Here is a 57,671-nt window from a genome sequence, read left to right on the forward strand (position 1 = left end):
CGAAGGCACCGGCCTGGGGCTTTCACTGAGTTACGACATCATTACTAAAGGCCACGGCGGAACGCTAACCGTCGAAAGTCAGCCGGGAATCGGATCGGAGTTTATCATCGCCTTGCCGGTTGATCGATGATTTTGTCAAAAAAATAAAAATATAACGCGAAATATGGGATGATGCCCTTGCCTAACAGTTGTTTAAGTGCCAGCGGCACGTAATGTTAATAGCAAACGGGTATTGAAGGGTTCCAGGCGTGCCGGAGGTACGCAACTCAGCCTATATCGCGTACCTCCGGCACGCCTGGAACCCTTCAATACCCGTTTGCTATTAACATCGAACCCCTCCGGGGTCAATAATCTCACAGCTTACATTTATTATTCATTATGAACAACCCGCCCACGGTTTCGCACTTTCGCCAGCAAGGGCGCAAAGGTTCTCCGCTCGATCACCAGCATCGTGCCGACGTATAAAACGAAGAGTACGAGGTGATACGGGACGGAAATCCAGAGGTTGGAAATTTCAATTTGGGAAGCCAGAAAGATCAATAGCCCCCCGCTGAACAGATAAATCAGCGCCGACGACACATCGTAGGGAACCGGATAATGCTTTTCACCCAGCAGGTAGCAGGTAACGCACATCACGATGCTGGATGCCAGATACGCTACGGCACAGCCCATGTAGCCCATCACCGGAATCAGCAACACGTTGAGCAGCACCGTAATAGCCGCGCCCAGGGCGGTAATGAAGGTGCCGTAGGCGGTTTTATCACTCAGCTTGAACCAGAATGAAATGTTGTAATAGACACCCAGCACCAGATTGGCCAGCAGCAAAAGGGGTACGACGCTCAGCCCCTGCCGGTAAGTTTTTCCGATAAACAGCCCAATCCAGTCCAGGTTTAGGCTGATGCCGACCCAGATGATGACACAGACAATCACAAACCATTTGTTGACATCGGCCAGCAAACCGGGAGCGTTTTTGTCTTCGGCGCGGGAGAAAAAGAACGGGTCAGCCGCAAACTTGAACGATTGAATGGCAAGCGCCATAAAAACGGAGAGTTTATAACAGTTCCCGTAAATACCGAGGGCATCTTCCGACGTCAGGCCCGGATAAAAACCGTCCGGCAAAAGCGGGCGCAAAAACCAGCGATCCGTTAACATGTTCACGTTACCGGCCAGCGCGGTCAGCATCAACGGAAACGAATAGGCCAGTAAAAGCCGTACCTGCGGCCCGTCGAGCTGAAAACGGAAGCCTGCAAACGTTTTCCACAACAGCGGAAAATACACCAGATTGGCGATCAGATTCGCCAGAAAAATGTAACCGGGTCCAACGGTAGGGTCGTAGAACATATCCACGACAGGTTGCAGAAAAAGCAAATACTCGCCGTTGTAAATCTGCGGGCAAATCACCAGAAAGAAGACATTCAGGACGACATTGAGGGCAATGTTGATCAGTTTGGCCTTTACAAACTGTCGGGCCTGGTTTTCGATCCGCAACCGGGCAAAAGGAATCGATACAATCGCGTCCGTCGCCACAATCATCGCCACCCAGATAATGAATTTTTGCTGACCGGGGTAATTCAATGCAGTAGCAATTTGCGGAGAGAAAAGCGCAATCAGGGCCGTTGCCACCAGGCTGACGGCCAGCACAATGCTCAGGGTTTCGTTGAAAACCTTCTGCTTATCTTCTTTCTGCCGGGCGGCATACCGGAAGAAGGCGGTTTCGAGGCTTAACGTATACACCAGGAGCAAAACCGGTACGTACGAAAACAGTTCAACATTCGAAGACAGTTCGCCGGGGCGCGGAAAAACCCGCGTATGCAACGGCACCATCAACCAATACAGCATCCGCCCCAGAATGGTGCTGACTCCATACAGGGCGGTATCGCTCGCCAATTTTTTAAATGCACTCATACGATTTCGTTCCCGCAAAGATAGGCGTTCCGGTCATACGCTTTTGGTTTTTATACAAAGCTGGACCCAGGCGGTTTTTCTACCCCTGAATCCCTGAAGGGTAGGGCTGTTAAATACTTGAAATGATGATCGTTAAAGTTGACAAATTCTACCGCATTTCGCCCCCAACCCCCTAAAGGGGGCTTTAACATCCGGATTCTAAAGTCCCCTTTAGGGGGTTGGGGGCGAAATGCGGTAGAATTTAACAGCCCGGCCCTCGGGGAATTTAGGGCATCAGATAAAAGTTCGTTATTATTTTGAAAAATAAAGCAATAATTTTTCATAACGTAAACTATTTACCCGACTCCGCCGTTTACTATTCAATTGCGTCTTTTAACAAAATCCTGCTGGCTTCCGGCGGGATTTTTCATTTCCGCAAATCCCCCTTTTTCCACCCCGATTTTGCCCCAATAAATTCAACTTCTCTTCGTTAAAATGTATAGCCAAGTGATAAATCGTTAACTTGGCGGCAATCACAGCATATTGTTACAGGATTTATATGAAAATCAGTACCTCCTATTCCCTGCTGGTGGCGCTGGGGTTGGCCATAGGGCTGGCTGGATGCAACTCTGCCATGCAGGTGTATAAAAAAGGCGTTCGACAATTCGAACAAGGGGAATACAACCTTGCCATTGAGAATTTGCAGAAAGCCGCCAATGGCAAAGGCGTCACCGACGTCGCCCGGCTGAATTATCTGCTGGCCGAATCCTACCGCCTGTCGAACCGTTTCCCGCAGGCGGCTCCGTTTTACCAGAAAGCCATCGAAGCCGGTATCCCGGAGATCAACGCCAAAATGTATTACGCCTACGCGCTCAAAGCGCAGGGCCGGTACCCGGAAGCGTTGGTGCAACTGGATCAGTATGTGGCCACCAAACCGTCCAGCAAAGTCAATCTGGAAAAAGCCCGGCGCGAAGCCGAAACCTTGCGGGCCATCGACCTCATCAGCCAGAAAAAAATTGCTTTTCAGCCTAAAAACATCGGTGCGCTGAACTCGCCGGGTTCCGAATATGCGCCGGTGGTTCGCGGAGACGAGCTGATTTTCACCTCATCGCGGAAAGAGAAGATTTACAAAAACAACGGTCAGCCAATGACCGGTTTGTATAAAATCAAGCTGGCACAGAAACCGGACGAAACCGGCAACAACCCGCAACTCTTCAGTTCCAACATTTTCAAAGACGATGCCAACGAAGGGACACCCGCGTTTTCGAAAGATGGAAAAGTCATGATTTTTGCGCGGGGCAACAACGGAAAACGCAAAGGTGGCCTGGATGTCGATCTGTTTATCAGCCGGTTATCAGCCGACAACGCCTGGAGCGAACCCCTGCGACTGCCCATCAGCGACTCAACCGCCTGGGACGGCAGCCCGGCGTTTTCGGCCGACGGCAAAACGCTCTATTTTGCTTCCAACCGCGCCGGAACCGTGGGCGGTATTGACCTCTACCGCACCAACATGGATGCGTCGGGCCGGTTCAGCCGCCCGGTCAACATGGGCCGTGACATCAATACGCCCGGTGACGAAATGTTTCCGTATGTGGCCGAAGATGGCAAATTGTATTTTGCGTCCGATGGTCATCCCGGTTTAGGAAAACTTGATATTTTCGTCGCAACCCGCTCGCAGGGCATCATTTCGGTGGAGAACCTGGGCGTGCCGATCAATTCGCCGGCGGATGATTTCGGGCTGTTTCTGGTCGAAGCCGACAAAGGCTACTTTGCGTCGAACCGCGAGGGCGGAAAGGGCGACGATGACATTTATTATTTCGACGATTCCGAATCGACCACCGAAAAACCGCCATTGGCCTCTACCCCACCGACCGAAGCGCCGAAAAGGGTGCGGTATTTCATTGCCGGTACGGTTTCAGAAAACGCTTCTCCTCAGGCACCCCTGGATTCCGCAACGGTTCGCATCATTGAGGAAGGCGTTGAAACACCGATTGGCGAAGTGCTGACGGGCAACCCCGGTACCTATGGAAAATATCCGCTGAAGGAAGGAAAAGACTACACAATTCTGGTCGAGCGGCCCGGTTATCTCACCAAGCGTGAACAGTTTACGATGCAGGGCCGCAGCATTCCGCCGATTTTCCTGAAAAAAGCCGAAACCGATACCACCTTCGAAGTGCCGATTTTGCTGGATAAGGTAACATTGGGAAAAACGTTTGTGCTCGAAAATATTTATTACGATCTGGATAAATACGCCATCCGCCCCGACGCGGCCGAGGAACTCGACAAGCTGGTGACCATTCTGAAAGACAATCCGACGTTAAAAATCGAGCTAAGTTCGCACACTGACGTTCGGGCCGCCGATGCCTACAACATCCGCCTGTCGCAAAACCGGGCCAAAGCCGCCGTCGATTACATCGTTTCCAAAGGAATTGAGGCCGAACGGATGATTGCCAAAGGCTACGGCGAAACACAACTCATTGTCAAAAACGCCAAAACGGAAGACGAACACCAGCGCAACCGCCGAACGGAGTTTAAGATCCTGAGTTTCTAAGTTTCAGGCCATTCCAAACAACGGGTTAAATTTCAAGTTTACGGTTTACGGTTTTTTGTTTACGGTGGCTGACGCATTCGCACTTTGCTCGCGTCAGCCACCGTAAACAAAAACCGTAAACCGTAAACTTTTTTGCTATGAAAAACGATAAGCTCCGGCAGTTCCTGGTTGTCTTCGTCATTATTTCGACCATCATCATGAACTACCTGTCGAACGCGCTGCCGTTTGGCGGGCAGACCAACGCCCAGGTTTCCAATAAATACTTTACCGACTTTACGCCCGCCGGTTTTGCCTTCGCCATCTGGGGTGTCATCTATCTGGGTTTGCTGGGCTTTGCGGTCTACCAAGCCCTGCCATCGCAACGAACCAATCCACGTTTTCGGGCCATCGGTCCGCTGGTCATCCTGAATGGCGTGTTCAACAGCTTGTGGTTACCCATTTTCCAGAACGAGTGGCTTTTTGTTTCCGTCCTGTTTATTTCCGGTATTCTCTTTACGCTCTACGGCATCAACTTCGGTCTCCGGCTGAACGCAGCCGACGTACCGACTGCCGAAAAATGGCTGGCCCGGGTTCCGTTCGGTCTGTATTTTGGCTGGGTAACGGTGGCTACCATTGCCAACGTCTGTGTCTGGCTGAAGTCGACCAGCTGGGATGGTGGCGGTGTTGGCGGTCCGGTCTGGGCGCAGATCCTGATTGCCGTTGGCCTGGCCATCGGGTTATTCGTCTTCAGCCGGTTGCGGAGCTTTTCGTATCTGCTGGTGTTCGTCTGGGCGTTTGCTGCCATTGCCGCCGGGCAGCAGGGCAGCGGTTCGGTGTCGCTGGTCGCCGGGATTGGGGCCGGAATTGCCGCCCTGGTGTGGCTGGTCAGCTTTTTCCAACGGCCCAAAACGCCCGCGCATTCGTTTGGCTGAAACCTTCGAAAGTTCGGAATCCGTCGTAACCCGTCAGGTTTCTAAAACCTGACGGGTTACGACGGATTCCGAACTTTCGAAGGTTTCAGCCGGTTTTTTTGCACGTTTGCGGGTATTCAACGATTTTTACAGCATGTCATGGAAACTACCCGCCGACCAATTTAAATTTTCGCCCGACGACGACGATTTTCCCAACGTCTATTACTTCGTTCAGCAGTTTGGCATCTTCCCCAATCAGCTTATTTGCCGTCATCAGTTTGAAATAACCCTGCCTGATTTCCTGACCCAACAGCGATTCGTCAAGGTTCACGAACGCACGGATTTGTTTACCAAACAGGAGGAACATTCATTCTGGTCGCATCCCGAGGGGCTTCTGCTTCGGTTGCATTACCTGCCCGCCATGAAGGCCTATTCGATGATGGGTGGCTACAGCAACCGCGAAGTGCTCGACCGCGTTCTGACCGGTCTGGATACCTACAAGATTCCGGACCCCGACAATTCGCTGGGCAAGGTGGGGCTCATTACGCAACAGTACAACGAACTGATTGTGGAAGAAACCCAGTTGAAGCTGCTGCCGCTCGATCTGGAAAAACATTACAACGACGATTTGCAGCCGGTTTACGACAAGTTGATTCAACGGCTGAATACCAACAGCGAAAAAGGGCTGATCATCCTGCACGGCAAACCGGGAACGGGCAAAACCAACCTCATCCGCCACCTGACCACGCAGCTTTCCAAGCAGGTGCTGGTGTTGCCGCCCCAGTTGGTCGAAGTGATGACCCAACCCGGTTTTATTCCGTTTTTGCTCGAACAACGCAATTCGATTTTGGTCATCGAAGAAGCAGAACAGGTCCTGATGGATCGCGAATCGGATGTTCGAAATGCCGCCGTTTCCAACCTGCTCAACCTGACCGACGGCTTGCTGGCCGATTGCCTGGCCATCCAGATCATCTGTACGTTCAATACCGACATCAAACGACTCGATCCGGCGTTACTTCGGAAAGGGCGGCTCATTGCCCGCTACGAATTTGGCGAACTGGCCGTCGACAAAGCCAACCGGCTGCTCGAAGAACGGGAACTGGCGTTCCGGACGGAACAACCCATGACCCTGGCCGATATTTATCACCTGGAAGAGGAAGTGCATTTCGCTAAAAAAACGAACCGGTCCATTGGCTTTTAACCCATGACGACGCACACGGTTTTTCTACTGCTGGGTGCCAACCTGGGCGACCGGGCCACAACCCTGCAACGGGCGAAAGAAACGATTCAAATTGATCTGGGACCGGTTTTAAAGCAATCAGCACTCTACGAAACCGCAGCCTGGGGCGTTACGGATCAACCGGCTTTTCTGAATCAGGTGCTGAAAGTTCTGAGCATTTTTTCGCCCGAAGAAATGCTGGAAAAAACCCAGGCCATCGAAACCCGTCTGGGCCGGGTTCGGCGCGAAAAGTGGGGCAGCCGCATCATCGACATCGACCTGTTATACGTAGATGAGGCTGTAATGACCACTGAAAAACTGACCCTGCCTCACCCCTTTCTGCACGAAAGGCGGTTTACGCTGGTTCCGCTGACAGAACTTGAACCCGAGTTTATTCACCCGGTTTTTCAAAAAACCAATCGGCAGTTGCTGGCGGAATGTCAGGACGAAGGAGAAGTTAAAGAGTGGAAATCCTGGCCTACCTCGATTCAATAGTTACAAAAACCGCTGTGTTCCTTTACTCGATCACTTTGGGAACCTGAAAATATTGATCGGTTTTGTCGGGAGCGTTTTCCAGCGCCTGTTCGCGCGGAAGCTGATGACCGACGACGTCTTCGCGCAGAACGTTTAATTCGGCCGAAATGTGGGTCAATGGTGCCACACCGGTCGTATCGATTTCGTTGAGTTGCTCCATCCAGGTCAGCACCTCGTTCAGGCTGTCAACCAGGGACTGCTCTTCTTCGGGCCGCACTTCCAGCCGGGCGAGGTGAGCGATTTTGTGCAGGGTTTCGTGATCGACTTTCATAGGTCATTTTTAATTAAAGAAACCCGAGCCGGCTGGTTCATCAACGATTCATCGATAATCCGGAACGTTTCTTCTTTCAACCGTTCCACGTCGGTTTGGGTCAGCCCTTTCGTTTCGATGGGCGGATGAACCACCGCCCGGATGGGCCGCCAGTACATCCGCAGTTTCTTCTTTTCGGGAAAAACTTCGTGGTTGTTCAGCAACGAAATCGGCACGATCGGCACCTGCTGCTGAACAGCCATCGTAAATGCACCATCTTTAAACGGATGGTGCATTTTGGGCGGTTGTTTGGATTTGATGCCACCTTCCGGAAAAATCATGATGCTTCGCCCGCTTTTCAACGTACGGATGCCTTTTGACAGCGAATAGGCGCGGCTATTGGCCTGGCTCCGGTCAACCTGAATGTGTAGTTTGGCAAACATATACCCAAACAGCGGCACGCGTTTTACCTCACTCTTGCCAATGAACGCGTAGAAATTCCGGATGATGACGCCCATCACCGCAATGTCCAGGTACGAGAAGTGGTTGGCGCAAAACACGTACGTCTGCTTCGGATCGGGCCGAAACCGGTAATCGACGTGAATCGGCATGCCGATGATCCAGAAAAATAGCCGCCCCCAGACGTAGTTGACTTTATGGGCATACGGTTTCCACTCTTCCCGTTGCAGGAAGAGAAACATAAACGGAAACAGAACCAGAAACAGGGTCAGAAACCAGAAACCGCACCAGATCGTGTACAACATAAATTAATGCTTGAAATGCCGGACACCCGTGGTCACCATCGCCATCCCGCGCTGGTTGCAGGCATCGATACTGTCCTTGTCGCGAATCGAGCCGCCGGGCTGAACCACCGCCGAAATACCGGCTTCACCGGCAATCTCCACGCAGTCGGAGAATGGGAAAAACGCATCCGACGCCATCACGGCCCCTTTCAGTTCAAAACCGAACGTCCGGGCTTTTTCAATCGCTTGCCGGAGGGCATCGACGCGGCTGGTTTGACCCACCCCGCTTGCCAGCAGTTGCCCGTCGTTCGCCAGCACAATCGTGTTCGATTTGGTGTGTTTGCAAATTTTCAGAGCAAACTCCAACGCCCGGAGTTCGGCTTCCGTTGGTGCTTTTTCCGTAACGGTTTTGAACTGGTCAGCCACTTCAGTCTGGCTGTCTTTGTCCTGTTCCAGAACGCCATTCAACAGTGTCTTGAACATTTTCGGACTGAATTCCACCGGTTTGCGTTTCAGCAAAATCCGGTTTTTCTTCGAACCGAGCAACTTCAACGCATCATCATTGAAATCCGGCGCAATCAGGATTTCCATGAACAGTTTGTTCAGTTCTTCCGCCGTTTCCAGGTCTACTTTGGCGTTGGTAATAATCACCCCGCCAAACGCCGAAACCGGGTCGCAGGCCAGTGCGTTCAGATACGCTTCCTTCGCCGTGGGGGCCGTTGCAACACCACAGGCGTTGGTGTGTTTGATGATCGCAAACGTGGTATCCGTAAATTCATCGATCAGGCTGACGCAGGCATCGACGTCCACCAGGTTATTGTACGATAATTCTTTGCCGTTTAACTGGTCGAACAGGGCGTTGAGATCGCCGTAAAAAGTAGCTTGCTGGTGCGGGTTTTCACCGTAGCGCAGCGACTGCGCGGGAAGCTGGCGGAAGTCATCATTAGCCGTCGAACACGCAAAATACTGATGAATGGCCGTGTCGTACGCTGACGTCATGGCAAAAGCTTCTTTGGCAAACCGCCGACGGTCTTCCAGATCCGTTGTGCCTTCCTTTTCCGTCAGCAGATTGACGACATCGGCATATTGGCCGCGCGACGAGACAATCACTACATCTTCGTAATTTTTGGCCGCAGCCCGAATCAGCGAAATACCGCCAATGTCGATCTTCTCGATGATGTCTTCGTCCGAAGCACCCGACGCTACGGTTTCTTCAAAGGGATAGAGATCGACCACCACCAGATCGATTGGGTTGATGTCGTGGCGGCTGGCCTGGGCCACATCCTCGGCCAGATTCCGGCGATAGAGGATGCCGCCAAACACGACCGGATGGAGGGTTTTGACGCGGCCACCGAAAATAGACGGATAGCCCGTGATGTCTTCCACGGCGGTTACCGGAATGCCCAGTTGTTCGATAAACGTCTGGGTTCCCCCCGTTGAATAGAGCAGCACGCCGTTCTGGTGCAACAACCGAACCAGTGGCTCCAGCCCGTCTTTGTAATAAACTGAAATAAGCGCAGATTGAATGGTCTTCGACATAAAGAGAACTGTTTCTCTGATTACCTCTGGTGTTCTCTGATCAACTCTGTGGAACAGCTATCGAAGTTATTTCACAGAGTTGATCAGAGAACACCAGAGGTAATCAGAGTGTTAAATGTCCGCAAAGATAACCGAAAGGTTCGGAACGGAGACTTTTGATTGGAAAGGAGTTTGTAACTTTATGAAATTCTTCCCCAAAACCGGGTATAATACTGCGTCGCCAAGGCGGTTTGCGGCTTCGGGTTCAGCCCCGCCTGAATGCCGGGTTGCCCGTGTCGTGAGATCGAATTGTACTTTTAGCCTGTTTTCCCTATTTTTGACCGTTTATTAGAAGCTGACAATCATTAACTCACACACGATGAGAGAAATACAATTCCGCGAAGCCCTTCGCGAAGCCATGGTAGAAGAAATGCGCCGGGACGAGAAGGTGTTTCTGATGGGCGAAGAAGTGGCTGAATACAATGGTGCTTACAAAGTCAGTCAGGGCATGCTCGACGAGTTTGGCCCGGCGCGGGTCATCGATACACCCATTGCCGAATTGGGTTTTGGCGGTATTGGCGTCGGTGCGGCCATGAACGGCTTACGGCCCATCATCGAGTTCATGACGTTTAACTTTTCGCTCGTTGCCATTGACCAGATCATCAACGGCTCGGCCAAAATCATGTCGATGTCGGGTGGTCAGTATTCCAACCCCATCGTGTTCCGTGGACCGACGGGGAATGCCGGGATGCTGTCGTCGCAACACTCGCAAAACTTCGAAAACTGGTTTGCCAACACCTCTGGCTTGAAAGTGGTGGTTCCGTCGAATCCCTACGATGCCAAAGGTCTGCTGAAAACGGCGATCCGCGACAACGATCCGGTTATTTTTATGGAGTCGGAACTGATGTATGGCGACAAAGGCCAGGTTCCGGAAGAAGAATATTTGATTCCGATTGGTAAAGCCGATATCAAGCGCGAGGGCAACGACGTCACCATCGTTTCGTTCGGTAAATTCATGAAAGTGGCGCTGCAAGCGGCCGATGAACTGGCCGATAAAGGTATTTCGGCGGAAGTGATCGACCTGCGTTCCGTTCGCCCGATCGATTACGCCACAATCATCAACTCCGTCAAGAAAACGAACCGGTGTGTGGTGGTGGAAGAAGCCTGGCCACTGGCGGCTATTTCGTCGGAACTGACCTACAACATTCAGCGCAACGCCTTCGATTACCTGGATGCGCCGGTGATTCGGGTCAACAGCCTGGATCTGCCGCTGCCGTATGCGCCAACCCTGATCGAAGTGATTCTGCCGAACGTAAAACGGACGTTACAGGCCGTCGATGTGGTGATGTACAAGAAGTAATTGCCATAGGACTTTCGCTTTCCGCCCCTAAATCCCGAAGCGTCGGCCGCTGCCGGACTTTTAGCATCCGAATTAAGCCGCGTCCAAGTCCCCTTTAGGCCGGGCCGACGCTTCGGGATTTAGGGGCGGAAAGCGAAAGTGTGATAGAATTATCAGACATAAGTCTTAAGATACAAAAAAACCGGAAGGAAACTTCCGGTTTTTTTGTTGAATGTCTATTTCTACTGTTTATCCCACCAGACGCGGCTATCCTGATTGTCAGGGCCCTGACGGGAAAGTGCCTCCGCCTGATTTGCTTTGTTTACCGACAATTCAGAGTCCGGATAGGTAATGCGATTGATGAAGCTTCCTTTGATTTCCTTGCCGGGATACGGATTGGGCGTGAGCTTCGGAAAACCGCTCCGACGGAAATTAGCGAATGCCTCCGGGCCGTTCAAGAGCGACGCTACCCAGTATTGCGTGTTGATCAATTCCAGACCATTGGCGGCCACGTAAGGTTTTTTCTGGAGATAGGCCGTAATAGCAGCCGCCGGAACTGCCGAATTCGCATCGGCATCGCCCAACTGTTGCATGTGGGCCGTCACGCCAGCCGCGTAATAATCAGCCGCGCTGCCGGTGATCCAGCCGCGTTGGGCGGCTTCCGCCAGGAGCAAATTCGTTTGAGCGGCAGTCACCATAAACGTAGGTGCATCCAGCTTGCCCAGTCGCGTCCGGTCCAACTGCGAATAATCGTAGAAGCTCGCCAGTTTGTCAGCCGTTGCCTGCGCCGGAATCGTGCCATTATCAAACCCCATCGGCATACCGATTTGCACCGACGGGTCACGGTTGATCCGGGCAGCAGTTTGCTCGGCACCACTTTTGGCCCCAACATACCGCGCGGCAATCGAGGCTAACCGGGGATCTTCGTTCGTGCGCAGGTAATCCACGAAATACCGCGTCAGGTATAAATTGGCAGCCTCCGTCGAATTGAGCATCGTTCCTACCGGATTCTGGTAGTTGGCATTGTTCCGAATGAGTCCGTTGTCAGCATTGGTCAGAATCACACCACCCGCTACGGCTTTTACCGCCGTGGCCTGCGCCAGTGTCGGATTCACTTTCGTAAGCCGCATCCCGGCCCGCAGCAGAACGGAATTACCGAATTTTTTCCATTTCACGATGTTCCCGCCATACACGATATCACCGGCTTCCGTAGGCTTGGCGGCATCCAGTGCGGCAGTTGCCTCCGTTAATTCCTTGATGATGTCGTCGTAAATGCTTTGCTGGGTATCGTATTTCGGGGTTATGTTGGCCCCCAGAAATCCCAAACCTGCTTCCTTATACGGAATGTCGCCGTACGTATCGGTCAGCACCATAAAGGCATAGGCTTTCCAGATGCGGGCCATGTGGTAGAGATTCGTCCGGTTGGCGTCGTCCTTTGTTTTGGCGATCACATCTACCAGATACCGGATGACATCCCGGTAATACCGCTGCCAGATCCCCGTGTTAGGACCCGTGGGTCCCCGGTTGTCGACGTTAAAGTTTCCGCCCGCCAACACCCCGGAGTTGGGCGAAAAAACCTGTTGAACAATGGGATGCTCAAATACCATCGTCGATCCGGGGAAGGTGGTGTTGATCATCGCATTGTTAAATGTAAAAAGCGGATTAAGGGCCGTTGCTGCGGTCGGATTAACATTCAGTTCGTCGAACCCTTCCTCGCACCCGCTCACGGTAAGCAGCAGGGCAATTAACGGAATATATAAAGCTGTCTTTTTCATAGTTTTCTGATTGAGGTATTCGGTTTACGGTTTTCAGCTTACGGTGGCTGACGAACGCAAAGGTCGCTTGCGCCAGCCAACGTAAACTGAGAACCGAATACCGTAAACCGATTTAGAATCTAACATTAAGGTTGAAACCGATGCTCCGGGTTGTGGGCAAGCCTGTCGACTCCAGACCAACCAGGTTATCCGAACTGAATCCGAACTGCTCAGGATCGATGTTGGGAACCCATTTTTTCAACAGCGCGACGTTGTTGGCCACCGCGCTCAGCCGAACACCTTTGATGAACAGTTTGCTGGGTAACATTTTCGTAAAATCATAGCCCAGCGTGATCTGACGCAGTTTCCAGAAACCGGCATCGTAGACCACCTGCTCGCCCAGACTCTTCGACCGGCCAACCGAGTAGTAGTCCTGAACAAAAGCCCGAACCGTGTTGACCTCGCCCCTTTCGTTGACGCCAGCGCCCACCATTTTGTTATCGGCTTCGCCCCGGCCCACCAGCGATTCCTTCTGCAAACCGTGCCGGTAGGTGTTGAGGTTGGTACCCGAAATCATTTTTCCGCCCAGTTTGAAATCGATCAGGAACGACAGATTGATGCCCTTGTAGGTGAACGAGTTGTTAATCCCGCCGATGTATTTGGGCAAGGCCGAACCAAACGAAATCGGTGAAGGCGTCCGAACCGGCAGGCCATCGCCCCCGTGAACAATCCGACCCTGCGCATCGCGCACATACCCGAACGTGTACAACTGGCCCAGCGGCTGACCAACGACATGACGCAGGTCACCCACGTAAATCCCGTTCCCAACGACAATCTGTTCTCCCGCAACGTCAGTCAGCAATCGGAGCAGTTTCGTCTGGTTATACGAACCGTTCAGGGTGATGTCCCACGAGAAATCTTTCGACCGGAATGGTGATACATTGAGCAATACTTCAAAACCCTGGTTACGACTTTGTCCGCTGTTGATCAGCGTATTGGTATAACCGGACGCGTCGGACGACTGAGCCGCCACGATCTGGTCACTGGTGATCTTGTTGTAAAATGCCAGATCCAGCCCCACGCGGTTATTGAACATTTTCAGCTCAAGACCCACTTCGGTTTCGGCCGTCCGGCTGGGCCGCAGCGTTGCACTCGGAACGGTATTTGAGGTGATGTTGCCCACCGGCTGGCCTAGACCCGCAGGATTTGGGAACAGGTTGGCCCCCACGCTGTAGAACAGGTTGTTGGAATACGGTGCCACGTCGCCATCGCTCCCCACTTCGGCATAAGCAGCCCGGATTTTCCCGAAATTAAGCCAGTTTGGCATATTGCTGAAGGCTTGGGAAAAGACGAAACTACCCGTAATGGATGGGTATAAAACACTGCGGTTGGCCGGTGCGAGCGTCGAAAACCAGTCGTTCCGCGCCGTTACATTCAGGTACAGGAAGTCGTTGAACGAAAATTCGGCTGCTCCGTAGAGTGAATTCACTTTCCGTTCGCTCAAACCGTAGGTCGGATCTTTCACCCGGCCATTTTGCGGAATATATAGCCCGCGAACGATGAAATCCGTTACCAGCACACTGTTCAGGTCACTCCGGCGGTACAACTGGTTCCCCCCCAATGTAACATCAACGCCAAACTTGCCAAAGGTTTTGTTGGCTCCGATCAGGAAGTCAGCATTGATTTCGCGAAACCGGCGGGCTTCCTGCACGTAGGCCCCGTTCACAAAACCGGCGGGCGCGGCTGCCAGCGAAGCCTGGCCCGTCGGGAAATTGTAGTCCTGATCCCGCGCCCAGAAATCCTGTCCAACCCGGCCTTGCAGATACAGCCAGTCGGTAAAATTGTACCGCGCCGTCAGGTTACCCAGCAGCCGGTCGCGCCGGATGTTTTCAAATTTCTGACCTAGGACAAAATACGGGTTGGTCCGGTTCTGAAACCGCGACCAGATGAATTCGTTGCCCGTTGCCGGATTGATCTGGTTGGCTTCCAGCACATCGAGGGGCATCGAGTTCGACATGGTGTAAATCACCGTTGGCGTACTGTTGTCCTGCTGAGCAATCTGGGGCGGGTTTTTGTTGTACTCGTTCGAGTAGTTGAGCGATCCCGTTACGGTCAGCTTCGGCGACAGATTGTAGCTGAATCCGAGGTTGATGGTTTTGCGGTTGAACGAGTTGTTCGGGGTAATTCCCTTGTTATCCATGTTGGAAACCGACAGGTTAAAACCGCCCCGGTCGCTGCCCGACGAAACGGAAACGGAGTTGGTCCAGGTGGAGCCGGTGCGATAGAATTTCTTGATCCGGTCGCGAACGGGTACGTACGGAACCGTCACACCACCGAAAAGAACCTGCGTCTGTCCGTTGAATTTCTCGCCAAAACTCCACACCCCGGAGGTTGGGTTGGCCGCCGTGGGCCGAACGCCGTATTCGCCCTGCCCGTATTCATACTGAAAATCCGTAAAATCCAGGGGCGTATCGGTCGTAAAGTTGGTGTTATACACGACACCGATGCCCTGCCCGCTGCCTTTGGTTTTGGTCGTGATCATGATGACCCCGTCTTTGGCCCGCGAACCGTAGAGGGCGGCTGCCGTGCCTCCTTTCAGAACGGTCATGCCCTCGATGTCGTCCGGGTTGATGGACGAAAGTCCGTCGCCCCCATCGGAGTAGTTCCGGTCACGACCGGCGATGGAGCCGTCGCTGCCCGTGTTGCCGTTGTTCTGGCCGAAGTTCGTGTTGTCGATGGGTACCCCGTTGACAACGATCAGGGGCGAGTTCTGTCCGGAAAAAGACGATTGCCCGCGAATCCGGATTTTACTCGTTCCGGCGGCACCTGTGCCTAAACTGGAGATGTTGACCCCGGCGACTTTGCCCTGCAGGGCGTTCATGAAATTAACGGTTCGGTTGGTCGTAATTTGTTCCGAGTTCACGTTGGCCGTGGCATACCCCAGCCGTTTGGATTCTTTTTTGATCCCGAGGGCCGTCACAACCACTTCGTTGAGACTCTGGGAGCCTTCTTCGAGGGTCACGGTCAGAACCGTTTGATTGCCGACCGGAACCTCCCGGCCCTGAAAACCGATGGAACTGAAGACCAGAACCGCATTGGCCGGTACATTGAGGGCAAATTTTCCCGTGGCATCCGTTGTGGTGCCGAGGGTAGAGTTTTTGATCAGGACCGAAACCCCCGCAACGGGCTGCTGGTCTTTTCCGGAAAGAACCGTTCCGGTCACCCGCTGGTCTTGTGCCTGAGCGCCTGCTACTAACAGGACCCCTAGCCACAGGGTTAGCAAACTTCGTAGGAAAGTAGAATACTGCATAGGAAATGGTTTTTTGAAATAAAGATGGGAAAGGCTCAAAATGGTAAAAGAGCAAGATTATATTGAATATACCCGCAATTAAGCCCCAATTACCGGTTTTTCTAAATTTCAGTAACTTTTAGGATATTACAAGGCATTTTTTAGATATTTTTCACCATCTAGTCAAAATTATACCGTTAGAATCCCTAATTTTCCTATGATTTTGTCCGGTAATTGCACGGATCGGTAGGCCCCGGATGGGTCAGGAATCCTTTTCTACAGATGTTTTTTCGATTCCTCTAAAAAAAAAGACAGAACCTTGTTTATTGAAATCTCTTTCTATTACTTTCACCTGAATTCCGTTTTGAAAAAGTTAGTTTTCGGACAAGTTACCAGGTTATTTTATTAAGTAACATTGATTTATGGCGAGATTGATCATCATTGATGATGAAAAAAGCATCCGGGATGCGCTCCGTGACATTCTGGAATATGAAGGCTATGAAGTTGACGAAGCCAAAGATGGTGAGGAGGGACTGGAGCTGATTAGACAAAATAGCTATGACGTAGCGCTTTGCGACATCAAGATGCCCAAAATGGATGGTCTTGAGTTGTTGCTGAAAGCCGCCGACGTTGGCAAAGGAACCCAGTTTATCATGATTTCGGCCTACGGCAATGTTGAAAACGCCGTCGAAGCCACGAAACGGGGTGCTTTTGACTTCATCATCAAACCGCCGGATCTGAATCGTCTGCTGGTTACGGTTCGCAATGCCATTGAAAAAGCCAAACTGGTGATGGAGACCAAAACCCTGAAACGGCGGATCTACAAACTCAACGAGATTGTGGGCGATTCCGACCCGATTCGCCGGGTTAAAGACACCATCGACCGCGTTGCTCCCACCGAAGCCCGGGTTCTGATCACGGGGGCCAACGGCTCCGGGAAAGAAATGGTTGCCAAGCAAATCCACGAGAAAGGAAGCCGTTCGGCCATGCCGCTGATCGAAGTCAATTGCGCAGCAATCCCGAGTGAACTCATTGAAAGTGAATTGTTTGGTCACGAAAAGGGGGCATTTACCGGTGCATCGGCCCGGCGTACCGGCAAATTTGAGCAGGCCGACGGTGGCACGCTGTTTCTGGACGAAATCGGGGATATGAGTCTTTCTGCCCAGGCCAAAGTGCTGCGGGCGTTGCAGGAAAGTAAAATTACCCGCGTGGGTGGGGATAAAGAAATCAAAATCAATGTTCGGGTGATTGCGGCTACGAATAAAGACCTCCGCAAAGAGATTCAGGAAGGCACGTTCCGCGAAGACCTTTTCCACCGGCTGAGCGTCATCCGCATCCACGTTCCTCCGCTGGCCGACCGGCGGGAAGACATTCCGCTGCTGGCCGATAAATTCCTGCACGACATTGCGGAAGAATACGGCGCACAAACCAAAGAAATCACACCGGACGCCATGGCCTATCTTCAGTCCCTGCCCTGGACCGGAAATGTCCGGGAGTTACGCAACGTGGTTGAACGGCTGGTCATTCTGTGCGGGGATGAAATTAGCCGGAATGATGTCGAAATGTACGCCTGAAACGGATCAAATCACCATCAGATTACAGCCCCGAATATCCGAATTATCGAACCGCCCGATGACCCGAAAGGCATGGGGTGCGCCTTTTTCATATTGCCCCAAATCCTGGGTTTCAATAAAACTGCAGGAATCCAGATTAGCCAGGTCGATCACGTTGATTCCTCCCGTCAGGCGTGTTGCCGAGGCCGATTGGTCGTCTGGTAAAGAAAGCACGGCAAACGGGTCGTTCACGTCGCGGAGGAGCACACGGAGGGTAGACGACATTTGGAAAACCCCGGCCCCGGTCGAATAGGCCTGTGACAGTAATTCGGTCATGCCATATTCCGAATGAACCGCCGATATGCCCAGCCGGGCCGTCAACAGATCGTGGACTTCTTCACGAAGCAACTCCTGCCGCCGACCTTTCATGCCGCCGGTTTCCATCACCACCAATTGGGGCAGTGACCTCAGAAACGAAAAATCCGTGTCGGACTCGGCCCAGTCGAGTAGTGCAAACGTAACGCCAATGAGCAGGATGTTGCGATCCGGCTCCGGATGGGCGGCCAGTTCCTGCAATGCAGCGGTCAGATCGGCGGTATTGTGCAGAAAAAATCCCGAAAATGCCGAGTTGGTTTTCTGAATAAACCGCTGAACCATATACACTAACGACGAGTTATTTCGTTCAAGATAAGACGGTAACAGGGCCAGAATGTGGAAGCGATCGAGCGGCCCGTAGCGGTTTTCAAAGATTTGCTGGCTGACGGTATCATACAACGCCGGATCAGAAACAAAATGGCGGCTGGTTACCACTCCGGTTGTACCGCTGCTTTCAAAGGTTAACAAGTCTTCCAGAGACGGTTTTGCTTCGTCAGACCCGCACGTCAGAATCGGGTGCTGTTTGAAAAAACCGATGGGGAGAAACGGAATTTGAGTGATGGTTCGTATCTTTTCAGGCTCAACGTTCAGGTGCTTCAGGTACGACCTGTAGATGGGATTGAAAACCGCCTGATAACGAAAAACCGCCAGTGCGAGCGAATCGAACCCGGAATGGTCGGTTGCAACAAGCCGGATGATGCGGTTTCGGAGTTCCTGACGAATGTTTGAAGTTGACAAAGTAAAGAGAGAAAACGGCTTAGTCATGAAGGGTAAGCCCAATACATACTAACTGGTAACGATTAGTTTATTAACACGATGTCTACGCGATTTATTCGGCAAGGCCTGTTTTTTTTAGGATTTTCAGCCCTTTTGATCGGCTGTCTGGAACCGCCTGATTTTGATAATACGCCCAAAATAAGTTCACCATCGGTTACATCGTATCCGGCCTTCGACGATTTTTCCCAGATTCCCAAAGATTCCCTGGTGATTACAGTTCAGTTTCAGGATGGTGACGGCGATCTGGGGCTATCGGTCGATGAGCGAACCAAAGATTCTCTGAATTACCTGGATTGGGGAAATTATGAATTGAAAACCTACCGGTTTGTCAATGGCAAGTTCGAATATGTCGATCTGCCGGTTCTCAACAAACTGTTTTTTCCGCGTTTGAAACCCGACAACAAGAACAGTCCGCTGGAAGGCAAACTGGATTTCTCCCAAAGCTTTCTGCGGTCGCGCAATACCCGCATGACGCCGGTCAAATTTGCCATTCGCATTCGGGACCGCCAGTTGCGCGTTAGCAACGTCGTGGAAACCGATACCATTTCCGTTCCCCTGAACTAAGAAATATACGATTCGCAGTGCGTAAAACCGGTTTTACGCACTGCGAATCGTTTTGTGGCTTTCCAGGGCCGGTTCTTCACCCACCACGGTTTCCCGCAGCAAAATCCGGAACGTAGTTCCCTTGCCGACTTCGGAGCTTTTGACATACAACCGGCCGTTGTGGTATTCTTCAATAATCCGTTTCGCCAGCGTCAGTCCCAGCCCCCAACCCCGTTTTTTAGTGCTGTAGCCGGGGTTAAACACCTTCTGCAAATTGGCCTTGCTGATTCCTTTTCCCGTATCGGTGATGTCGATGGCGATTTCGTTGCGGGGCAGCGGTAACAACCGAATCGTCAGACTACCGATCCCGCCCATCGCATCGACGGCATTCTTGCACACATTTTCAATCACCCACTCAAACAGGAGTTTATTAATTTTCACTTCCCGGCCATCGACCAGATAGTTTTCAACATGCATTTTGACCTTCGTTGAAATCCGCTTTTCGAGGTAGGTGATAAATTGGTGGACGGTTTCATACAGATCCTCCCGCTTCAGCGTTGGAATGGAGCCGATGCTGGAAAACCGGGTGGCAATCGTCTCCAGCCGGTTGACATCTTTCTCAATTTCATCGGCAATCGACTGATCCATCGCCGGATCGGTGCGAAAGTATTCGACCCAGGCCATCAGCGACGACAGCGGGGTTCCCAACTGGTGGGCGGTTTCTTTCGCCAGACCCACCCAAACCCGGTTTTGCTCCGCCCTCCGGGCCGAACTGAACGCCAGGTAGGCCAGAAAACCGAGGGCGATCATCACCGCCAGTTGAACGTACGGAAAAAACCGGAGTTGGGTCAGTAACGCGGAATTGTGGTAATAAATGTAGCCGCGTTTCTTGTTACCCATCTCAACCACAATGGGTTTATGCTCTTCTTTCATTTCCGTCAGATTTTCTTCCAATTCCAGGTCGATTTCTTCGTCCGGTGTGCCCGGCGGGAAAGTGAAATTGTGAACGATTATTTTATCGTTCTCATCTACGTAGATAGTCGGGAGCTGGTTTTTTTCGTTAACAAAAATAATCTCCTGGGTAATGAACGTCATATCCTCATTCGGATTCTCATTAGACACCTGAACCAGCGCTTTGGCATACAACTTGACGTAATTCTCCTCCCGTTCTTCCAGCCGCTCCACCAACCGGTTGGTATAGAGCAGGGAAGCCGTACCGACTAAAAGCAGATTCAGGGCAACGACAATCTTCAGCGTGTTTCGCTGACCATATATATCCAATGACTTCAACATAGATTTCGGTTTGAAGCAACCTAACTCCGGTTTTCGGCGTATCGGGTGAAAATTATCATTTTATGGGCTGATTCTCATCATCAAATCACAACCGCTTCAGGTGGTAACTTCGCAACAGACTTACGTCATAACGCTCATTTTCAGCAATTCAATGTCCTTATTGCCCGTCTCACCGGAATAATATTGCAAATAGGATATAAAGAAGAGAACTTTGCAATAGTTTATAGAGGTTCTAAATAAGTAACTAGTAAACTGAATCTGTACCAACAGTGTTTTCTGTAAGAGAATTGTATCGTAATTTTGGGCATATTTTGAAAAGTAGCAATGCACGATTTCTTTCAATCAATTAGCCTTTCACATAAAACCGCCCCCCTGGCTGTCCGGGAGCTAATTGCATTAAATGAAGACGAGTCCAAACAGTTTCTGATCAAGCTTCGGGAGTTTTTTGGAGCCTCGGAATCGCTGGTTATTTCTACCTGCAACCGTACGGAGGTTTATTACACTTCCCCGCAAAATCTGAACCGGGAAATTGCCCGGTTGTTACTCACCGAAAAAGGGATAACCTCAACGGAAGATTACCTTCCCTATTTTCATTTTTTTGATACGCAGGCCGAATCCGTTCGGCATTTGTTCGAAGTCTGTACCGGTTTGCACTCGCAGGTTGTGGGCGACATGCAAATCCCGAATCAGGTCAAGCAAGCCTATCAATGGTCGGCCGACCTCGATATGGCGGGGCCTTTCCTGCACCGGCTGATGCACACCATCTTCTTTACCAACAAACGGGTAGCGCAGGAAACCAGTTTCCGCGACGGAGCCGCTTCGGTTTCGTATGCCGCCGTTGAACTGATTGAAGAATTGGTGGGAACCGGCGGCTGCCCGGCGGGTCACGGTCCGGCTACGCCCTCGGTGCTGGTGGTTGGTCTGGGTGAAATTGGCGCAGACATCTGCGAAAACCTGGCTGCCCGCAAATTAAACCGCATTACGCTCTGCAACCGCACCCGTTCCAAAGCCGATGCGCTGGCGGAGAAACACGCGTTCCGGGTGGCCGACATGGCCGATCTGACGGAGGAAATTGCCAAAGCGGACGTGATCATTGCGTCGGTGCTGGTTGAAAAACCGCTCATTACCACCGACTTGCTGGCCGACTTAAACTCGCTAACGTTCAAGTACTTTATTGATTTATCCGTTCCCCGGAGCATCGATACCAACATCGAGCAGATTCCGGGGGTGCTTTTGTATAACATCGACCACATCCGCAACCGGGCCGACGAAGCCCTGAGCCGCCGGATGGCGTCGATTCCGCAGGTAGAAGCCATTATCCATCAGTCGATTGCCGATTTCAACGACTGGTCACGGGAAATGGTGGTGTCACCCACGATCAATAAATTCAAAAATGCGCTGGAGCAGATTCGAAAAGAAGAAATCGCCCGCCATTTGAAAAACATGACTGCCGAAGAATCCGAGAAAGTGGAGAAAATTACGCGCAGCATCATGCAAAAAATCATGAAATCACCGGTATTGCAACTCAAAGCCGCCTGCAAACGGGGCGAAGCCGATACCTTGATCGATGTGTTAACGGATTTGTTCGACCTGGAAAAACAACCCGCCGATGCATCGCAGCATTTTCACTAACCTATGATGAGCGCTCTATAAAATCCCAAACGAAGCAATTGGTTTGGGATTTTTCGTTTGAGCAATATTCGTTTACGGTATTCGGTTTACAGTTTACGCCAGGCCGCCGGATCGGTGCGGTTCCCCGCCGGGATTGACGCATACATCAAAACGCGTCAGTTACCGTAAACCGAATACCATAAACCGTAAACCCTTCTGCTATGTCCCGCTTTATCAATACGATTCTCCGCCTGTTTCTGATCGTCCTGCTGGTCGTTGGCCTGGTTGTGCTGTGGGAACAACTGCGGGGCTGGTCGGTTTTCAGCGGGTTGACGAAGAAAGAAGCGACCGTCCAGACGGTGGTTTTGCAGGAAGTCACGGAGTTAGGAAAGCTCGAACTGGTTCAATACCGCTTTAAAGACATTGTCGAACACCAGTTTGTGCGGGAGTGGTTGCCCAACCCGAAAGCCGTGCTGATTGTGGAAGGCGAAGCGATTGGCTGCCTGGATCTCACCAAAATAACCGCCGACGATGTTACTGCCCAGGGCGACAGTTTGATCGTTCATTTGCCCGACCCGGAAATCTGTTCCTACAAGATCAACCACAACCGCTCGCGGGTTTTCAATACGGAATACGCGTTTTTTGAAGAAGCCCAGTTGGTCAACGAAGCCTACCGACGGGCCGAAACCCAAATCCGGCAGTCGGCACTGAACAGCGGAATTCTGGAACAAACCCGGCAGAACGCCGACAAAATTCTCAAACCGATGCTGGAGCGGATTTCGGGCAAAAAAGTGTTTCTGACAACCCGCATGAAAGCCACGTTACAGCCCCTCCGCTAAGGCATCAACAGATTGTCGTCAAATTCGTCTTTCAACAGCACCCCCGACAACCGCCGGGTTTTCATTTCGGTGAGCAAATAGAGCAACTTTTGTACGGCAGCTTCGTACGGAAAGCCTTCGGGCCGGATGTTGGAGATGCAATTGCGCGATTCGTCGGTCAAACCGGGTTGTGGCCGGAACGTCAGGTAAGCCCCCATGCTGTCGGGCGAGGTCAGGCCGGGCCGTTCACCAATCAGCACCACGACGGTTTCGGCCTGGAGTGCGTGGGCAATTTCGTCGCCAATCGCCACCCGCCCCTGTTCCACCAGACACAAAGGCGCCAGTGACCATCCCAACGCCCGAATTTCTTCCGCTAATCGCGAAACGACGGTTCCTGCGTGCCGATTGATGGCCGTGGCAGATAAACCATCAACGAGCACAATACTAAGATCGAAACCCGGTGAGCCTTTCCCGCCTACACCTACACCCGTCAGATCTTGAAGACCTGACGGGTGTAGGTGTAGGCGGGAAAGGCTCTTTTCATCCAGCTTCCGACCTAAATCCGGGCGTTGCAGGTATTGTTGCCGGTCAACCGCCCGGCTATGAAGCTGCAAAACCGGCTGTTGAACGGTTTGGAGTTGAGTCAGCAACGCATCCCGCTCCAGTTCCGAATAAACCGCATCCCGGGCGCTGGCGTGGTCGAGTTGAAAATCCAGCAGGGCGCGCGTGGGCAGGCTGTGGCCCGTACGACCGCGGGCGATGCGGGCGGAGGTGTGGCTTTGCAGAAACGCCCACGGATCGGGCTGGTCGGGCAGATGGCTCATAAACCGGCAGCTTGGAGTAAACGGTGGGTATTTTTAACGGGCAGCAACTTCCCGTCGGCGTTCATCAATTCCATGCGCAGCAGCCAGGCTTCAAATTCCGGCGCGGGGCGCAGGCGGCACAAATCCCGCAGATACAGCGCATCGTGAAACGAGGTACTCTGGTAATGCAGCATCACGTCATCGGCACCGGGAATACCCATGATAAAATTGACGCCAGCGGTTCCGAGTAAGGTTAACAGGGTATCCATATCGTCCTGATCGGCTTCGGCGTGGTTCGTGTAACAAATATCGACGCCCATTGGCAACCCCAGCAGTTTTCCGCAGCAATGGTCTTCCAGACCGGCCCGAATAATTTGTTTCCCATTGTATAGATACTCTGGTCCGATAAAACCGACTACGGTATTGACCAGCAAAGGTTCAAAAAGCCGGGCCACGGCATACGCCCGAACCTCACAGGTCTGCTGATCGACGCCATGATGGGCATTGGCCGACAGCGCACTCCCCTGCCCCGTTTCAAAATACATGACGTTCTGACCCACGGTACCGCGTTTCAGGGCGCGGGTAGCTTCAAACCCTTCCCGGAGCAGGGCGGTATTGATCCCGAAGGAACTGTTAACGGCTTCCGTTCCGCCAATAGACTGAAACATGAGATCGACCGGCGCGCCCTGTTCGATGGCCTGAAGCGTGGTGGTAATGTGGCTCAGCACGCACGTTTGCGTCGGAATATCGAACCGCTGCCGGATCTGATCCATCATATCGACCAGCCGAACCACCGTCCGAACGTGGTCGGTGGCCGGATTGATGCCAATTACGGCGTCTCCGCTTCCGTAGAACAAACCATCTACGATGCTGGCCGCAACGCCCCGAAAATCGTCGGTCGGGTGGTTCGGTTGCAGCCGGGTCGAAAACCGCCCTTTCAACCCGATCGTATCCCGAAACCGGGTAATGACTTCACACTTCGCCGAAACCGTTATCAAATCCTGATTTCGCATCAGCTTACTCACAGCCGCCACCATTTCCGGCGTCAGGCCCGGTTGCAGGTTGGTCAGCGTTTGTGCATCGACCTCGTCAGACAGCAGGTAGTTCCGCAGATCACCCACCGTCAGACTTTTGATCGGCACGAACGCATCGGCATCGTGCGTATCCAGAATGAGCCGGGTAATTTCATCGGTTTCGTACGGAATCACGGCCTCGTTCAGGAACGTCGTCAGCGGTAGATCGGCCAGGGCCATTTGGGCCGCCACCCGCTCCTGGGCGGTTTGGGCCGCCACGCCCGCCAGTTGGTCGCCCGACCGCAGCGGGGTGGCTTTAGCCAGCAACGTTTTCAGGTCGTCGAAGTGATAGGTAAAGTTCCGAACGGTACAGCGGTAGGCCATAGTGGTAACAATTCCGAAAAGAGTTGTACGAAAACCGGGTATACGAAATGCCGGGGAATCCAAAATGGAATCTACTAACAAGCCCGGATAAGGCCAAGAAATCCAGGAATTTAATACACCGATAACCGTTTATAGGCGGGTCTTTTGTATGTTTGACGATTGGTATTTTATCCGTTTTTGAAAATGAAATCTTTCCAATTGGTGGTATTTGATATGGCTGGCACGACGGTTCGGGACCAGCACGAGGTGGAGCACTGTTTTGCTCAGGCGGCTTCCCAGACCGATCTGATCGTCAGCGACGAACGCATTCTGGCCATGCAGGGCCTTTCCAAACGGTTTGTTTTTGAAACCCTCTGGAAAGAGCAGTTGGGGCAGCCTTCGCCTTCAGAACTGACGGCCAAAGTGGATCATTCCTACCAGCTCTTTACCGAGATCCTGGAAAACCACTACCGAACCCAAACCGTTGTGCCAACGGAAGGCTGTCTGGAAACCTTCGATTTTCTGCGTAAACACGGCATCCAGATTGCGCTGACCACCGGTTTTTACCGCAAGGTGACCGACATTATTCTGGAAAAATTAGGCTGGCTGACCGGTCTGGACGAGCAGTATGTGGGCAACAGCCAAACCGTTATTCAGGCGTCGATTGCCAGCGATGAGGTGGAACACGGTCGTCCGCAACCGCTGATGATCCAGAAAGCGATGCGGTTATTGGCGGTTACGAATCCGGAATCGGTAGTCAACATTGGCGATACGCCCTCAGATCTGCAATCCGGCAAGGCTGCCGGGGTTGGACTCAACCTGGGGGTTGTCAACGGCACGCACACCCGCAGTCAGCTCGAAACCCAGCCACACGACCGGTTGCTGGGATCGCTCGGTGAGTTGCCCACCCTGCTTTCAGCGTCATCTTTTCAGAAACGGGCCAACGGTCTTAGTTTGTAATTCGTAATCTCTTTTTCTCTTGGCTTCTTTCGATTTCATCATCATCGGCTCCGGTATCCTGGGCACGTTTCACGCGTTCCATGCCGCCCGCGCCGGCAAGCGGGTTCTGGTTCTTGAAAAAGACAACCGCCCCGTCAGTGCCACCGTTCGGAATTTCGGACAGGTCGTTCCGTCGGGTTTGAGTGGGCGCTGGTATCAATACGGGCGTCGCAGTTTGGAACTCTACCACGAAATTCAGCAGGAACACGACATCTCGGTCCGGAAAAACGGCTCGGTTTACGTGGCATCAGACGCCGACGAGTGGCAACTGGCCAATGAATTATACGACCAGCGCCGGGCCGACGGCTATCCCTGCGAATTGTGGTCGCAGGCCCAGACCTTGGTAAAATACCCGGTTTTGCGGCCCGAGTATGTCAAAGGGGCCGTGGTTTTTCCGGAAGAAATCAGCGTCGAGCCGGATCTGATGATCTACAAGCTCATCGATTATGTGACGACGAAATACGCCAACGTAACGCATCGGAACAATGCTGCCGTGGTTGGCTGCGAATCGACGGCCAGCGGGGCAACGGTTCAACTGGCGAATGGCGAACGGTTTCAGGCTCAGAAAGTTCTGATCTGCAACGGCAGCGAATTTCGGTTGTTGTACCCCGACCTTTTTGCCGAGAGTGGCTTGGTGGTAAGCAAACTTCAGATGATGCAGACGGTTCCGATGCCGGAAATTGCCCTTCCCGGAAACATTCTGACGGGGCTGACCATCCGGCGGTATGAGTCGTTTGCCGATTGTCCGTCGTATGCCAGTCTCAAAACGCCGGAACACCTGGACGAGCTAAAAAAATGGGGCATTCACGTCTTGTTCAAACAGGCGCTCGACGGTTCCATCATCATCGGGGATTCGCACGAATATGCAACGGCGCTCCAGACCGACGACCTGGGGTTCGATACCAAAGACTATGTCAATCAATTGATTCTGGAGGAAGCCAGCCGCATCGTCAACTTCCCGGTGGATCGGATTCAACGGACCTGGGCCGGTTTTTACGCCCAGACTACCCAGGAAATTTTCGAAGCCGATCTGGAAAATGTTCACATCATCACCGGGATTGGCGGCAAAGGCATGACCTCCAGCGCGGGTTTTTCAGAAGAAACGATCAGGCGGTTGTTTTCGTGAGAATAAATAGACAAGAGAAGATAGACAAGAGAGTAAAGATGATTCGCATGTAAACGTTCTTTACTCTCTTGTCTATCTTCTTTATTCTCAAAAACAAAAAAAAGCAGGAAAGCCAAAGGCCCGTTCCTGCTTTTTCAATTACTGAAAATGGAAATTCGTTATGCTTTTTGCTCTTCCGTCTCGGCGGTTGCAGATGGCGTTTCGCCCGAAGTAGCTTCGGTAGTTTCTTCAACTTCCGTCGTTTCTTCCGCTTTTTCCTCAAAGGCTTCCGGCAGGTTTTTCCGCAGAATGGTATACCAGCCAATCATTTTCTTGACGTCCGACATATGCACCCGGTCACGGTCGTATTCCGGCACCACTTCGCCGATAAACTCCGCCAGTTCAGCATTTGAAGCCGATCTGGGCGTAATCGGCAAGGTGTCTTCGTATTTTTCGTAGATGGCCAGAAACACATCCGCCAGGGGCTTCGATTGTTCCTCGTCGTCGGTATAAATCGAGATGTCTTTCAGCACCGATACACGTGCCGTCGGCCCGATCATGGTTTTCTCCTTCTTTTCGTCGAGCGACTCCACAATCACGCCAGTCCGGCTGGGTTTCATGATTCGGTATAAGCCGCTTTTTCCGGCAATATTTGCAATTTCTTTCAGCGCTTCCATGCTGCTTGTTTAATGGGTAACGGTCGATTTGATTTGGTTATTGCCAATTTTCCTAAAAACTGAGGGGCAAAGATAGGGCTAATCGCGCTTCGCCTTCATTTCTTGGTAAAATTCCTTGTTCAGTTGGTCGATGTAGTCCAGAATTTCCTCTTTGCCCCGGCTGCTGACGGCTGACGACACAAACATCGGCGGCAATTCGTCCCAGGTTTGCTTCAGCGTCTGACTATATTTTTTTACCATCTGCGCAATGGCGTTCGTGCTGCTTTTTTCGTTTTTCGTGAAAATAATCACAAAGGGCAGTCCGCGTTCGCCCATTTTCGCCATAAACTCCAGATCGATCCGCTGCGGGTCGATCCGGCCATCGACCAGCACAAACGTACAGATCAGATTCGGGCGTTCGGTGAGGTAGGCATCGATCATTTTCTCCCACTTTTCCCGCTCCCGCTGGGGTGCTTTCGCAAAACCGTAGCCCGGCAAATCGACCAGATACCAATCCGTATTGATGAGAAAATGGTTGATCAATTGCGTTTTCCCGGGCGTCTGCGAGGTTTTAGCCAGTTTGTGCCGGGTGGTCAGCATGTTGATGAGCGACGACTTTCCGACGTTCGAGCGACCGATGAAAGCGTATTCCGGTTTGTCCGGCTTCGGGCAACGGGTCGGGTCGGAGTTACTAATTATAAACTCAGCTTGTTTTACTTCCATAGTGGTTCAGAGAACAAGTTTAAAAACCGTCTTCCAGCCGCAAAGTTCGTAAAGAATTGAGAAGAGTACTATTCTATCCCCACATTGCATCGATCACACCGGCTTATAAATCGATATTTTTGCTTAAAATTGTACTACGAATGGGACCATTTTCCGAAATTGGGAAACCAATTAGAATCCATTCGTCGTTACTCTTTCATCTGAACGAACCGCATACCGAATTATGAAACCTACAAGTTTGCTATCCGGCCTTGTTGCCCTGGCGCTGGTTTTGAATGCCTGCAACACCACCAGCACGAAATCGGAAGGAGAAAAACCGGCCGTTAGCGAAAGTGCAACTCCGGCTGCGACTGAAACTGAAACCCCTCCAGCGGAGGCTACGGCCAGTGCAGAACCGGGCATTCAATTTACGGATGCCGCCTGGAAAACACACCTGGCCAAGGCGAAAGCCGAGAACAAACTGGTTTTTCTGGATGCCTACACCAGTTGGTGCGGTCCCTGCAAAATGCTGCAAAAAAACGTCTTTACCCAGCAGACCGTCGGCGATTTTTTCAACAAAGAATTTATCAACGTGAAGGTTGATATGGAAAAAGGCGAAGGCCCGGATTTGGCGCTGCAATACCCATTGGAAGGCTATCCGACCCTGTTTTTCATCGATGGTGACGGCAAAGTTGTCAAGAAAGTGCTGGGATATATTTCACCGGAAGAGTTATTGGCCATTGGCAAGGGGGTGAAAGGCGGAAATGCGCTTTAACCGCGCAAACTCGTTGAACCCCAAAAAGCCGCAACGGATTTCGTTTGCTGCTTTTTTTACCGGTCAAGTTGACTAAACCCGTTTTAAATCAGGCGGTAATGCATGGCAAGATCCTTCATAACCACCACATTATCGACCTTCAACTTGTCAAAAATCCGGGCTTTGTGCGTGCCAACGGTCGACGTGTGAATGTTGAGCGTATCGGCAATGTAGCTGACGGATTTCCCTTTCACCAGATGATAGGCAATTTCCAGTTCCCGGTTCGATAACCGTCCAAAGGGGTCCAGTTCCTGGCTAAAATGGCTATCTTCCCCCATCTGATCCATCAGTTCGGAACAGACATAAAGCTTTCCAAATAAAATACGGTGAACCGCTTTCAGAATTTCCGAATCTTCAGCCTGTTTGCTGATGTATCCCTTCACGCCCAGTTGCAGATACCGTTTGGCAAAAGCGTATTCGGTCATGATGGTGAAAATCATGATCGGTAGCTCCGGGGCTGTGCTTCGGATGTTCTGGAGCAGGCTGAACGTATCGGTATTGGGCATGTTGATGTCCGTCACCATCAGGTGGTAGGTATTGTCCATGATTTTCCCGAAAGCCACACTGCCGTTTTTGGCCTCGTCGACCTCGATAGCGCCGTACTGCTCCTTCAAAAGCAGACGAATGCCCGAACGCACGATAGAATGATCATCCACTAGCAGGATCCTGTACATCGTTTTTTCGATCTAGTTCTTTCCATCCGTCAGATAAGCTATTTCCACAGTTTCTTCTACGCACGAGACCACCTTGTTGATTTGTTCACGGGTCAAATTAGAACCTGAAGGCAAACACAAACCCGTTTCAAAGAGTCGATCAGATACGCCGGTTCCGTAGTAGGGCAACCCGGCAAAAACAGGTTGCTGGTGCATCGGTTTCCATAAAGGCCGCGCTTCAATCCGCTTTTCGGCCAATGCCAGTCGAATATCCTCACAGGTAATCCCCCCTGACAAATCCGGATCAACCGTGATGCAGGTTAACCAGCGGTTTGAAAAACAGGGGTCGGGTTCGGGCTGGAAAGCAAAGCCTGGCAGCTTGCTTAAATGCTCAAAATAGTATGCGTAGTTCGCGCGTCGCTGCGCTACCCGGTCAGACAGAATCTTCAATTGCCCCCGTCCGATTCCGGCACAGACGTTGCTGATTCGGTAGTTGTAGCCAATAAACGAATGCTGGTAGTAAGGGGCCGGATCACGTGCCTGCGTAGCCAGAAACCGTGCCTTTTTAATTAGAGCTTCATCATCCGACAGCAACGCTCCTCCCCCCGATGTCGTAATGATTTTGTTCCCGTTGAATGACAAAACCGCCAGCTTTCCAAAGCTACCACAAGCCCTTTTTTTGTATGTTGAACCAAATGATTCGGCCGCATCTTCAACCAATGGCACCTCATATTGGTGGCATATTTTGAGCAACGCATCGAGTTTGGCCGGCATACCATACAGGTGAACCGCGATGACGGCTTTGGGGCGTTTCCCCTGCGCCAAACGCTCTTTCAGTGCCATTTCGAGCGCGTCCGGGCACATGTTCCAGGTATCGGCTTCACTATCAATAAACACGGGGGTAGCTCCCTGATAGACAATCGGATTCGCACTGGCCGCAAAGGTAAACGACTGGCAGATCACTTCATCGCCGGGGCCTACCCCCAGTAAGACGAGTGACAAATGCAAAGCTGATGTTCCGGACGACAACGCGGCAGCGTGGGCCACTCCGGTTTCGATGCACAGTTCCTGCTCGAACGCATCGATGTGTGGGCCAACGGGTGCGATCCAGTTAGCGGCAAAAGCTTCCTGAACATACTGGAGTTCGAGGTCACCAAGGTGGGGGGATGAAAGATAGATTTCAGGGATCATAGAGGTCTGTTATTTTTAATAACCTGGGCTGGATTGCCAACAACAACTGCATAATCAGGAACCGGGCGGGTAACGACAGAACCCGCTCCAACGACAGCCCATTTACCAATGGTCAGATTGGGACAGATCACTGCGCCAGCCCCGATAAAGGCACCGAGATCTACCCGAATGCCCCCGCATAAAATCGCACCCGGAGCGATATGAACGAAATTACCCACCGTACAATCATGATCGACGGATGCGCCGGTATTGATAATGACATGATCACCGATCAGGGTATCCGCCTGTAGTATAGATCCATGCAGCACAACACTACCTTCTCCCGGTCTTACCCCCGGATCAATCTGCGCCGACGGATGAACGGTGATTCCATACGAATGATGAATTTGCTGAGCAAGCCTGTATCGAATGGTGTTATCACCAATGGCAATTATCAACGGCTCATTGATCTTATAATCAGCCTGGTAAGGACCTATCACGGAAATAGTCGACAGTTCCTTTTTGCCTACATCGTCATCAAAAATGGCTTCGACACCTATTTTGTTGACCTGCAAACACCTGATGATTACCTTGGCATGGCCACTGGCTCCATACAATAACATGCTAGCTCGCTCCTTTAAATTTTTCCATGGTAACTGACGAAGCCGACGAAATACCGTCTGACTTTAATACTTTCTGAATAGTCATTGCCATGATTTTACAATCCAGCCCAAAGGATCGATTGCTCACATACCATACGTCGTATTCAAATTTTTTTTCCCACGATATGGTATTTCGGCCATTCACCTGCGCCCAACCCGTAATACCAGGCCGAACGCTATGCCGTTTGCGCTGATGATCGGTATACAGTGGCAGGTATTCAACCAGCAACGGGCGGGGACCAATCAGGCTCATTTCACCCTTCAGAACATTCCAGAGCTGTGGCAATTCGTCGAGGGATGTCTTACGAACCAGTCGGCCAATCGGCGTCAGGCGCTCGGCATCGGGCAACAAGCGACCATCCGGAGCACACCGGTCGTTCATCGTTTTGAATTTAACCAACCAAAAAATCCGCTCGTTTCGGCCCGGACGGGCCTGAATAAAAAATGGATTTCCGCCATTAGCCAGTGCCAACGCAGACACCAGCAAAACCAGCACAGGCAGCAGGGCCAGCAGGGCTATCGCCGATATGCTGATATCAATGAGACGCTTAACTGCTTTTAAGTACATTTCCAATACGTTGTCAATTGTGAGCCGCTGCTGCTTTTCCATTTAACTGGTTTTGCGTAGTGCCAACCGTTGAACGCAAATCGGTCGGCCAGGCACACACCACGGCTCAGCGAGTTCGCCTGACTTCGTGAGGTAGATGCAAAAGCAGTTTTTCATGGCTAAATAAGACGTTTTTCGACCATCAATCGCTTGTATTCGATCAACCACTGCTGCCAAATCCATTGCTGGTCAAACCGTTCGACCATCAATTCACGCGCCTTCCGGCTGAATTTCTGACGCAGGTCGGCATCTTCATACAACCGTTTCATGGCCAGATAAAGAGACTCTTCATCCTTGGGTGGCACAATTAGTCCGTTTACCTCCCGGGTTATGATCTCGTTGCACCCGTTGATATCCGTTACAATCATGGGTAATTCCATGCAGGCCGCCTGCATGGGAACGTTGGGGAATCCTTCCCGGTAACTGGGAAAAACCAGCGCATTGGCCATTGCCAAATAAGGCCTTACATCTGGCTGAAAACCGGTTACGATAATATCCTCCCGATTTTTCAGCAGGTGTTCCGAACCGGGCGAAATGGGGTCCAGGTCCGACTCAAACGGCCCAACCAACACCAACCGAATGTCCGGACAGGTGGTTGATAACCGTATGTAGGCCTGTATCAACTCATCAATGCCTTTTTGTCTGACCATACGTCCTACGTAGAGCCAAACAAACGTCTTCGATTGCATACCCCATTGATCCCGAAGTGCCTGAGCTTGCTCTAGCAACCCATCCGTTCGGCGAAAGTGATTGCTGTCGATACCGTTGCTACTTCCGCATCCGATTACCTTTAATTTTTGAGAATTTGTATAAATAGCCTTTTCTATGTAGGCTCGCAACGCCATTGAATTGGGGTAGACCCCCGTTGAACAAGCGTATGTAAGTTGCTCTACCCTGATCAATACCTGTTTTAGAACCCCCTCACGTTCCATGAGAGGCAGCCCGGCAACAGTATGAAGCCGGATGGGTACTCCCGCGAACCAGCCAGCCAGCATTCCGATCAGACCGGCTTTAGGAGTATGCGTGTGAATAATGTCCGGACGCAGCCGCCGAAGCAGCCTATAAGCTACCCACAAAGCTCTCAGGTCCTGCAAGGGTGTAAACCGGCGCGTCATGGGCACTATATAGTGCGGACAGCCTTCCTGCTGTTCCAACGCCTGGATAGTAGTTCCATCGGCACTGCTCATCCAGACGGTAAATCCATGCAATTTCATATACCGCATCTGTCCCCGGATCAGACTCTGGAGCGAAACCGGAACGGTTGTCATCCGCATCAGCTTAGCCATTTCTTGCAATTTTTCGGTACCAGACTTCCATTGCAAACAGAGAATACAGCATTTTAGCCCGCTTTTCAGCCGGGAATTTTGTCGGTTGCCCAATCAGCCTGGTGATAAAGTCCCGCCGGACATAGCGATCCACAATCTGCGGTTGAACGAGGTAATCATACACTACGCTTTTCAACTCGTTGTCTATCCATTGTTTAAGAGGAACTTCAAACCCTCTTTTTGGTTGATCAATCAATTTTTGAGGCAAATATTTTTGGGCCAGTTGACGCAGCAAATACTTTGTTGTGGTACCGTGAATCTTTAATGAATCCGGCAAGGTGGGTGCTAGCTCTACTAAGTCTTTGGCCAGAAAAGGACTTCGCCCTTCGAGCGAATGCGCCATCGTGGCAATGTCCATTTTTATCAGTAAATCTCCCGGCAGGATAGCCTGAAAGTCGGCTATCTGGATTTGCTGTAAGGCGCTTAAGCCCGATGCCTGCAAGCCAGCGAGGGAGTTGGCTAAATCGGTAAGCGGAATGGGCTGACAGAAGGCGTCCGTGTAATTTTCAAAAACATCGGTCGTAGCCGAAAGATAACGCTCAAGGCCTGATTTTCGGGCCATATCCAACATGCGGTATGCAAAGTTATACCGACTTTTCTTGTCTTTTGGATAAGGTAACGAACGATAAAGTACATTGGCACCCCGCTTCACGATTCCGGGGAAATTATTAAAGTCAAATCGAGCGGCTGGCACATAACGCCGGTAACCACCGAAAAGCTCGTCGGCTCCATCACCATTCAAAATGACGGTCAGGTGCTGTTTAGCGGCCTGCGCCACATAATAACTTGGAATGGCCGAACTATCCATGAACGGTTCTCCATACCCGGCAATAATGTGTTCAATGTCGTCCTGGAGCCGCCCGAATGAGAGTTGTACTTCCGTATGCCGGGTTTGGTAGCGATCGGCAACCAACCGTGCCAACGGGGCTTCATCATACTCGCCATTAGCGAACGATACGGTGAACGACCGAATACCGGGTTTGAATTGAGCTGCCATTGCAGTGACTAATCCGCTGTCGATTCCTCCGCTCAGAAAGACGCCTACTTCCAGATCAGAACTATCGATCCGTCGGCGAACGGCCTCCTGCAAGCAGGTGTCTACATTTTCAAGTGCCTCAGCTTCCGGAATAGAGTGCATCTGACGCGCGAAATCCATAATAGTCCACCACGATGATACCGTTACGGTCATCGTGCGGCAATTAATTTCAGCGAAGTGACCAGCCGGTAGCTCTGTAACCCCCACATAGGGCGTTTCCTGACCATATAGAAATCCAACCCGCAGAAAACGAGCCAGAGTCAGCTCATTTATCGAAAGGGGGAGATAAGCCGACAAGGCATTCAACTCCGAACTGAATGCCAATTGATGGCTATTCTGGTAGAGATAAAGCGGTTTTTCACCTGCCCGGTCGCGAGCCAGCAGCAAAGTATGCGTCTTGTCGTTATAGAGCGCAAACGCAAACATGCCGTCCAGTTCATCCAGCATCCGCAAGCCAATACGCTCGTATAAATAAAGCAACGTTTCCGTATCCGATGAAGACTGACAGTTCAGGTTATACCGCTGACGTAACTGTTTATGGTTGTAAATTTCTCCATTAAAAACGATGGTATAAATACCGTGAGTCATTGGCTGGCGCCCACCCGGTGACAAATCCTGGATCGCCAAACGGGCATGAAACAGGTAAATATTATCCTTCCGCCACTCCCGTTGTTCATCCGGTCCCCGATGCAATAGGCTGTCCCCCAGATGCGCTGGTGAATCGTGGGGCCAGTTAACGGTTCCGAATATGCCGCACATAGAAACGAAATGGTTTTAGGTAAGCTGATCTCAGCTAGCTACCTTCTGAAAAAATCCAGCTAGCAAAGTAATTTCCTACGATTGCTACTGTAAAATAGGCCCATACCGAAGAAAGCAACGCATCACCCGCACATTCTCCGGGCGAAATCATCGTTTCACCCCGTTATTTCTTGCACAGTCGCGTTCGAATACCAATTGTACGTTTTTAGTAGTCCTTCTTTCAGTGAGATTTTAGATTGATATGAAAGTATTGTCCGACTTTTGCATAAATCGGCAAGGCTATCCCGAACATCGCCTTTGCGCGCTTCTACGTGCAAAGGACTCAATTCTTTCTGGCCAATGGTACAGAGCTCATTCCAAAGCTGATTCAGTGAAATCCGTTCACCGACGGCGACGTTAAAAATCTCATTGTATGTTAATACATTGTTGACTAGCATGGCAAGCACATTGGCTTGAACGGCATTTTCTACAAAGGTAAAATCGCGGGTCTGTTCGCCATCGCCGTGAATGACAGGAGCGGTATTTTCCTTGACGGCTTGCATAAATAATGGGATTACCGCAGCATAAGGACCATTTGGGCTTTGACGGGGTCCAAATATATTGAAATACCGCAGGCCAATGGTTTCCATTTCATAGATCTTTCCGAATACCCGTGCATACTGCTCATTAGCGGCCTTCGTAACTGCATAAGGCGAAAGCGGCCAGCCGATTTGATGTTCTGCTTTGGGAAGTGCCGGGCTATCGCCATACACAGAACTTGATGAAGCATAAACAAATCGGCGAATTCCGGCGTCTCGTGCTGCAATCAGCATATTCAAAAAACCGGTTACATTGACTTGGTGTGTACGCATGGGGTCTTTAATAGAACGTGGGACCGAGCCAAGTGCAGCCTGATGCGAAATATGAGTAATGCCTTCACAGGCGAGTCGACAGGCGTGGGCATCGGTAATATCCCCTTCCAGTAACTCAAAAGCCGGATGAGTTGTAAACTCATCCAGATTACTCTTAAAACCTGTACTGAAATTATCGAATACACGGACTTTGCCGGCGTTGTGCTTTAGCAAATACTCAACCAGATTTGATCCAATAAAACCGGCTCCTCCAGTTATTAAAAATGCGTATTCGCTCAATGAGCTCTCGTGATAGGCGGTTTTATACATTTTTTACAGTCGTTCGTCGGCGATACCGGCTTTTATACATTTTTTGAACGAAATTATATGCTTGCGCAAGCAATTTATTCGCACTTAAATAAAGCACTCTTCGATAAAAATTAAAGAAATCGGCACGGTGAACGTTTGAACAAGGGGATAATTCCGGTTCATGGTGTAGGTGTCAGACTCCGTTGAATCGATTGATTGAGTTTTTTTTGGGCATCCTGCAGTTCCGATGTAGTCAATGCTTTGCTCCTACGACGCAACAACCAATCTTCATTATTAAAAAGGTTAAAGAGTATATAAAGCCCGTCTTTTATATAAGTCATAAGGAAAGCAAGCAGTGTATTCCAGTAACCAAGTTGTTTACTGTATTTTTTGAGAAGTGTACGTACGGCCTGCGATGTTTGTAAATATTTTTTAGTGTAAGGGATCCCTAATTCTCTGTAAAACAGAAGCGAATCTGTAATTACGTGAAACTTTGCTATTTCAATAGTTGATAACCACAATTCCATGTCTTGTCCCCTGAAATTCGTGGGATTATAAGGGTGTTTCAAGAACCAGCTCTTTCTAGCCATAACTGTGGGGTGTGCAATAGGGACTCCTGATATGGCTCCTTTAATTGTAATTGGCAAATTTGTACTACCCCTCATTCCAAACACCTTATTATGTTTATCAATAGTATAAATGAACGAACTTACAACATCGACTTCTGGATGTTTGCCAAAATAGTCAATTTGGACCTGTAGACGCTTATCCACCATAATGTCGTCTGCATCCATCCGAGCAATTAGCAAGCCATGTGCTAACTGAGAAATTTGGTTCAGACGGATCGGCAAGCCAAGATTAAGTCCATCAGAAATAACTTTTATCCGGGCATCGCTGAACGACCGGGCAATACCAACCGAGCCATCCGTCGACCCATCATCAACAACAAGTAGTTCCCAATCTCTGAACGTTTGGTTCAAGACCGACTGTATGGCATCGGCCAAATAGGGAGCCGCGTTGTAAACCGGTAAGCCGACAGTAACCATAGCCATAGAATCACCTCATCCTGTTTAAAGTTGAATCCAGCCCGGATAAACCAGTTCATCCGACTTGATAAAAGTACCACGGTCATACACCCAATTCTTTGGAACAATGACCACTTTATTTATATGCTTGCTCAACCACGCAGCCCACCAGCTAAATGTGCTGTTGGGTATGATAAAATGATGGCAAAGCGTCATCAGTTGCAAATACGTTCCGGCCCGTTCACCTGCATACTCATCTCCTACATAAACCGTAGGTCCATCAAAACGAAGATGGGTGCGGCACCAATCAATATCGTCGGAGAACACATAGAAAGCGGGATCGGTTACATACGCCCGAATCATTCGCTCGGCCTGCTGGTAATAATCGGTCTGAATAATATTATGACGCGAATTTGTCACAAAGTCACTCCGCCGTACGTGAACACAAACCGATTTTTTTGCCCGGATATTTTCCGCCAGTTCATTTGCGAACGGAGGAATGGGATTTGCAAACTGTAATTCGGCCCTCAATTCATTTTCTATGGTTCGGAAATACTGAACAGATTGCCAATAACCGCTTAAATACAGATCCTTTCCTGCCTGCCCGATCCGGATATCCTGCCGAAATGGTGTTCGCTCTTCTATATACCGTAGTGGACCCAACTGAATAGTTTGATTCAAAAACCGTTTCACGATCCGCACGGGCAAAGAACCACTGGTTCCATACCTTTGCGAAATGAATGAAATAGCCTCGACAGGATGAACAGAGAGTAAATCAAGGTCAAAATTTCTATAAACTATATTCTGCCCTGTTACTTTTCGATTCATCAAGAATTGCCGATCGACAACCAGGTCGGTTTGGTGCTGGTGCGCAAGGCTTCTGCCCAACGCATATTGAAATAATTGATTGCCCAAACCACCTTTCATTTCAACAACAATCATAAGGGTATTAATTTTTCAGCGCAGACTGTACATCTTTTCTTAGATGATTGGCCCTAATAAACATTCTTATGACAAGTAATTCGATAATAAGAATGAATCCATTTATCCTGATTAATTCGTTATTCATAAATGAAATGGCAATAGCATAATTAATAAAACAGTAATATGAAACATATACTATATCCTTCGTTGCATTAGCTTTACTATGAACGTAAGCAGCAATAGCACCAAAAGAAATCGCAGAGAAAAAGACACCTGCCACACCCATATCTAGAGTTGCAGCGTCCAGATACGTATAGACGTTGGTGTGAGGAACGTAGGTATACTCTCGTATTAAGGGCGGATAACGGTCAATCAATCCTATTTTTTTCAACGTATAATTAATAAAATCAATACTATACAAATCACTGTCATAAAAAGATTTATCGGGATACTCACCATTTAATATCGTTTCATAGGCCTTCACACCTCCAAACAAGTATAACTTGACATTATCCAATAACTCCTGGTCAATTCCTGTTACCAGCATTGTAACTAATATAATAGGAGATACAAGGTAAATAGTTATCAAATAATAACTTTTATTTGATAACTTGAAGTAAATACTACTGGAAGTGAGTATAGTAATCGCCCATGATAATATTGGAGCTCTTGTCAGTGTAACCACACACGTAAACAGACCAATAAAACAGACAACTAATAAAATAAATCGACTGATAATCCTTTCTTTATATCCCAGCATGGCAAGAGGGATGTAAATAATAAAGCATTTTGCAAATAGTTGATAAAAAACAGTTGATTGTTCATCTAACAACTGCCTTCCTTCTACACGCAATGCAATTAATCCAAGTTTGAAAAAATTCACTCCTCCAAGTAATGTGTACAAAGAAATAATATTGACCAGTAAGCTTGTAAACACTAAAATGGCTAATATTAATTTCAACCTGTTTTTAATTGAAGTAAAATCGGCACTAGTATATTTTCTATTTTCCTGAATAAAAAAAGAAGGAATCAGGAACAAAATCCACGAGCAATATACTATAAATAAACTTGAAATTTTAACATGATAAATTGGCCCTGAAAGTTGAGACCCTAAAATTAAGAGAAACCATAGTAAAGAGTAAATTTCAATATACCCCATATTGGTTACTCTTTTTTTTAGTATGTAAATAATTCCCCAGATGGAGAGCAAGAATATTATATTTAGTAAAAATACGACCATCACTCTCTTTATAAATTGATAAAACGAATTCTTATTGATTTTACAAAGAACTCAAAAAGACGCATTTTCCTGATAATTCTTAAACAAATATTTGAATAGTTGTGATACTTTTTTAATAGATAAGCTTCACTATCGATAAAAAAGTTAAAAGATTTTTTACTCAACTTTCCACGCTGGTTCCCCGTCGTTGCACCTTGAATATGAGGAACAATGACACCACCGTGTAATAAGCATATTCTGCCTTCCCTGCGAATCTGTTCACCTAAAACGATTTCCTCCAAATACAAAAATGTCCCTTCATCCAATAGTCCGATGTGGTGAAGAAAATCACTTCTTATCATAAAAACAGCACCGTTTATACTTTCAACAGGGTATATATTTTCGCTATAAGGAACTAAATCACGGTATATAAAATGATGATGCCATTGTCTGGCAAATGGTAACCGGCGCAAAATTGGGCTATGGCAAATTACCAGCCAGCCAGGTGACAGGATTCTTCTCACCTGAATCTGAAAGCGAACGGGTACAGAATTTGAAGTAGTGTGGACCAGGGGTGAAATGGCTACGGCCTGAGACTGGTTTGTTAATGCTGTGCTCAGTGTTTTAATAGTACCCGGTTCTGTCAGAAAAGCATCACTATTGATAAATAAATAGTAATCAGGATCAGGCAAATTTTCTATTCGGCCACAGCCGCGATTATTACCAGCAGCAAAACCTGCATTATTTTCAAATCTTATTAAGTTAACTGAAGCAGGCAATTTTAACTTTATTTCTTGGTAGCATTCCTCTAGTGACCCATTATCAACTACCACAATATTGAAATTTGATTCATTTTGTCGGAGCACATAATCAACACATTGCAGCGTAAGCTCTACGGTGTTGTAGTTTAATATAATTACTCTAATTACCATAAGAAGTTGATAAATATTATAAATAAGTATGAAATATAGGTCACTACTACATGCAAATACCTTTGAGATTGGTGACGTTTCAACTCTGGGTTAATAAAGCACAATAGTACATCACTGGCTATGTACCAACTATAGGACATAGAAGCTGAAATAAATGCGATGCAAGTCAATGATACCATATTTAATACCAGCAGCCATATTGCACCTGCTATCATGCCAAAAACCGGTATTGATAATGCTAAAAAAAAATGCTGCTTCTGCAAAACCTTGAACATATTAAATTGAATTAGCTGTATCAATACATAGGGAGCGATTGAACCTGCCAAATACGTCAGATATAGCATCGAATCAGAATAAGCTGGGATTATTTTAGTAGCAATCCACTGCAAGGGAAGTATACTAATTAACAGAACAGAAAATAAAATAGAAACAGATTTCACCGATTTATTATAATATATTTCAATAGAATTACGGCTATATGCCATTTTTTGCATTAAAAAATTACTTACTGATACGACCAGAGTCAAAACAACATTTAGCAGCGCCGAAGCAAATGCATAATACCCAAAGTCAGTTGCAGGATAATAGCTTGAGATAAGTAATTTGTCAATATTTTGAAATCCTAGAAAAACAAGACCAGTAAGCAAGATGGGAAATCCCACGCCAACCGACTTTCTGAAAGCGTAGAAGAATTTCTTAAAGTGAAAATCGCGCCTGTCTAACATGGGGCTTTGCTCTATCTCCCGGGATAACAGATACAACATGGGGATTGCCACCGCCACTAATTGGATATTACTGAGTAGAATGAGATCGAGTGTTGCCAGATACCCAGCTCGGTAAAATATAATCCCAAGGCAAAACACAATTTGCCCAAACAAGGTCAATACGACACCGTGGTAGAATTTCTGGGCACGATTGAAGAACGATTGAATCAAACCGATGCTGTTTTGTAATAAAATTTGATTCGCCAAACAAATTTCATGTATTGAAAAAGTCTTAATCTGAGGAAATAGCTGGCTGTGCAATACAAAAATAACAATACCGTAAAGTGCGGTTTGTTGAATTAAAAAATATACAAAATCGCGTTTGGCCGATTTCTGCCAGTTTGATCGGTCGCTAAAAAGCCACTGAATGTTGATCCCGTCGGCAAATCCAAAATGGAAAAAACCGGAAAATGATGCGATCATCAGAAATAGACGCCACGCCCCGTATTGATCTGGGGTAACCTGTTCAGCCAAAAGATAATTAATGAATAACGTAACAAGAATACTAAGCCCTGTCAGGGCGATTAATTTGACAGGTGTTATATCCCGATTCGATAACGCTATTTTTCTTACAATCCCAGCAAGCACGAGTTCTTTCTTTACAACCGGCTATCCACTTTATCCTTGTCCAACAATCCCTTCAGATCATACATAACCGTTTTCTCGGTTCGTAAAGCCGGGTAATCCAGTTCCCGGAACGGTTCATGCGCCACCGCCATGACAATGCCGTCGTAACAGCCGTCAGGCTGGCTGATCAGCCGGAAACCGTACTCTTTTTCAACCTCATCGGCATTGGCCCACGGATCGTGTACTTCGACCTGAATGCCGTACTCGACCAACTCCCGGTAAATATCGATGACCCGTGAGTTGCGAATGTCGGGGCAGTTTTCCTTGAAAGTAATACCTAACAACAAAACGCGCGAACCGTTGATCGTATGCCCTTTCCGAATCATGAGTTTGACCAGTTTGCTGGCGACAAACACGCCCATGTTGTCATTGATGCGTCGTCCGGACAAAATTACCTGCGGGTAGTACCCCAGGCTTTCAGCCTTGTGAGCCAGATAATACGGGTCTACTCCAATGCAGTGCCCTCCTACCAGGCCCGGTTTGAATTTCAGAAAATTCCATTTCGTTCCGGCGGCTTCCAGAACCTCCAGGGTATCGATTCCCATTCGATCAAACATCAGCGCCAATTCATTGACAAACGAAATGTTGACATCGCGCTGGGCATTCTCAATGGCCTTGCTGGCTTCGGCCACCTTGATCGACGTTGCCCTGTGTGTGCCCGCCTGGATAATCGATGCGTATAATTGATCCACGAAAAGGGCGATTTCCGGCGTCGAACCGGAGGTGACTTTCCGGATGGTGGTTAGCGTATGAACTTTGTCGCCCGGATTGATCCGTTCCGGTGAATAACCGCAATAAAAGTCGACGTTGTAGACCAGCCCGGAGCCTTTTTCAAGAACCGGCACGCATTCTTCTTCCGTACAACCCGGATAAACCGTCGATTCATAAATGACCAAATCTCCTTTTTTCAGCACCTTTCCAAGGTCGCGTGTGGCACCCAGCAACGGTCTTAAATCTGGTTTTTTATAGGCATCGACGGGGGTTGGAACTGTAACGATATAGACCGTACAGCCGGCAATGTCGTCCAGGCTGGACGAAAACCGCAGGCGGTTCGTTTGCCGGAGTGTCGTTTCATCCGTCTCCCGGGTTCGGTCGTAACCGCCATGTAGTTCGTCGATCCTGCGCCCATCGATGTCATACCCGACAACATCGTATCGTTTACCAAATTCCAGTGCCAGTGGTAAGCCCACGTACCCTAAACCAACAATTGCAATGCGTACCGAATCCATGATTTTATAGTCTCGCTTATCTTTTTATTGACAGAGATTGCCAATCTATATGCCGTACCAGTGCAATCCCTATACCAAAAAGCCCACCCATCAAAACCGCCATCAACACCATGATGGTCCGGCGCGGTTCACTCCGTTTGGTCGGAACCTGGGCAGGTTCCAGCATTTTCAAAATAGGGGTCTCTTCCTGTATTTTAATTCGGGTTTGTTCATATTGCTGGGTAATGGTGCTGTATAAGCCCTGCGCTAATTCAAACTCTGCCTGCAAACGGCGCTCTTCAATGGTTCCAATCTCCGTTACCATATACCGATGCTGGTCCTTGTAAGCCGACAGATGAACCATTGCCCGGTCATACCGTTGCTTGGCTTCCCGAAATCGTCCCGAAAGAAATTTCAGATCGGAACGGGTTTTTTCAGTCCGGTACTGAATCACATAGCGGGTCAAATAATCGATTGCCAGTTGACTGACCTGAGCCGCAACTTCGGCATCCGGCATTTTTACCCGAATAATGATAACGCCGGACTGCTTATCTAAATCGGATAAAATGCGCTCCTTCGTGTCTTTGATTAACTGCTCCTGGTCCCGCGTCAGACGCAACGCCTGCCGGTCGTCGGTCGACAGAGGAACCGTTAACGGCTTCCTGTCAAAAAACCGATCAGTCCACGAAAATGATTCCTGAGTCAGGAAAGCAGCCAGGCTGGCATATTTACTTTTTTTAACCGTTGTGATGGGCTGATTCAGCAAATATAAAATGAAAGGAGTACTTTTCAGCACATCCGGATAGAGGTCCGGCCGAATGGCTTCCGTATTACTAACCCCTTCCAGGTTGATCCCCGCTAATTCTGCCAGGGCTCCAAACCGCTTTAAATTCAAAGCCGACCGGGCTTGCAATTCCGGCATCACCCGCACTTCCGATGTGTATTCAAACGGACTCAGCAAGGCTATGATTACCCCAGCAATCCCAAATAAAAAAGCGATAAGCAGAACAGCGGTCTTTTGGTGCCATACCGCAACCAAAGCCCACTCAGGATCCAGATGTGAAGGTTGCCGGACATGCTGAGCCTCGATCGGCGGCAAAGTTATATACTTTTTCATTAAAATAGCCGGATAATGGTCAGCACCACCGCTGCCAGTGAGGTAATGCCCGTCATCACGGCCACCCGCTCGGGGGCCGACAGTTTGCTCTCCGATCTGGGCGGTCTAACTGGAACAATGATGTCCATTCCGGGCTCGACGTCAGGGTAAAACCGCAGCCCCAGAAACTCTTTGGTCCGTTTCACTTTTCCATTCGCGTAGACGACATACACCTTTTTGCGGAACGCTTTGGACGTGAAGCCCCCTGAGCCGCTGATGTACGATTTGATGGACTTGGACTGATTGAAATCAATAACGGCCGGATTGAGCACTTCGCCCCGTATGCGTACCAGTTCTGTTTTTCTTGGAATATGAATCGAATCCCCTTTCAGCAGGAGCAGATTCCCGGTATCAGAAGGTTTTTTCATAATTTCCTGAATATCGACCGACACAAGCTCTCCATTGCGAACAAACCGGGTTGCTTTCAGATACGCTTCCGGACGAAGCCCCCCGGCGCGGGCAATCAATTCCGTAATGCGCTCCGATTTGTCCCGAATCGGATACTGGCCCGGATAAGGAACTTCACCGGTAATGGTGACGGATTTCTGAAATTCATACCGGGGAAATGTTCGTACAAACACCTCATCGAACGGAAAAAGCACAAACCGGGCATCTGCTTCGGTGAGCTTGAGTTGATCGTTCAGTTCAAACTGAAAAAGCCGGATACTCTGGTTACCGGGCAGGTCGCTGGTGTCTTTCCGCACCCGCCGGGCAATTTCGATCCGGGTGGCCGTTGCGCCATCGGAAAAACCACCCGCCAGAATAATCAGGCTGGCGACACTCATGCTGTCGGCATAATCAAACACGCTGGGTTTGTTGACAGCGCCATGAATACGCACGGTTCTGTGCTCCCTTAAATCGCTGTAAGAGGCCACCGAAACCACGTCTTCCCGCTGAAGGCTGATGTCATTCATTTCTCCGCGCATCAGTTTACCCAAATCAACCGCGATGAGTTCGGGGTCCAGATTGTGCCGCAGCCGACGGATCGTTGCCCGGTTCAGAAACGCATCTTCCCGCAATCCCTCAGCGGTGGCCAGCAATTGCCGCACAGTGGGACTGTTTTGCAACGCGTACACCCCGGGCCGAAATACCGCTCCGTTGATCGTCACCCGGTTTTCGTAGCGATCGAGGATGGCCCCCACCGAATATACATCACCGCGCTGGGGCACGAAAGACGGTATGTCAGCGGAGGATATGGTCACAATTTGCCGTTCTTTGGCCGTATTCCGCTGCAACGTCAATGAAGCCACGTAGGCCTTATCAGTGAAACCGCCGGCGAAAGCCAGCACATTTTTCAATAATTCTCCGTTCCGAACCTCATATAGAGCTGGCTGCTTGACTTCGCCCGTCAGCTCGATCCGCGTATCATAGTGGTTTACGTAAACAATATCCTGGTCCTGAAGCCTGATGTTATCTTTTTGATCGGCACGAAGTAAAAAGTCGTATACATCCAGCGTACGGATCAGCCGGTTCCCCCGGTAAACGCGAATGTCACGAAACGAACCCCGATCAGGGTCAGGCCCCCCGGCTACATAAAGCGCGTTGAATACCGTTGCCAGCGAAGACAGGGTATAGGTTCCGGGTTGCACGACCTGTCCGAGCAGCGTCACTTTAATACTTCGGATACTTCCCAGAGCAATGGTTGCAAAAACGCCACTTCCTTTGGCATTCAAACCGGAGTAGAGTTGACGCAGCCGTCCGACAATTCGTTGTTCGGCTTGCTCGATGGTCAATCCATTGACATAAACCGGGCTTAAATTTTCTAATTTGATGGCACCCTCAGGGCTGACTTTGACCCGGTAGTTTTGCTGAGCATTCCCATATACGTCGATGATCAGCTCATCTTCCGGACCAAGCTGGTAGTTTCTCGGCGTAGGAATCCGCAGATTGGGTTCAAAGGTCAGATTAGCGGACGAAAACAGACCGGCTCCAAAAACCGGTGGTTTATGTCTGGCGGTAGTGTCTTCACGCAAAGCAGAACCTGCTGGGCTGAGACCTGCCTTATCGAGCTGTTCACGACCAATTTGAGCCGGCGTTGAGGCCGTATAAGCCGGTGTATGATCCAGCGCGTCGATGCGCTCGCGCATTTTTTTTACATCCGTCGGGGTGTATCCGTGCGACGCGGCCAATTGCTCAATCTGGGATTCGGATAGACCGCTGTTCTTCGCTTGACTGACAAACTGGCGAACCTGCTCATCCGTCAATTCGCTTACCTTTTGCGCAAAGGCTGGCGTTGTACTGGTGAATAAATGAAATAAAATAAACAGGCCCATCGTCTGGCCCAATACGCTACGTTTCTTCGTACCGGTTAAATGCACGTTATGAATAATTGAATGACTGAAATACTGCACCAAAGAAAAAAGGCGAAGATTAAAATTCGGAAATAAACGCTAATCAACTCATTGTAAAGAGGATAGCATCGGAAAGAGTACCGGTTTCTCTCCCGATTTATTCTCCCTTGCGACTACCTTTCATAACCGACTCTATTGAGACGCAAAAAGCCCCGAAAGGTTACACCTTCGGGGCTTTTTTTATTGTTTTTTTAAACGAATCCTTACGGAACCAGGCGCAATTCAACCCGGCGGTTTTTCGTCAGACCGGCACGGGAATTGTCGCCGATCGGTTTGAACGATCCGAAGTAGTCGATGATAATGCGGTTGGCATCATTCAGACCCTGTTTCACCAGGTAGTTCTTGACGGCTTCAACACGACGGCGCGACAGCGCGATGTTGTACCGGTCAGAAGCACGGCGGTCAGCATGACCCGACAGTTGCAGGCGGCATTGCGTTTTGTTCAGCAATTCAACCACTTTGTTCAGCATGTCGTAGTACTGCGGCTTGATGATGTTTTTGTCGGTGTCGAAAGCTACGTTGGTCAGGATCTCGGCACAGGCAATACCCGGCAGAGCAGCACTTACGTATTTATCGAAGTCGATGGCTTCACCCGCACCGGAAACGATGCTACCAGCCGGGGTGTTGGGCTGACGGTCGAAGTAATCCGAAACACCGTCATTATCCGTATCCATCAACAAACGGGGATCAATGTCTTTAGGCCGGTTGGCTTTCGCTACCGAGTCGATTTGCTCCAGCGTCAGGATGACCGGCGGCTTGATCAGGTTGCGAGGATCGGTCCAGCGGAGGTGATACGTACCTTTGGTCGTATCGTACTCGTATTTTCCGTTCACTTTCTGAACCTTGATCGCGTTTTTGCCTAATTTGTAGGTAACCGATACGGCTGCATATCCCCACTTGTCCAGGTTCGACTCTCCTTTGCGTTCGAAAGCGTTGTCAAATTGTCCGCGGGTGCCGAACTGATCGAAATAGCTGGAGCTGTTTCCCCCGATGGTGGCATCGAGCCGGTCGGTGTTGACGTTTGAAAACCGGAAGTCCAGACCCACATCGAAACGGGAGCTCACTTCGTAGTTAACGGCCAGACCAACAGGAATCACCCAGTCTTTTTCGTATTTGGCCTCACGCAGGATGCCATCGCCATTGTTGGTTTTGGTCCAGCGACGTACGCGGCCGGTTCCTAATTCGTAGGCGGTTGATTTGAAGAACATCACCCCGATACCCGTGTAGGCATCAACCTTCCAGCGCTTCATTTTATTGATACCAAACAACAGACTTTTCAGGTTCACACTTCCCGTCAGGTCGGTTTGGATGAAGTTTGATCGAAAATAAGAATAATACAACCGGCGCTTCATACCGACTAAATTACCAAACTGCCCATCGAGCTGGAGGCCAAACAGGTGAGACAACTGCTTCCCGACGGCTACGCCAAAGAACGCCGACTTACGTTCGTCGTAGCTGTCAAATCCGGTTTTCGAAACCGGATAGAAGTCATATTCCCTCAGGTCTCCAAAGAATTGAGTGGGTCCGCCCATGACAGAAACTGACCAGGTGTTCAGTTTTGCAGGGCCTTCATACGAGGCTTTCGGGTTATACTGGGCACTGGCACCTGTCGCTGCCAGAAGAGCCAGTCCCATTGCCCTTACGAACAGGGATACTTTTTTCATACTTATCAGGTTATTGTTTGACAGTTAATAAACCATTGAGTGTGGTGAAACAACTTGTGTCGGTTACTTTAGCCGGTCGTTTTATGCAACTTTCAACGCTTTGCCGCAAAACTATAGATTTTCGCTTAGTTTACAAACAAGACACTGGTAGTTTACAAACAAGTTACCGTCCGCTTTGTTCAATTCATACGGTTTCGTTTTACCGGCACAAGAAAAACAGGATTTGGCTACCATCAAAGGCGTTGCATCAGTTTTTTTGTCATATTTGCTTTCCATTTCACGAAATTACCGGTATTGATCTCCTGCCGGGCCTCTTTCACTAACCATAAATAAAAGGTAAGGTTTTGAAGACTCGCAATTTGTGCCCCTAAAATTTCTTCGGACCTGATTAAGTGCCTTAAATACGCTTTAGAGTAACATGTTCCGGCATACCCGCCCAGCTCCGCGTCGATCGGGCTAAAATCATCTTTCCACCGTTCATTCTTGATGTTGATGATGCCCTGGGTGGTAAATACGACCCCGTGCCGGGCATTCCGCGTGGGCATCACACAGTCGAACATATCGATGCCCAGCGCGATGGCTTCCAGGATGTTTTCGGGCGTTCCGACCCCCATCAAATACCGGGGTTTATCAGACGGCAGAATGGCGTTGACCTGCTCGATGGTCGTATACATTTCCTCCGCCGGTTCGCCCACTGCCAGCCCGCCGATGGCGTTTCCGTCCCGTTGTTGTTCGGCCACAAATTCGGCCGACTGCTGCCGGAGATCCTTGTACGTACTGCCCTGAACGATAGGAAATAAGGTTTGCTGATAGCCATATTTTCCTTCCGTAGCGTCAAACCGCGCGATGCAGCGGGTCAGCCAGCGGTGGGTCATTTCCATCGACGCCCGGGCGTAGCCATATTCGCACGGATACGGTGTGCATTCATCGAACGCCATGATGATGTCGGCCCCAATGATCCGTTGAATATCCATGACGCCCTCCGGCGTAAACACATGTTTGGAACCGTCGATGTGCGACTTGAACGTGACGCCTTCTTCTTTTATTTTCCGGGTGTTGGACAATGAATACACCTGATACCCTCCGCTGTCGGTCAGAATCGGACGCTCCCAGCCGTTAAACCGGTGCAGTCCACCGGCTTTCTCCAGAATGTCAAGGCCAGGGCGCAAATACAAATGGTAGGTGTTTCCCAGAATAATCTCCGCCTTCACATCTGCCACCAATTCGCGCTGGTGAACCGCTTTCACCGTTCCAGCCGTTCCAACGGGCATAAAAATGGGCGTTTCGATCAACCCGTGGTCGGTGGTGATGAGTCCCGTTCGCGCCTTTGAGTGGGGGTCGGTTGCCTGTAGGGTAAATTGCATGATGGGTCGCTTTACGATCTTTTGCCTGCAAAGGTGGAAAGTCCGGCGACCAAAATCAAAATATGTATATTTGCCACCGTATTTCAATTTGGCCTTGCTGCCCTTTATTCCCGTCGTTTCGTGGTCTTTATCGTGCTGGTTGTGTGTTTATTATCCGTAGGCATACAACTTCTTTATATTCTTGGTATTTTTTCCCGACTGGCTTTCTACTCCGACCCGGACGAAAGCGGGTCGCCGGACGGTGCGGCTTCCCTCAAACTGCTGGCCAGCCCACCGCCCGCCGATCCGCCGGTGAGCATCATCGTGTGTGCGTGGAATGAACTGGAAAACCTGCGGACACTTCTGCCCCTGCTCGATGACCAGATCTATCCGGATTTCGAAGTGCTGGTGATGGACGACCGGTCGAGCGACGGCACGAAAGAGTTTCTGGAAAAATCGGCCGACCGCTTCGAGCACGTCCGGGTCATCCGGATCGACCGGGAACATGATCATGTGACACCCAAAAAATACGCCCTGACCACCGGCATTCGCAGTGCCGCCCACGACCTCATTCTGCTGACCGATGCCGACTGCCAACCGGCGGGCGACTACTGGCTCGCGGGCATGGTGACACAAATGGACCAGCCGAACAAAGAAATTGTGCTGGGTTTTGGTCCCTACAAACGCCGGAAAAAGCACGGCTGGATCAACCGGCTCATCCGCTACGAAACCCTGTTTACGGCGGTTCAGTACCTCTCGATGGCGCTGGCAGGATTGCCGTATATGGGCGTGGGGCGAAATCTGATGTACCGGCGGCAATTATTTTTGGAAAACAAGGGGTTTTATTCGCACATCCGGGTGTTGGGGGGCGACGACGATTTGTTTATCAACGAAGTGGCCACCGCCCGAAACGTTGCAATTAGTGTACATCCGGCTACCTTTACGTATTCGAAGCCGAAGGAGACGTTTGCCGAATGGTGGCACCAGAAACAGCGGCATTTGTCGGTGGGTAAGCATTACAAAGCCCGCAACAAGTTGCTGCTGGGACTTTTGTCGCTCTCCCATGTGCTGACCTGGCTAACGGGTCCCGTCATCGGTTTGATCACCTTGATTACGGTTTTGAATACCGGTTTGTCCGGTATGCTAAGCCAGCACGACGGCCAATTGCTGCTCATCGCCAGCGGGTTGTTTGGATTCCGGCTGCTGGTTTTCTGGGCCATCGTCGGGCGGATCAGCTACCGGCTGGGCCATACTGTCGACTGGATGGCCATACCGGTTCTGGATCTGACGATGGGATTTTATTACGGCATCATGGGGGTTGTCACCCTGCGACCACGGCGTAAAAACCGCATTATGAAGTGGAAATGAACCTTAAAGAAAGAATGCTAAATGTAAACGGGGCCGCCCGCGCGGTGATGAATGTAAAATGTAAAAGGGTTTACTAATCCCGCACTTTTACATTTAGCATTCATCACCGCGCGGGCGGCCCCGTTTACATTTAGCATTCCCGTCATTTATCTACCATTTTGGACCTGATTAAAAAATACTTTCCCGACTTAAGCGCGCGGCAACTGGAGCAGTTTGCGGCTTTGGATGATTTGTACCGGCACTGGAACGCCCAGATCAACGTCATCTCGCGGCAGGACATCGACTCGCTGTATGAGAAACACGTGCTGCATTCGCTCGGCATTGCCAAAGTCATCCAGTTTGTACCCGGCACCGAAATTCTGGACGTTGGCACGGGGGGCGGTTTTCCGGGAATTCCGCTGGCGATTTTGTTTCCGCTCGTCGATTTTCATCTGGTCGACAGCATCGGCAAAAAAATCAAAGTAGTGACGGAAATCAGTTCGGCGCTGGGCCTGACCAACGTGAAGGCGGAGCAGGCCCGGGTGGAGCACCTGGAATCTACGTATGATTTTGTGGTCAGCCGGGCAGTGACGCGCCTGCAACCGTTTCTGGGCTGGGTGCGCTACAAGATTCTGAAAACCGGCAACAATAAACTTCGGAATGGGGTTTTGTACCTGAAAGGCGGGGATGTCAGCGAAGAACTGGCCGAAGTGCAGGAGAAGCACCGGATTTACGAATTATCCACGTATTTTGACGAACCGTTTTTCGAAACCAAGAAGGTCATTTATCTACCCAAATAATCGTTCAACAGTTGGGGGGCTCCCAACGCAAAGGCTATGGCACAAGTTTTCAAATCCAGCGGTTTCAAAGATCCCATCAACCGCGACGTTGTTGAATTCAACGACAAGGGGGTAACATTCCGCGTCAACAAGTTGATTGGCGGCACCGACAGTTTTGTTTTTTACGGCGACATTTCGGGCGTAGAGATCGACAACGGGCTGTTTTTCTCTACGATCCGGATCATTCCGCGGGCCCGGCCCGAAATTATCATCAAGAATTTCACGCGGGGTGACGCCCGCCAGATCAAGGAGTTAATTCTGACGCGGGTGCCGACCCTGGGCTCTTCAGCGGTCTAAAGCGAAAGTTCTTGCAGATTTTTGCAGAAAATGTTTGCAAGAGTTCTTCCGGCCACTTACTTTTGCACCCACAAAACACTCCCGAATAGCTCAGTCGGTTAGAGCATCTGACTGTTAATCAGAGGGTCGCTGGTTCGAGCCCAGCTTCGGGAGCCTTGTAAATCAAGCACTTACATTAATTTGTAAGTGCTTTTTTTATGGCGGTTGCAATACAAGGGATCAACGGATCAAGAACAAAAGTTGGATCAAGTACAAAAGTTGTGGAGGGCGTAGGATTTTTTTAGGTTTGTGTTTTTAATCAAACCTGACCGTCTTGGAGAGTTTCTTACCTTTAGTCGAATACCTGTTACCTGATTTTATCGTAGCCTATTATGAACTGACCCGTGTCGAGAAGTCTTCGGATCTGCTTCATGTTTATCTGGAAGAGAAAAACTACCCGGAGTCCGATCCCGCTAAAGCATTTCTTTTATCGAAGGGTTTCTTACCTGAAATTACCATCCAGGACTTCCCCATCCGTGATAAACGGGTTTTTCTTCATATTAAACGTCGTCGCTGGCCACCGTGGCGCGGCTCAATACCCAGACCGGTCACATCCAGCAAAGAGATTGGTCACAGGTAGCAGAGGGAACGCGAATGACGAAAGAATTCGCGCTTTTTTTAAACCAGCTTGACGGATTTATTCCCCCACAGTACCAATAGCCTGGGTCGTTTATATGGCGTTGACGGAAAACGTTTGTCCCGCCAGTATCGGACCCATTTGAGCCATTTTCAGAACTGGTCCCAGCTAAAACATGCTAAACAGTGGCTGTTATATCCCCAAAATATAGGAACGCATTTATCGATCGATGAGACTAGCCTTTCGCATGGCGAGTTATATACGATTCTGACCAATAAAGCAGCCAAAGGCCAAAAGGGCAGTATTGTAGCCATTATCGCCGGTACAAAAGCGGAAACCGTGATCGCTATTCTCCGGAAAATTCCCGAAAAGCTCCGCAAAAAGGTCACCGAAATCACTTTGGACATGGCGGGTAACATGGCTTTGATTGCCAAAAAAAGCTTTCCACGAGCTACTCAGGTCACCGACCGGTTTCATGTTCAGCAATTAGCCCTGGAAGCCGTTCAGGAAATGCGCGTCGAGTACCGGTGGGAAGCCCTGGATGCCGAAAACGAAGCCCTTGAACAAGCCAAAGCCACTCAGAGTGAGTACGAGTCCCCGGTGCTTTCCAATGGCGATACCCTTAAACAATTGCTGGCCCGCAGCCGGTATGTGCTTTATAAAAAACCGGGTGATTGGACTGACAGTCAACGGGAACGGGCTACGCTGCTTTTTGATCGGTACCCTGATCTGAAAAAAGCCTATGATCTCAGTCAAGCCCTAAGCCAGATCTTTGAGAATACGACCGATAAACTTTATGGCTTGGCTCGTCTGGCTAAATGGCATGAAAAGGTCCGGCAGTGCGGTTTTAAGGCCTTCAACACCGTGGCCCGTTCGATTCAAAACCACTATGAGACAATCCTGAATTATTTTGACAACCGCAGCACCAATGCGTCGGCCGAATCTTTCAATGCTAAAATCAAAGCGTTCCGAGCCCAGTTCAGAGGGGTAAAAAATGTGGAATTCTTTCTTTACCGATTGACGCAGTTATATGCTTAATCCAAGATGCTCCACAACTTTTGCTCTTGATCCCAAAAGTTGTGGAGGACGTTGCATTTTTTTAGGTTTGTATTTTTAATCAAACCCACCGCTGCCTTCTGCTCATCGACGGTTTCTACGTATGGCGCCACGAAGGGAAAGCGAAAATCCCGTATCACATCACCCTCTCGGATCAAAAAACGTTTGCCCTGGGCTGTATTTATTCGGTCTGGAAAAACCAGCCGACGTTCTCGATTGTGACCACGGCGGCCAACCCGATCATTGAATACATTCACAACACCAAAAAGCGCATGCTGTTGATGCTGAGTCACCAGGAGCAACGTCGCTGGATCGATCCGGGTCTAACCAAGGCCGAAATCAAAGAACTGATGCAGCCGCTTGATGAGTCGCTGATGAAAACGGAGGTCATCGATAAATAATAGGCCCGTTCCGGGTTCGACTAGTAGCGATCGAATATTCCTTCCTGATTTGGCTAATTGGGGCGCCAGACGTATTTTTAGCCTTCTCTCCTCTTTACTGTCCATGAACGTCTGTGCTCGGCTCTGGTTGCTCTGGCTGGTTATCACCAGCAACGTGCTGGCTCAGGAATTACCCAGCCGTAACCTTAGTCTTCAGCAGGGCTTACCCGAATATTATGTTTCGGGGATCGTACAGGATAAGGCAGGCTTTATCTGGGTCGCCACACGCGACGGACTCGCCCGCTACGATGGCCGTCAATTTACTGTGTTTCGCCAACAGCCCTTTAGTCCCCATTCGCTGGCCAACAATGTCATCCTATCGCTCCAATCGGTTTCGGATACCACTCTGTTGATTCATTTTGAAAATGGTCGTTTCCAACTATTTAATCCTGTTACTGAACGGTTTGCCGAACTGGTTACCCCCAAGCCGCTGGAATTAAGTGCAGAAACGATCTTGTCCCCGAAGGAAGACCAGTTATGGGGTCGGTTACCCTACCAGTTGGTAGGCTTCAATCGGAAAACCAGGCTGTTTCAGGCATTCCCGTTTCCTCAATCAGCCAGGGCGTTTAACTACAGTGCCCAAAAGTCTTTATTGCTGGATACGCAGGGGCATCTGTTTACCGCCACGACGGGCCATCTGCTCGAATTTGTACCCCGCACCAACCAAGTTCAGGACTGGCCGCATCCTGATGTGGGTCTGCCCAGTGAAACTGTCGAAACCTACTACGATACCCACCTGCTCCAACGCAGCAATGGCGAAATCATCATTACAGCAGCTCAGCAACTCCTACTATTCAATCCAAAAAACCACCGGTTTCGGTCTATTCCTGTCCCTGGAGCAATCCATGTCCATGCTGGCCTGATCTATGAGGCTGCCGACAAAAATATATATTTCACTTGTGCGATGACGGTCTACCGCCTAACGATAGATGATCGCATCGAGCCCATCTGGACCGCTCCCCGTATCGATTACCAGAATTATTTTCACGCCCTGTTGGTCGATCGAACGGGGGTGTTGTGGATCGGCACCAACGGCGATGGCATTTACCAAGTCGATCTAAGCGCATTGCCCATCAAAACCTATCCCCAGCGGACATCATTTGTTCAGGATGTACTGACCAGGGAACTGGGTTTATCCGTGCCGGAATGGGCAGAAACAAATCGATATGATTATGAATTACGGTGGGGTGGAACGGCTCCCTATTTGAGTCTGGGGATTGATACGGGGTATGAACTCTTCCGTGCTGACCGCAGGACGAGATCGCTACGATCCTTGCTCAGACTACCCGGGACTCAACAAAACCCAACCAGTCATGGAGGCAATGGCATTCGGGTTCTATCAGATGGAACGGTCTGGCTTTACAACCACCACTGGGGCCTATTGAAAGCCGATACTACGGGACGGCTACTGGAAAGAGTGGCCAAGCCACTGCCCATTGACCATGTCTCGGCCATTCAACCCATGGGAAACTGGGTATGGATTGCCTCCGAAGAGAGCGGTTTGTACGCCTATGATTTGAAGACCCAGCGGATCGTGCAACATTTAAGCTACCAACCGGCGGATTCCACCTCACTACTCTCCAATCAAGTGCTAGGGCTGGTTGCTGATCCCAACCATGCAAACCTGCTCTGGGTGGGTACCCAGGCCGGGCTCGGTCGCCTGAATACCCGCAACCTCCGCTTTCAAAACTGGACGGAGAAGCAGGGACTGCCTAGTACCAGTATTCAAACACTGCTGGTTGACCGGCGGGGGGATCTCTGGTTCAGTACCGTCAAAGGCATCAGCCGATTGAACCCTCGAACGGGTAAGATGCGGCATTTCGGTAAGTCAGACGGGCTGCTTGACATTGAATATCGGCAAAATCACGCGCTGACCTTACCGGATGGTCGATTGGCGTTTGGGGGAGCTACGGGTATAACCGTGTTTGATCCACAGCGCCTGCTGGAGGGGGCAAAACCCATACCAACCGCTCTAACGGAGCTCAGAATTGGTAACCGATTGGAGGAACCCAGCCAAAGTGGTTCTCCCCTGTCGTTACCACTGAATGCCATCCAGACCCTACGACTGCAACCCACGCAGAACTTTTTGAGTCTGGAATTTGCTGGCTTGCAATACAATAAACCTACCACCCTTCAGTATCGCTACCAGTTAACCGGCGTGGATGCCGACTGGGTCTATGTGGGTAACCAGAACGTGGCCAATTATACACAGCTGGCACCCGGTTCCTACGCATTTCGGGTTAATGCGGCCGATGCACTGGGAAACTGGAGCCCCTTTGTTAAAACCATTCAGATCATTATTGATCCCCCTTGGTGGCGAACCTGGTGGGCATATGTCCTGTACATACTGCTGCTGGTAGGACTCATTCGCGCTTACATCCAGTATCGGATCAACCAGGCTCAGCTTCAGCAGGAAGCCCAACATCTGAAAGAAAATGCCGAGTGGCAGACGCGTTTCTTTACCAACATCACCCACGAATTTCGAACACCCCTCACGCTGATCATCAATCCGCTGGAGAAACTTCTGGATACGCCAGTGCTGCCGACCCGGACAGGGCTCCTCCAGCAACTGGGTGTCATGCACCGCAATGCCCAGCGCCTGTTACGCTTAATCAACCAGTTGCTGGATATAGCTAAACTGGAAGCCGGTCAGTTGGCCAGTGTTGAATCACAGGGAAATCTACCTACTTTCTTTGCCCAACTAGTTGATGCGTTCCAATCCAGAGCCGAAAAAAAGGGGGTGCAGGTAGCTTACGAATCAGTAGGACTCACGGCCGATTACCGATTTGATGCCCAGAAGCTGGAGTCGATCGGCTATAATCTACTAGCCAACGCGGTCAAATTCACTCAGCCTGGCGGTCAGATTAGGGTTCGCCTAACCGAAGAAACTATGTGGGGAGGTCCCAGCAGACTTCAGCTGCAAGTTGCGGATACAGGGCCAGGCATTTCGCCCGAGCAACTCCCCCACATTTTTGACCGCTTTTTTCAGGGGCATCATACCGACGTTAGTACCCGCCAGGGAACCGGCATAGGATTGTTTCTGGTGGCTGAATTTAGTAAGTTATTAGGCGGATCCGTAACCGTCGACAGTCTGCCGGGGCAAGGAACTACCTTCA

The 57,671-nt window shown here is 50.0% G+C and carries 49 protein-coding genes and 1 tRNA gene (2 of these 50 only partly in view); 21 read left to right on the plus strand and 29 right to left on the minus strand.

The features are described from left to right. Positions 1 to 130, plus strand: the 3' portion of a protein-coding gene (locus ACO064_RS09815) for a sensor histidine kinase (protein WP_421827199.1). Its footprint begins 2,069 nt before the window's first position; 130 of the gene's 2,199 nt are visible here — the last part of the coding sequence; the start codon falls outside the window, past its left edge; the stop codon is at positions 128 to 130. Positions 131 to 369: 239 nt separating this feature from the next. On the opposite strand, the gene ACO064_RS09820 is transcribed toward ACO064_RS09815, so the two are convergent. Further along, on the minus strand, positions 370 to 1,905 hold the full coding sequence (locus ACO064_RS09820) for a polysaccharide biosynthesis C-terminal domain-containing protein (RefSeq protein ID WP_421827200.1): 1,536 nt from the start codon (positions 1,903 to 1,905) through the stop codon (positions 370 to 372). A gap of 538 nt (positions 1,906 to 2,443) precedes the next feature. Between ACO064_RS09820 and ACO064_RS09825 the strand changes: the two genes are divergently transcribed. From ACO064_RS09825 to folK, 4 genes are all read left to right on the plus strand, one after another. Continuing rightward, entirely contained in the window at positions 2,444 to 4,435 is a 1,992-nt protein-coding gene (locus ACO064_RS09825) for an OmpA family protein (protein WP_421827201.1), read from the plus strand. A gap of 137 nt (positions 4,436 to 4,572) precedes the next feature. Next, positions 4,573 to 5,346 carry a tryptophan-rich sensory protein gene (locus ACO064_RS09830; RefSeq protein WP_421827202.1) on the plus strand — a complete coding sequence of 258 codons (774 nt, stop codon included), beginning with the start codon at positions 4,573 to 4,575 and terminating at the stop codon, positions 5,344 to 5,346. Positions 5,347 to 5,479: 133 nt separating this feature from the next. Continuing rightward, positions 5,480 to 6,526 carry an AAA family ATPase gene (locus ACO064_RS09835; RefSeq protein ID WP_421827203.1) on the plus strand — a complete coding sequence of 349 codons (1,047 nt, stop codon included), beginning with the start codon at positions 5,480 to 5,482 and terminating at the stop codon, positions 6,524 to 6,526. Positions 6,527 to 6,529: 3 nt separating this feature from the next. Next, complete coding sequence (folK, locus tag ACO064_RS09840; RefSeq protein WP_421827204.1) at positions 6,530 to 7,039, plus strand: 2-amino-4-hydroxy-6-hydroxymethyldihydropteridine diphosphokinase; 510 nt, start codon at positions 6,530 to 6,532, stop codon at positions 7,037 to 7,039. Positions 7,040 to 7,061: 22 nt separating this feature from the next. On the opposite strand, the gene gatC is transcribed toward folK, so the two are convergent. Genes gatC through purH form a run of 3 tightly spaced genes read right to left on the minus strand, consistent with a single transcriptional unit; the run spans position 7,062 to position 9,610 of the window. Beyond that, positions 7,062 to 7,349 (minus strand): Asp-tRNA(Asn)/Glu-tRNA(Gln) amidotransferase subunit GatC, encoded by a 288-nt coding sequence (gene gatC, locus ACO064_RS09845; protein ID WP_421827205.1) that lies wholly within the window; start codon positions 7,347 to 7,349, stop codon positions 7,062 to 7,064. After that, positions 7,346 to 8,092 (minus strand): lysophospholipid acyltransferase family protein, encoded by a 747-nt coding sequence (locus tag ACO064_RS09850; protein WP_421827206.1) that lies wholly within the window; start codon positions 8,090 to 8,092, stop codon positions 7,346 to 7,348. The genes gatC and ACO064_RS09850 overlap by 4 nt, the downstream gene beginning before the upstream one ends. 3 nt (positions 8,093 to 8,095) lie before the next feature. Further along, positions 8,096 to 9,610: a bifunctional phosphoribosylaminoimidazolecarboxamide formyltransferase/IMP cyclohydrolase gene (purH, locus tag ACO064_RS09855; protein ID WP_421827207.1), complete on the minus strand. Its 1,515-nt coding sequence runs from the start codon at positions 9,608 to 9,610 to the stop codon at positions 8,096 to 8,098. A gap of 358 nt (positions 9,611 to 9,968) precedes the next feature. Between purH and ACO064_RS09860 the strand changes: the two genes are divergently transcribed. Beyond that, positions 9,969 to 10,949: a pyruvate dehydrogenase complex E1 component subunit beta gene (locus tag ACO064_RS09860; protein ID WP_421827208.1), complete on the plus strand. Its 981-nt coding sequence runs from the start codon at positions 9,969 to 9,971 to the stop codon at positions 10,947 to 10,949. 221 nt (positions 10,950 to 11,170) lie between these two features. Here ACO064_RS09860 and ACO064_RS09865 read toward each other — a convergent pair whose 3' ends face one another. Both ACO064_RS09865 and ACO064_RS09870 read right to left on the minus strand, forming a co-directional pair. After that, a complete protein-coding gene (locus ACO064_RS09865) occupies positions 11,171 to 12,703 on the minus strand; it encodes a SusD/RagB family nutrient-binding outer membrane lipoprotein (RefSeq protein ID WP_421827209.1) in 1,533 nt (510 codons plus the stop codon). Between the two features lie 112 nt (positions 12,704 to 12,815). Continuing rightward, positions 12,816 to 15,992, minus strand: coding sequence for a SusC/RagA family TonB-linked outer membrane protein (locus tag ACO064_RS09870; protein WP_421827210.1), 3,177 nt, complete (start codon positions 15,990 to 15,992; stop codon positions 12,816 to 12,818). 401 nt (positions 15,993 to 16,393) lie between these two features. On the opposite strand from ACO064_RS09870, the gene ACO064_RS09875 reads away from it, so the two are divergent. Continuing rightward, positions 16,394 to 17,545 carry a sigma-54-dependent transcriptional regulator gene (locus tag ACO064_RS09875; protein WP_421827211.1) on the plus strand — a complete coding sequence of 384 codons (1,152 nt, stop codon included), beginning with the start codon at positions 16,394 to 16,396 and terminating at the stop codon, positions 17,543 to 17,545. Positions 17,546 to 17,551: 6 nt separating this feature from the next. On the opposite strand, the gene ACO064_RS09880 is transcribed toward ACO064_RS09875, so the two are convergent. Then, positions 17,552 to 18,664, minus strand: coding sequence for an acyl transferase (locus ACO064_RS09880; RefSeq protein WP_421827213.1), 1,113 nt, complete (start codon positions 18,662 to 18,664; stop codon positions 17,552 to 17,554). Positions 18,665 to 18,715: 51 nt separating this feature from the next. Here ACO064_RS09880 and ACO064_RS09885 point away from each other — a divergent pair, with 51 nt between their 5' ends. After that, positions 18,716 to 19,240 carry a hypothetical protein gene (locus ACO064_RS09885; RefSeq protein WP_421827214.1) on the plus strand — a complete coding sequence of 175 codons (525 nt, stop codon included), beginning with the start codon at positions 18,716 to 18,718 and terminating at the stop codon, positions 19,238 to 19,240. A gap of 33 nt (positions 19,241 to 19,273) precedes the next feature. On the opposite strand, the gene ACO064_RS09890 is transcribed toward ACO064_RS09885, so the two are convergent. Continuing rightward, positions 19,274 to 20,512 (minus strand): sensor histidine kinase, encoded by a 1,239-nt coding sequence (locus ACO064_RS09890; RefSeq protein WP_421827215.1) that lies wholly within the window; start codon positions 20,510 to 20,512, stop codon positions 19,274 to 19,276. Positions 20,513 to 20,836: 324 nt separating this feature from the next. Here ACO064_RS09890 and hemA point away from each other — a divergent pair, with 324 nt between their 5' ends. Together hemA and ACO064_RS09900 are read left to right on the plus strand one after the other, a co-directional pair. Further along, positions 20,837 to 22,144 (plus strand): glutamyl-tRNA reductase, encoded by a 1,308-nt coding sequence (hemA, locus tag ACO064_RS09895; RefSeq protein WP_421827216.1) that lies wholly within the window; start codon positions 20,837 to 20,839, stop codon positions 22,142 to 22,144. Positions 22,145 to 22,344: 200 nt separating this feature from the next. Next, complete coding sequence (locus tag ACO064_RS09900) at positions 22,345 to 22,962, plus strand: DUF4230 domain-containing protein (protein ID WP_421827217.1); 618 nt, start codon at positions 22,345 to 22,347, stop codon at positions 22,960 to 22,962. Here ACO064_RS09900 and eutC read toward each other — a convergent pair. Next, complete coding sequence (gene eutC / locus ACO064_RS09905) at positions 22,959 to 23,765, minus strand: ethanolamine ammonia-lyase subunit EutC (RefSeq protein ID WP_421827218.1); 807 nt, start codon at positions 23,763 to 23,765, stop codon at positions 22,959 to 22,961. The genes ACO064_RS09900 and eutC overlap by 4 nt on opposite strands. Continuing rightward, the gene (locus ACO064_RS09910) at positions 23,762 to 25,141 is read right to left on the minus strand and encodes an ethanolamine ammonia-lyase subunit EutB (protein ID WP_421827219.1); all 1,380 of its coding nucleotides are present in this window, start codon (positions 25,139 to 25,141) and stop codon (positions 23,762 to 23,764) included. Before ACO064_RS09910 ends, eutC begins: the two co-directional genes overlap by 4 nt. Positions 25,142 to 25,324: 183 nt before the next feature. On the opposite strand from ACO064_RS09910, the gene ACO064_RS09915 reads away from it, so the two are divergent. Next, complete coding sequence (locus ACO064_RS09915; protein ID WP_421827220.1) at positions 25,325 to 26,080, plus strand: HAD hydrolase-like protein; 756 nt, start codon at positions 25,325 to 25,327, stop codon at positions 26,078 to 26,080. Positions 26,081 to 26,099: 19 nt separating this feature from the next. Next, positions 26,100 to 27,245 (plus strand): TIGR03364 family FAD-dependent oxidoreductase, encoded by a 1,146-nt coding sequence (locus ACO064_RS09920; RefSeq protein ID WP_421827221.1) that lies wholly within the window; start codon positions 26,100 to 26,102, stop codon positions 27,243 to 27,245. 158 nt (positions 27,246 to 27,403) lie between these two features. On the opposite strand, the gene ACO064_RS09925 is transcribed toward ACO064_RS09920, so the two are convergent. Both ACO064_RS09925 and yihA read right to left on the minus strand, forming a co-directional pair. Then, complete coding sequence (locus tag ACO064_RS09925) at positions 27,404 to 27,901, minus strand: DUF5606 domain-containing protein (RefSeq protein WP_421827222.1); 498 nt, start codon at positions 27,899 to 27,901, stop codon at positions 27,404 to 27,406. Between the two features lie 78 nt (positions 27,902 to 27,979). Beyond that, a complete protein-coding gene (gene yihA, locus ACO064_RS09930) occupies positions 27,980 to 28,603 on the minus strand; it encodes a ribosome biogenesis GTP-binding protein YihA/YsxC (protein WP_421827223.1) in 624 nt (207 codons plus the stop codon). A gap of 223 nt (positions 28,604 to 28,826) precedes the next feature. Here yihA and ACO064_RS09935 point away from each other — a divergent pair, with 223 nt between their 5' ends. Further along, entirely contained in the window at positions 28,827 to 29,357 is a 531-nt protein-coding gene (locus tag ACO064_RS09935) for a thioredoxin family protein (protein WP_421827224.1), read from the plus strand. An 83-nt stretch (positions 29,358 to 29,440) separates the two neighbouring features. Here ACO064_RS09935 and ACO064_RS09940 read toward each other — a convergent pair whose 3' ends face one another. The 17 genes from ACO064_RS09940 to tgt form a co-directional block, all read right to left on the minus strand. Beyond that, a complete protein-coding gene (locus tag ACO064_RS09940) occupies positions 29,441 to 30,070 on the minus strand; it encodes a response regulator (RefSeq protein WP_421827225.1) in 630 nt (209 codons plus the stop codon). A 12-nt stretch (positions 30,071 to 30,082) separates the two neighbouring features. Next, a complete protein-coding gene (locus tag ACO064_RS09945) occupies positions 30,083 to 31,240 on the minus strand; it encodes a DegT/DnrJ/EryC1/StrS family aminotransferase (protein WP_421827226.1) in 1,158 nt (385 codons plus the stop codon). Beyond that, positions 31,237 to 31,842, minus strand: coding sequence for an acetyltransferase (locus ACO064_RS09950; protein ID WP_421827227.1), 606 nt, complete (start codon positions 31,840 to 31,842; stop codon positions 31,237 to 31,239). The genes ACO064_RS09945 and ACO064_RS09950 overlap by 4 nt, the downstream gene beginning before the upstream one ends. A 1-nt stretch (position 31,843) precedes the next feature. Continuing rightward, positions 31,844 to 32,491 carry a sugar transferase gene (locus ACO064_RS09955; protein WP_421827228.1) on the minus strand — a complete coding sequence of 216 codons (648 nt, stop codon included), beginning with the start codon at positions 32,489 to 32,491 and terminating at the stop codon, positions 31,844 to 31,846. Positions 32,492 to 32,607: 116 nt separating this feature from the next. Continuing rightward, positions 32,608 to 33,774: a glycosyltransferase family 4 protein gene (locus tag ACO064_RS09960; protein ID WP_421827229.1), complete on the minus strand. Its 1,167-nt coding sequence runs from the start codon at positions 33,772 to 33,774 to the stop codon at positions 32,608 to 32,610. Further along, on the minus strand, positions 33,767 to 35,608 hold the full coding sequence (asnB, locus tag ACO064_RS09965) for an asparagine synthase (glutamine-hydrolyzing) (RefSeq protein ID WP_421827230.1): 1,842 nt from the start codon (positions 35,606 to 35,608) through the stop codon (positions 33,767 to 33,769). Before asnB ends, ACO064_RS09960 begins: the two co-directional genes overlap by 8 nt. Positions 35,609 to 35,763: 155 nt before the next feature. Then, positions 35,764 to 36,768, minus strand: coding sequence for an SDR family oxidoreductase (locus ACO064_RS09970; RefSeq protein ID WP_421827231.1), 1,005 nt, complete (start codon positions 36,766 to 36,768; stop codon positions 35,764 to 35,766). A 158-nt stretch (positions 36,769 to 36,926) separates the two neighbouring features. Continuing rightward, complete coding sequence (locus ACO064_RS09975; protein ID WP_421827232.1) at positions 36,927 to 37,799, minus strand: glycosyltransferase family 2 protein; 873 nt, start codon at positions 37,797 to 37,799, stop codon at positions 36,927 to 36,929. Between the two features lie 18 nt (positions 37,800 to 37,817). Then, positions 37,818 to 38,714 carry an alpha-1,2-fucosyltransferase gene (locus ACO064_RS09980; protein ID WP_421827233.1) on the minus strand — a complete coding sequence of 299 codons (897 nt, stop codon included), beginning with the start codon at positions 38,712 to 38,714 and terminating at the stop codon, positions 37,818 to 37,820. A gap of 7 nt (positions 38,715 to 38,721) precedes the next feature. Beyond that, a complete protein-coding gene (locus ACO064_RS09985; protein WP_421827234.1) occupies positions 38,722 to 39,906 on the minus strand; it encodes an O-antigen polymerase in 1,185 nt (394 codons plus the stop codon). A gap of 38 nt (positions 39,907 to 39,944) precedes the next feature. Beyond that, positions 39,945 to 40,847 (minus strand): glycosyltransferase family 2 protein, encoded by a 903-nt coding sequence (locus ACO064_RS09990; RefSeq protein WP_421827235.1) that lies wholly within the window; start codon positions 40,845 to 40,847, stop codon positions 39,945 to 39,947. After that, entirely contained in the window at positions 40,841 to 42,199 is a 1,359-nt protein-coding gene (locus ACO064_RS09995; RefSeq protein ID WP_421827236.1) for a hypothetical protein, read from the minus strand. The genes ACO064_RS09990 and ACO064_RS09995 overlap by 7 nt, the downstream gene beginning before the upstream one ends. Before the next feature lie 11 nt (positions 42,200 to 42,210). Then, the gene (locus ACO064_RS10000; RefSeq protein WP_421827237.1) at positions 42,211 to 43,467 is read right to left on the minus strand and encodes a nucleotide sugar dehydrogenase; all 1,257 of its coding nucleotides are present in this window, start codon (positions 43,465 to 43,467) and stop codon (positions 42,211 to 42,213) included. 16 nt (positions 43,468 to 43,483) lie between these two features. Then, positions 43,484 to 44,563 carry a GNVR domain-containing protein gene (locus ACO064_RS10005; protein WP_421827238.1) on the minus strand — a complete coding sequence of 360 codons (1,080 nt, stop codon included), beginning with the start codon at positions 44,561 to 44,563 and terminating at the stop codon, positions 43,484 to 43,486. Continuing rightward, positions 44,563 to 46,920, minus strand: coding sequence for an SLBB domain-containing protein (locus tag ACO064_RS10010; RefSeq protein WP_421827239.1), 2,358 nt, complete (start codon positions 46,918 to 46,920; stop codon positions 44,563 to 44,565). The genes ACO064_RS10005 and ACO064_RS10010 overlap by 1 nt, the downstream gene beginning before the upstream one ends. Positions 46,921 to 47,156: 236 nt before the next feature. After that, positions 47,157 to 48,617 (minus strand): OmpA family protein, encoded by a 1,461-nt coding sequence (locus ACO064_RS10015; protein WP_421827240.1) that lies wholly within the window; start codon positions 48,615 to 48,617, stop codon positions 47,157 to 47,159. A gap of 233 nt (positions 48,618 to 48,850) precedes the next feature. After that, the gene (tgt, locus tag ACO064_RS10020) at positions 48,851 to 49,981 is read right to left on the minus strand and encodes a tRNA guanosine(34) transglycosylase Tgt (protein WP_421827241.1); all 1,131 of its coding nucleotides are present in this window, start codon (positions 49,979 to 49,981) and stop codon (positions 48,851 to 48,853) included. A gap of 141 nt (positions 49,982 to 50,122) precedes the next feature. Here tgt and ACO064_RS10025 point away from each other — a divergent pair, with 141 nt between their 5' ends. The 8 genes from ACO064_RS10025 to ACO064_RS10060 all read left to right on the plus strand — a co-directional run. Then, complete coding sequence (locus ACO064_RS10025) at positions 50,123 to 51,328, plus strand: glycosyltransferase (RefSeq protein ID WP_421827242.1); 1,206 nt, start codon at positions 50,123 to 50,125, stop codon at positions 51,326 to 51,328. A gap of 158 nt (positions 51,329 to 51,486) precedes the next feature. After that, positions 51,487 to 52,107 carry a 16S rRNA (guanine(527)-N(7))-methyltransferase RsmG gene (gene rsmG / locus ACO064_RS10030; protein ID WP_421827243.1) on the plus strand — a complete coding sequence of 207 codons (621 nt, stop codon included), beginning with the start codon at positions 51,487 to 51,489 and terminating at the stop codon, positions 52,105 to 52,107. A gap of 36 nt (positions 52,108 to 52,143) precedes the next feature. Next, positions 52,144 to 52,443, plus strand: coding sequence for a hypothetical protein (locus ACO064_RS10035; RefSeq protein ID WP_421827244.1), 300 nt, complete (start codon positions 52,144 to 52,146; stop codon positions 52,441 to 52,443). Between the two features lie 79 nt (positions 52,444 to 52,522). After that, a tRNA-Asn gene (locus ACO064_RS10040) sits at positions 52,523 to 52,596 on the plus strand. A gap of 160 nt (positions 52,597 to 52,756) precedes the next feature. Further along, positions 52,757 to 53,062, plus strand: a complete 306-nt coding sequence (locus ACO064_RS10045) for an ISAon1 family transposase N-terminal region protein (RefSeq protein WP_421825547.1) — start codon at positions 52,757 to 52,759, stop codon at positions 53,060 to 53,062. Positions 53,063 to 53,110: 48 nt separating this feature from the next. Further along, positions 53,111 to 54,097, plus strand: a complete 987-nt coding sequence (locus ACO064_RS10050; protein WP_421827245.1) for an ISAon1 family transposase — start codon at positions 53,111 to 53,113, stop codon at positions 54,095 to 54,097. 71 nt (positions 54,098 to 54,168) lie between these two features. After that, positions 54,169 to 54,516, plus strand: a complete 348-nt coding sequence (locus ACO064_RS10055; RefSeq protein ID WP_421831007.1) for an SOS response-associated peptidase — start codon at positions 54,169 to 54,171, stop codon at positions 54,514 to 54,516. Positions 54,517 to 54,565: 49 nt separating this feature from the next. Further along, a protein-coding gene (locus ACO064_RS10060) for an ATP-binding protein (RefSeq protein WP_421827246.1) crosses the window boundary here: on the plus strand, positions 54,566 to 57,671 show its 5' portion. The gene runs 890 nt beyond the window's last position; the window shows 3,106 of its 3,996 coding nt (coding positions 1-3,106); the start codon lies at positions 54,566 to 54,568; its stop codon lies off the right edge, out of view.

Origin of the sequence: Larkinella sp., from assembly GCF_965227735.1 — a bacterium.
Taxonomy (GTDB): Bacteria; Bacteroidota; Bacteroidia; order Cytophagales; family Spirosomataceae; genus Larkinella.

Coding starts and splice junctions, on each gene's coding strand:
- hemA (WP_421827216.1), top strand. CDS start 20,837: ATGCACGATTTCTTTCAATCAATTAGCCTTTCACATAAAACCGCCCCC.
- ACO064_RS10005 (WP_421827238.1), bottom strand. CDS start 44,563: ATGAAAAAGTATATAACTTTGCCGCCGATCGAGGCTCAGCATGTCCGG.
- ACO064_RS09890 (WP_421827215.1), bottom strand. CDS start 20,512: ATGTTGAAGTCATTGGATATATATGGTCAGCGAAACACGCTGAAGATT.
- ACO064_RS09830 (WP_421827202.1), top strand. CDS start 4,573: ATGAAAAACGATAAGCTCCGGCAGTTCCTGGTTGTCTTCGTCATTATT.
- ACO064_RS09990 (WP_421827235.1), bottom strand. CDS start 40,847: ATGGTAATTAGAGTAATTATATTAAACTACAACACCGTAGAGCTTACG.
- purH (WP_421827207.1), bottom strand. CDS start 9,610: ATGTCGAAGACCATTCAATCTGCGCTTATTTCAGTTTATTACAAAGAC.
- ACO064_RS09910 (WP_421827219.1), bottom strand. CDS start 25,141: ATGGCCTACCGCTGTACCGTTCGGAACTTTACCTATCACTTCGACGAC.
- ACO064_RS09860 (WP_421827208.1), top strand. CDS start 9,969: ATGAGAGAAATACAATTCCGCGAAGCCCTTCGCGAAGCCATGGTAGAA.
- ACO064_RS09835 (WP_421827203.1), top strand. CDS start 5,480: ATGTCATGGAAACTACCCGCCGACCAATTTAAATTTTCGCCCGACGAC.
- tgt (WP_421827241.1), bottom strand. CDS start 49,981: ATGCAATTTACCCTACAGGCAACCGACCCCCACTCAAAGGCGCGAACG.
- ACO064_RS09970 (WP_421827231.1), bottom strand. CDS start 36,768: ATGTATAAAACCGCCTATCACGAGAGCTCATTGAGCGAATACGCATTT.
- ACO064_RS09955 (WP_421827228.1), bottom strand. CDS start 32,491: ATGGAAAAGCAGCAGCGGCTCACAATTGACAACGTATTGGAAATGTAC.
- eutC (WP_421827218.1), bottom strand. CDS start 23,765: ATGAGCCATCTGCCCGACCAGCCCGATCCGTGGGCGTTTCTGCAAAGC.
- ACO064_RS09865 (WP_421827209.1), bottom strand. CDS start 12,703: ATGAAAAAGACAGCTTTATATATTCCGTTAATTGCCCTGCTGCTTACC.
- ACO064_RS09975 (WP_421827232.1), bottom strand. CDS start 37,799: ATGGCTATGGTTACTGTCGGCTTACCGGTTTACAACGCGGCTCCCTAT.
- asnB (WP_421827230.1), bottom strand. CDS start 35,608: ATGTGCGGCATATTCGGAACCGTTAACTGGCCCCACGATTCACCAGCG.
- ACO064_RS09900 (WP_421827217.1), top strand. CDS start 22,345: ATGTCCCGCTTTATCAATACGATTCTCCGCCTGTTTCTGATCGTCCTG.
- ACO064_RS09885 (WP_421827214.1), top strand. CDS start 18,716: ATGTCTACGCGATTTATTCGGCAAGGCCTGTTTTTTTTAGGATTTTCA.
- ACO064_RS09935 (WP_421827224.1), top strand. CDS start 28,827: ATGAAACCTACAAGTTTGCTATCCGGCCTTGTTGCCCTGGCGCTGGTT.
- gatC (WP_421827205.1), bottom strand. CDS start 7,349: ATGAAAGTCGATCACGAAACCCTGCACAAAATCGCTCACCTCGCCCGG.
- ACO064_RS10000 (WP_421827237.1), bottom strand. CDS start 43,467: ATGGATTCGGTACGCATTGCAATTGTTGGTTTAGGGTACGTGGGCTTA.
- ACO064_RS09925 (WP_421827222.1), bottom strand. CDS start 27,901: ATGGAAGCGCTGAAAGAAATTGCAAATATTGCCGGAAAAAGCGGCTTA.
- ACO064_RS09825 (WP_421827201.1), top strand. CDS start 2,444: ATGAAAATCAGTACCTCCTATTCCCTGCTGGTGGCGCTGGGGTTGGCC.
- ACO064_RS09850 (WP_421827206.1), bottom strand. CDS start 8,092: ATGTTGTACACGATCTGGTGCGGTTTCTGGTTTCTGACCCTGTTTCTG.
- folK (WP_421827204.1), top strand. CDS start 6,530: ATGACGACGCACACGGTTTTTCTACTGCTGGGTGCCAACCTGGGCGAC.
- ACO064_RS09915 (WP_421827220.1), top strand. CDS start 25,325: ATGAAATCTTTCCAATTGGTGGTATTTGATATGGCTGGCACGACGGTT.
- ACO064_RS09945 (WP_421827226.1), bottom strand. CDS start 31,240: ATGATCCCTGAAATCTATCTTTCATCCCCCCACCTTGGTGACCTCGAA.
- ACO064_RS09870 (WP_421827210.1), bottom strand. CDS start 15,992: ATGCAGTATTCTACTTTCCTACGAAGTTTGCTAACCCTGTGGCTAGGG.
- yihA (WP_421827223.1), bottom strand. CDS start 28,603: ATGGAAGTAAAACAAGCTGAGTTTATAATTAGTAACTCCGACCCGACC.
- ACO064_RS10035 (WP_421827244.1), top strand. CDS start 52,144: ATGGCACAAGTTTTCAAATCCAGCGGTTTCAAAGATCCCATCAACCGC.
- ACO064_RS09940 (WP_421827225.1), bottom strand. CDS start 30,070: ATGTACAGGATCCTGCTAGTGGATGATCATTCTATCGTGCGTTCGGGC.
- ACO064_RS09820 (WP_421827200.1), bottom strand. CDS start 1,905: ATGAGTGCATTTAAAAAATTGGCGAGCGATACCGCCCTGTATGGAGTC.
- ACO064_RS09950 (WP_421827227.1), bottom strand. CDS start 31,842: ATGTTATTGTATGGAGCCAGTGGCCATGCCAAGGTAATCATCAGGTGT.
- ACO064_RS09980 (WP_421827233.1), bottom strand. CDS start 38,714: ATGATTGTTGTTGAAATGAAAGGTGGTTTGGGCAATCAATTATTTCAA.
- ACO064_RS10015 (WP_421827240.1), bottom strand. CDS start 48,617: ATGAAAAAAGTATCCCTGTTCGTAAGGGCAATGGGACTGGCTCTTCTG.
- ACO064_RS09875 (WP_421827211.1), top strand. CDS start 16,394: ATGGCGAGATTGATCATCATTGATGATGAAAAAAGCATCCGGGATGCG.
- ACO064_RS09960 (WP_421827229.1), bottom strand. CDS start 33,774: ATGGCTAAGCTGATGCGGATGACAACCGTTCCGGTTTCGCTCCAGAGT.
- ACO064_RS09880 (WP_421827213.1), bottom strand. CDS start 18,664: ATGACTAAGCCGTTTTCTCTCTTTACTTTGTCAACTTCAAACATTCGT.